Raw genomic sequence first — 55485 nt, 5'->3', positions numbered from 1 at the left:
CCGTGACCTCGGCCTCGCTCGTGCTCATCCTCGCCGCCTCCTGACGGTGCTGCTGCCCGTGGCTGTCCGCTTGCCGTCTTGTCTCTTTGCAGCCGTTCGTCCCTTGCAGTCTCCGTCACGCGGGCCGATTTCCCGGGAACGGACACGCGTACGTGGCCGTGTGTCTCAGGCCTCGTGCCAGCCGATCCGCTCGTGCGAGCCGTCGCAGAACGGCTTGTTGGCGCTCGCGCCGCACCGGCACAGCGCTGCGCGTACCTCGCGGGAGGGTTCGGCCGCTCCGGCAGGCGCCTCGATCCGGAGATCGCCGCGGACCAGCAGCGGGCCGTCCGGCTCCGGCGTGATCACGGTGGGACGCTCGGGCTCCTCGGCGGGGCCCTCCGGCAGCAGGTAGTGCAGTGCGCCCGTCGGGCACGCGCGCACGGCGGCGGCGACCCGCTCCGCGTCGGCGTTGGCGGGCTGGATCCACGGCCGCCGCTCCGGGTCGAACACCTCCCCGGCGCGGCGCACGCACTCGGCGTAGTGCCGACAGCGCCCGGCGTCGTAGCGGACCCGGATGCCCGGCGCCTCGTAGACCTTCACGCGATCGCCCGGCGGCAGCCCTTCGAAGCCCGCTTCTGCGTCCTGCATACTCCCATGGTCCGTCGCGGGCGCATTCACAGCAGGCCGGTGGTCACCACACGTCGCCGTCGCGCCAGTCGCAGGTCAGCTCGGCGGTCAGGTCGAGCTCCGGCGCCGGGCCGGAGGCCACGGGCAGCACGAAGAGGCAGTCCTCGGCGTCCGGCGTCCGGACCACCCCGGCGGGTGTCAGCGCCGATGCCCGGCCCTGCCACCGCTGCCAGCCGCGGGCGGCGTAGAACCCCATGGCCTCGTCGGTCGCCGCCAGCGCCCCGACGTCGTACGCGCGCCTGATCACCCGCTCCAGGGCCGCCATCACCGCCCCGCCGTACCCCTGCCCGCGCAGGCGCGCCTCGACGCCGACGCCCTCCACGTACCCGGCCCGCAACGCCTGCCCCCGGTACATCAGTCGCCGCTGCACCACCGCCGCGTGCGCGACCACCTGGCCGCCGGGCCCGCGCTCCCGGACCAGCGCGTGCACGCCCCCGAGCGAGTGCTCCCAGTCCTCCTCGGCCATGTCCGCGAAGACCCGGTACAGCAACGCCCGTGCAGCGGCGAGCTCCGCTTCGTCCAACTCGGCGGTGTGCGCGACGCGTACCTCGATCACGCATCCACTCTGCCAGGGGGAGGGCTTCCGAGCCGCACTCGGCGAGTTGCGCGCGTCAGTCCCCGCGGCCCGCACCGGCCTGGATGACGAGTTCCAACAGCTCCTGCGACGCCTGGAGTTCGTCGATGGCCTCGGTGACGCGCGCGTGCTCGCGTCGCAGTGCGGCCACCGTGTCGTCGCACACAGGCACCAGTCGTCGGCCGTCCATGCGGACGCAGGGCAGGATCAGCGCGATGGTGGCGGTGGAGAGCCTGGCGGCCAGGAGGCACCGGATCCGCCGGACCGTCTCCACGTCCTCCTCGCGGTAGGTGCGGTAGCCGCCTGAGCCGCGATCAGGGGCGAGTAGGCCCTGCTCCTCGTAGTAGCGGAGCAGCCTCGGGTGGACCCCGGTCCTGCGGGACATCTCACCGATGCGCACCTGATCCCCCCGGCCTTGACTCTCACACCGATGTCAGAGTTTACCGTCCGAGTACTGACTACTGACGGCTCTTCCGGCCGTCGGCTGGTGCTCGTCCGGAGGGAAGTAGCTTTCGTGTTCGCTGTCCAGATCGACCGACATGGTGGTCCCGAAGTCCTGCGGGTGCGTGAGGCCGCCGCCCCCGTCGCCGCGGCCGGCGAACTGCTTGTCCGCACTGTGGCCAGCACGATCAACCCGGTGGACTGGAAGACGCGGGCCTGGGACGTCGGACCCGCGTTCCCGATGACGCTCGGCTGGGACCTCGCCGGCATGGTGGTCGCCACGGAGTCGGCCGAGTTCTCGGTCGGGGACCGGGTGGTCGCGATGTCGGCCCAGCTGGCGACCGGGCTCGGGACCTGGGCCGAGCTGGTGGCGTTGCCCGCCGCTCTGGTGGCCCACGCGCCCGCGTCCGTCCCACTGGTCGAGGCCTCGGCCCTTCCGCTCGCCGGAGTCACCGCCCTGCAGGCGCTGGCTCGACTGGATCTCGTCGAGGGGCAGCGGTTGTTGGTCACGGGCGCGCTCGGCGCGGTGGGGAGGACCGCGGTGGCCCTCGCGCGGCACCGGGGCGCGGTGGTGGACGGGCTCGTCTCTCGTGCCGAACACCTGAAGCCCGCAGGAGAGTTGGGTCTGACCTCCGTCGCGTCGGCGGCCTCGGACCTGACGTCGGAGAGCTACGACGCGGTCCTCGACACCGCCGGGGTGGACGTGTCCGCCGCCCTCGTGCCGGACGGTCGCTACGTCTCCGTCGCGGACGCGCCGCTGCCCGATCTTCCGGGCGCGGAGAAGAGCTACGTCCAGGAGAACAGCGCCGATCTGGCCGAGCTGGTCCGCCTGGTGGACGCGGGGGTGGTCCGCCCGCACGTCGCCCACCACTTCTCCGTCCGCCAGGTGCGCAGGGCAACGGAGTTGGTCGAGCGCGGCGGCCTGACCGGAAAGGTGGCACTCCACTTCTGATCCCCGCGTGGCCGCTCGAAGCCCCGACGCTGATCCACAGACCCGGTACACTGAGCGCGTGGCGGGGCCGTTGACCCTGCCACGAGGGCAACGCCTCATTAGCTCAGGGGATAGAGCACGGCTCTCCTAAAGCCGGTGTCGCAGGTTCGAATCCTGCATGGGGCACAGCGCTGACCAGCGGAAAGCCCCCGGACCATGATCGGTCCGGGGGCTTTCGTGCCATTCACGCGCCGGATCGCTCGGTCCGGCCGCAGAGGAGGGCGGCGCGGAGGTCGAGGCGGTCCTCCAGGCCGGAGAGGCTGCGGCCGGTCAACTCCTCGATGCGGCCGACGCGGTAGTGGACCGTGTTGACGTGGATGTGCAGGGCGCGCGCGGTGCGGCTCCAGGACGCATCCAGGCTGAGGAAGACGTCGAGAGTGTCGAGCAGCGAGACGCTGTTGACCCGGTCGTGCTCGACCAGCGGAGCGAGAAGCCGCTCCCGGTAGGCGGTTTGGACCTCCGCCGGGATGCCGCGCAGCAGCGTCGCGAGGGAGCCGAGCCCGGCGCTGCTGCCCAGACCGTCCGACGGGTCGGCGGAGGCCAGCGCGTACTCGGCCTGGACCAGCGCGGAGCGCAGCGCGCCCGCGTTCGCGGCGGTGGACGGGCCGACTCCGGCGTGCACCACGGCAGGGGCTGCCTGGCGGGCGGACAGCGCCGAGCGCAGCCGCGGCAGGGCGGTGCGCAGCGCGGCGGTGACCGCCGCTGTCGGGGCGGTGGTGACACCGACGGCGGTTCCGGCGGCGGAAGCATCCGCCGCGACGACGAAGGGCGCGTCCGTCCGGTGCAGCGCCTCGGCCAGCGCGGCGGGGGACCAGGCGGCCGGGCTGCCGGGGATCCGGACGACGACCGGGGTGAGTGCGGCAGGGGCGGACAGGGACGGAGCGCCGGTCGGCAGACCGCAGGCGGTCAGCGCCTCTGCGAGCTCGCCGTCCGGGCCCGCGCCGGTCGCGCCCGCGCGGATCAGGTCGAGCACCCGGGCGGCACCCTGCCGCTGCGCGGTGGCCGTGGACCTGGCCCGGACGGCCAACGGGCCCAGGAGTTCGGCGAGTCCGTGCAGGACGGCGACCGCGCCGGTCGCGGGCTCGGCATGGGGCTGGAGCAGCCAGCCGTCGAACGGCGAGGCGCCCTGCGGACCGACGGGAAGCGCACGCGGCGTCGGCACGCCCATCGACCTGGCGGAGGCGGAGGAACCGAGCGTCCGTCCGGCGGTCGTCAGCAGTGAGCAGTCCGGCAGCCCCAGGTCCGCCACCGCGCGCGCCAGTACGGCGGACGGCTCCGCGCCCGTGTGCAGCAGGCCCAGCAACTCGCGCCGGACGGTGGCCGGAACGGCCGCCGTGCCCTCGGACCGGAGCTGGAGGTCGCCCCAGAGCCGCAGGTAGACCCGGTCGGTGACGGCGCGGAAGCTGGTCCCGGCCGGGACCGAGAGCAGCGGGATGCCGTGCGTCCGGCACGCCTCCGCCAGCTCCGCCGGGACCGCGCCGTGGGTGCCCTCGCCGGCGAGCAGCCCGGCGACCTCGGCGCTGCGCAGCGCGGTGGCGAACCGCCCCGCGGCGCGGGCCGCGGCAGCCGGATCGGCGACCAGGTCGTCGGGACGCCACCAGACCAGACCGGTCAGCACCAGCTCGCCGGGACGCAGGTAGCGGGCCGGATCCTGGAGGTCGGTGGACGTGACGCCGGTGACCTCGCGGGCGAGGAGCTCGGGCGTGGCCCATCCGACCTCGATCCTCAGGTCGGTGAGGCCCAGCAGATCCCCGACGATCACGTCCCTTGCTCCTTGCGGTCCGCGCCGGTTCCTACCCTCGCGGTAGCGAGGAGGAAGTGCGCACAGGCATCGTAAATGCAAGCCTCAGAGGCTGGTAGGCCTGTCCGATGCGTGGGCCTGCGGGTGAGCCTGCGTATGTGCCTGCGTGTGCGCTGGTCCAGCGGGAGACCGGCGGTACGTGCACCGCTTCTTCGCGGTGCTGTGCCGCGATTGAAGCAACGCGCGGAGACCGCTCACCAGTGGTCACGGGCACGGTCCTGAGCTGCCGGAACTGGAGGATCATCCAGGGTGTGGCCGGGGCGGTGCTACGGGGCCGCTACGGGGCGGCGGCGGGGAGGCGGAGGACGAAGGTGGGCCCGCTCGGGGCGAGCGCGAGCGAGCCGCCGTGGCGGACGGCGGTCTCGCGGGCCAGGGCCAGCCCCAGGCCGGAGCCGCCCGCGTCACGGCTGCGGGACTCGGCCAGCCGGGTGAACCGCTCGAAGATCCGCTCGCGGTCCTCGGCCGGGATGTCCGAGCCGTCGTTGTGCACGGTCAGGACCACCCACTCCGCGGTCTTTTCCGCCGTGTCCGCGTCTACCGTGTCCCCGTCTGCGTTGTTTCCGTCCGCCCTGTCCACGTCGACGGTCAGGTCGACGCGGGTGGCGGCGTGGCGGGTGGCGTTGTCGAGCAGGTTGCGCAGCAGTCGGCCCAGGTCGCTGCGGTTGCCCAGGATCCGGGCGGAGTCGCGGACGTCGAGCGCGTAGGCCGGGCGGTGCGGATGCGTGGTGCGGAAGTCCGCGACCAGGTCGCGGGCGAGGGCGCCCGCGTCGACCAGCTCGCTGTGGCGTTCGGCGTCGTCGGGGCGGGCCAGCACCAGCAGGTCCTCGGCCAGCTCCTGGAGGCGGCGGACGGAGGTCAGCGCCTGCGCGGTCGTCACCGGCCAGTCGGTCTGCTCGGGGTGGGCGAGGGAGACCTCAAGGTTGGTGCGGAGCGCGGCGATCGGGCTGCGCAACTCGTGTGCGGCGTCGGCGACGAAGCGGCGCTGCTCCTCGGCGGCGCGTCGGAGCCAGGCGACGGTGGCGCGGTTGCGCAGCCAGGCAGAGGTCAGCAACGAGGCCAGCAGCGAGGCCAGCCCGGCGGCGGTCGCCTTCCGGACTGTCCTGGTCAGCGGTGCCAGAGGCGTCATCAGCTCGGACATCAGCTCAGAATTGCACGAAACCGGACAGAATGATCACTCGGAATGACTTGGAACGGAGCAGTCGGTCAGCTGCGGTGCGTCCAGTCCGGCTCGACCCGTGCCCATTCCTCCTCCCAGGCCCGCCAGGTCCGCCGGTCGAGCGAGTGCCGGGCCAGGGCGTAGCCGCCGGCCAGCAGGGTCGTACCGGCGGCGAAAGCGGCCAGGGCGTAGGTGGCGGCGCTGCCCGCGCTCTGCACGGCCGGTATCGGCTGCGGCTGCGGGACGTCCTTGGCGTTGACCCAGAGGGAGACGTCGTCACCGGGGACCGTCGCCACCGGTACGGGGGCCTGGACCGTGTGCGGGCCGGACGCGTCCGTCCAGGTCAGCGTGGCAACCCAGGTGCCGACGCCCGCCGTGGACGGGTCGGTGGTCGCGACGGTCGACACCTCGTGCAGCCCCACCTGGGCTCGTTGTGCGGAGGCGCGGCTGTTCGAGTAGAGCTGGAGGCCGAGCAGGACCGTCAGGGCGACCGCGATGCCGATGCTCACCACGAAAAGGACGCGCAGCCACGAGCGGAGCGAATCGGCGCGTCGGTGCAGCGGATTCCTCCGCCGCGGCATGGCCGACGGTTGCGGCGCGACTGACGGCGTGGCCATGGCCACCGCCTCCTTTGCCCTCCCACCCCGAGGCCTCTGGACCCTCCTCAGACCATCGTGCTGCCCGGTGCCGGGCTATTTCAACCCTCGGGCGGGGATGGTTCAACTCCCGAGTAGGGCCAGCCACTCCAGCTTGGTGGCGAAGCCGCGGGAGTTGTCGATCAGCCTCAGCCAGGTGGGGTGGATCGCCCACAACGCCGTGGATTCCAAGGCGGATCGGAGCCTCGGGTCGGCGGCGACGAAGGGGAAGCGTTCCGTGTACGCACCCCACCCCGCGTCCCGCTCCGGCCCGTCCGCAAGGCGGCGGCAGACACCGCGTCCCTGGACGCCCGTGAGCGTCGCCCATTCCTGCCCGTCCGCCTGTGCGGTGAACGCGACCGGTACGTCGGCGGCGGCGGAGAGTGCCCGACCGTGACGGGTGGTGGCTGCGGTGACGAAGACCAATGAGGCGTCCGCGCCGCCGGCGTGGAGCGCGGCGTAGAGCACGGCGCAGGCCTGCGGGCCGTCCGCGTCGGCGTAGGCGAGGGTGAGCGTGGTGTGGGCGCGCAGTGCGTCGAGCAAGGCGGCATGGGGCTGCGCCGCGTCGGACGGGGGAGTACCGGGCCGGGACATACGAGGGATTCTGGCAGGCCCCGGCCCGCGTACCGGAGGGTCGCGTCGCTGACTGCGCTGCGCTACGGCTTGCGCCAGACGTAGGCCGCGGACACCGGCTGGCCCCGGAACCGCTCCCACTTGGGCTTCCTGGCCACCCACGCGTCGTCCACCACCCGCTCGCGCATCTCGGCCAGTTGCCAGCCCGCCGCCAGCCCGGCGGTGAGATGGTCGCTCACCAGGTGCACGTGGGTGGTGATGGCCAGCTCGGAGCCGTCGGCCGCGGTGAAGTGGGTGGGCATCCCGGCCGCCATGATGAACTGCGGGTGCAGTCCGACCAGGACGAACAGCGCGCCCGGAGCGGCCAGCCGCAACGCCTCGCGGTAGAGCGGGTGCAGCGACGGAAGGTGTTCGTCGACCAGCGAGGTGATCACCAGCGGGTAGGCGTCGGCGTCCAGGCCGGTCGCGGCGAGGTCGCCCTCGACGAGGCGGGCATGGTTGCCCCGGGAACGGGCGACGGCCAGCATCTCCGGGGTCAGGTCCACGCCGTCGACGGCGTGGACGCCCTGCGCGCGCAGCCAGGCGCCGGTGCGGCCGGTGCCGCAGGCCAGATCGGCGGCGCGGTCGACGTCGGCCCAGGCGGGGGTGGTGAGCGAGGCGAGGACGTCGAGGTCCATCAGGTCCTCGACGGTGTTCTCGTAGCTGCCGACCCAGGCGGCGTACCCGGTGCGGACGTCGACGGTGGGGTAGCCACGGGTGTCGAACTGTGCGAAATCGACCATGGCCGCAGTCTCTGTGATCCACCCCGCCGAGCGCGAACCATTTGTCACGCGGGCTCTTCTCCGGCTGCCGCCCCTCAGTCCTCCTCGTCCTCCGCCGCCTCCTCCGCCCACGGGTCGGGGCCCGGATCGCCGCCGGAGGCGCGGATCGTCAGGCGGTCGAGGTAGTGCTCCCACCCTGTCCGGTGCGGTTCGCGGGCTGCGGCGGGCAGGTCGGTGTGGGTGAGCGTGAGCAGGGTGCCGAGCGCGTCCGGGGTCAGCTCGATCCGGACGGTGCTGCTGCCGGGCGGGACCGGGTCGCCCTCGTTCTCCCACCCCCAGGTGAGGACGATCCGCACGGGCGGGGTGAGCTCGGTGTACCGGCCGGAGGCGATCGCGTCGGCCACCACCCGGATCCGGTAGGCGCCGCCGGTACGCGGGTCCAGCTCCGCCTCGACGCCCTGCCAGGAGAGCAGGCGGTCGTGGTCGGTCAGGTAGGAGAAGACCGCCTCCGGCTCGGCCCTGATGCGGCGTCGGATCACCACCGCGCTCCCCGGGATGATCGCCACGGCGTTGCCACCTCTCCGGTGTCCCGATCTGTCTCCGAAGGTCCCATCCCAGCACGGTGGATGCGACAGCACAGCTTGGTGACGTCCTTTCGGACGACGGTTGACGATGCTTAGGGTGCGATCATGACGACTCCCGATCGGCACATCGGCTTCGAGGCCCTGCACAACTTCCGTGATCTGGGCGGCTACCGCACCGGGGACGGTCGGTCGGTGCGCTGGCAGCGGCTCTACCGGGCGGACGCGTTGTCCAAGCTGGCGAGCGAGGCGGACTGGAAGGTCTTCGAGGGGCTGGGCATCGCCACCGTCATCGACCTGCGACACGGCTTCGAGATCGAGGCGCGCGGCCGGATCGCCGAGCGGGCCGACGTCGCCTACCACCACTGCAGCATCGAGCACCGCCCCTACGACCAGCCCGGCCAGGGGCCGGAGGTCGAGCCGGGCCCGTTCCTGGCCGAGCGTTACCGGGAGGTCGCCGAGGACGGCGTGGTGGAGCTCCGTCGCGCGCTGGAGGTGATCGCGGACCCTAGGTGCGGGCCGCTGGTCTTCCACTGCGCCTCCGGCAAGGACCGCACCGGCCAACTCGCCGCCACCGTCCTGGCGTTGCTGGACGTCGCGGAGTCCGACATCGTCGCCGACTTCGCGCTCACCGACCTGGCCGCCGAGCGCCTGCGCGCGCACTGGGCCGCCGAGTACGGCAACGGTCGTCCCCCTCGCTGGCCCGGCTACGGGTACGCCCCGGCCGAGGTGATGGAGCTCTTCCTGGCCGGGCTGGCGAAGGACTACGGCTCGGTCCGCGGCTACGCCGAACAGCGGCTCGGCGTCGACGACGCCCTGGTCGAGCGGCTGCGTGAGACGCTGCTTGAGGAGCGCGACGGGAGTGAGGAGCGGGGCGGGAGTGGCGAGGGAGGCTGTTGACCTTGCCCTTGGGGCAAGGCCCAGCATCGGTCGTGCCGGGCCCCGGACGGGTCCGGTACGAGGAAGCGCGGATCAGTAGTACAGCAGATCCGCAGGACAGAGCTGGAGGAGGTGCGGGCCGATGCCGGACGAGCTGCTGACGATCGGGGCGTTCGCGCGCCGGGCGCGGCTGTCGCCCAAGGCACTGCGCCTCTACGACGAGCTGGGCTTGCTGCCGCCGGTGCGGGTCGATCCGCAGAACGGCTACCGCTACTACGCGCCCGCGCAGTTGGAGCAGGCGCAGCTCGTCGCCTGGCTGCGGCTGCTCGGTATGCCGCTGGCCCGGATCCGGACCGTCTGCGGGCTGCCTGCTGCGGAGGCCGCGACCGAGGTCGCCGCCTACTGGGCGCGGGTCGAGGACGACACCGCGTCCCGGCGGCGGCTCGCCGCCTTCCTCGTGGACCACCTGAACGGAACGACCGGGAAGGACCACGAACCCATGACTGTGCCGCCGACAACCCCCCTCACCCTGTGCTGCGCCGCCGCCAGCGACACCGGCCTGGTCCGGGAGAGCAACCAGGACACCGCCTATGCCGGGCCCGGACTGCTCGCCGTCGCCGACGGATTCGGCGCGGCCGGAGCCCTGGCCGGCTCACTGGCCGTCGAGGCGCTCAAGCCGGTCGCCGAACGCGCCGCCGGAACCCGCGCTCCGGGCCAGGGCGACGTGCTCAACGCGCTGGCCGACGCCGTCACCGAGGCCAACCGCAGCGTGGAGGGGCTCGCCGACGCGGGCTCCGGCACGACGCTGACGGCGCTGCTGTGGACCGGCTCGACGGCCGTCGACAGCATGGCCCTGGTCCATGTCGGCGACTCGCGCGCCTATCTGCTGCGCGGCGGCGAGCTGTTCCGGATCACGCAGGACCACTCGCACGTCCAGTCCCTGGTCGACGAGGGACGGCTGACCGAGGACGAGGCCGCCGCGCACCCGCAACGGGCGCTGCTGACCCGGGCGTTGGACGGCCGCGCCGACAGCCGTGCCGACGTGACGCTCCAGCAGGTCCGGCCCGGGGACCGGTACCTGCTCTGCTCGGACGGCCTGTCGGTGGTGATCGCGGAGGAGACGCTGCGGCAGACCCTGCTCACGGCAGAGCACCCCGACGTGGCCGTCCGCGAGCTGGTCGTCCTGGCCCGCCGGGCGGGCGGGCCGGACAACGTGGCCTGTGCGGTCGCGGACGTGGCCGAGTCGGGGTGCTGAGAACGCCGGGGCGCTGAGAACTACGTCCTGGGGGCTTACAGGCCCAGCGACTTGGCGATGACCATCTTCATGACCTCGCTGGTGCCGCCGTAGATCCGGAAGACCCGGTTGTCCGCGTAGAGGCGGGCGATCGGGTACTCCAGGATGTAGCCGTAGCCGCCGTGCAGCTGGAGGCAGCGGTCCACGACGCGGGAGCAGACCTCGGTGGTGAACAGCTTGGCCTTGGCCACGTCCGAGGCGGTCAGGTCGCCGGTCTCGAAGTGCTCCAGCGCACGGTCCACGACGGCCTGGGCGGCGTCGACCTCGGCCTCGCAGGCGGCCAGCTCGAACTTGGTGTTCTGGAAGGACGCCACCGACTGGCCGAAGACCTTGCGGTCCTTGGTGTAGGCGACGGCCAGGTCCACGGCGGCACGGGCGGCGGCGTAGGCGCCGACGGCGATGGCCAGGCGCTCCTGGACCAGGTTGTGGGCCAGGTACGAGAAGGCCTTGCCCTCCTCGCCCAGCAGGTCGCAGGCCGGGACCTTGACGTCGACGAAGGCCAGCTCGCCGGTGTCGGAGGTGCGCAGGCCGATCTTGTCGAGCTTGCGGCCGACCGAGTAGCCCGGCAGCGTCGTGTCGACGCAGAGGATGGACAGACCGCCGCGGCGGTCCTCCGGCGTGGCCGGGGAGGTGCGGGCGATGACCAGCACCATGTCGGCCTGGACGCCGCCGGTGATGAAGGTCTTGGCGCCGTTGAGGACGTAGTGCTTGCCGTCCTCGGTCAGCTTGGCGGTGGTGGTCATGCCGGCCAGGTCGGAGCCGGTGCCCGGCTCGGTCATGGCGATGGCGGTCATCATCTCGCCGGAGACGAACTTGGGCAGCCAGCGCTTCTTCTGCTCCTCGTTCGCGTACTCCATGATGTACGGCAGGCAGAGGCCGGTGTGCACGCCGGCGGAGCCGAAGCTGACGCCCGCGCGGGCGCACTCCTCGGTGACGATCGCCTGGTACTTGAAGCCGGTCATGCCCGCGCCGCCGAACTCCTCCGGCACCTCGATGCCGAAGACGCCCAGCTCGCCGAGCTTCAGGTAGAAGTCCTTGGGCGCGCGGCCCGCCTCCTCCCACTCCTGGTAGACGGGCACGACCTCCTTGGCGATGAAGTCGCGGATGGTCTCCCGGAACGCCTCGTGGTCCTCGGTGAAAACGGTGCGGCGCACGACGGCGCTCCTCTCGGACGGCACTGGTCGAACGAACGTTAAGTTAATCGCCGGTAGCCCGGCTGTCCAGGTGCACGGGCGTGAGAGTTCTCGCAGTACGGGGCAGTTGCAGGGCCATTGGACTGAACGAGCGATCTGCTCCTGCCCCACGCGCTTGCCCGTGGATCTGCCCGTCGCTGCGGTCGCGGGCCGGGGTTACGGCGCTTACGCTCCCAGGAACGGCGGCCACGGCCGAAGGGCGGGTCCGACAATGCGGCAGTCGGTGCAACAGTCCATGCAGCAGTCCATGCAGCAGTCGATGCAGCGGTCCATGCAGCAGTCGGTGCGACAGCGCGTCGATGTGGTGGGGATGGCGGTCTCGTCCGGCATCGCGGTCGGCCTCGGGCTGACCTTGCTGGTCGACGCCCTGGCGGACGCCTCCGGCTACCACCCGGCCGAGCACAGCGCCCTGCTCCGCCTCGCCGACTGGGCGTCGCACTCGTCCGCCTGGCAGTCGACCCCGACGCTGCTCGGCCTGGCGACGGCGTTCCTGCTGATCCGCACGGAGCGCACCCCACGCCTCGGCCCGGCGGGCCCGCTGGTCGCAGTGGCGGTCGCCTCGGTGGCGGGTTGGTTCGACGGCGTGCCGGGCACGCGCCTTCCCGTCCCGCTGCTCGTGGCACTGGCGGTACTGGCCCTGCTCGGGCCGTACCGCACGCGGTGGGCGCTCGGCGCGCTGGTCGTCACCGGGGTGGCGGGCGTCGTACCGCTCCCGGTCGCGGCAGCGGTGGCCGCGTGCGCGGCGGCCCGCGCGGTGGCGCGGTTCGCGCCTGATCCACGGCGCGAGCCCTTTGCCGCGGTGGCGGGGGCGGCGTTGGTGGCTGCGGCAGTGGTCCTTTAGGTGGATCAGCAGCGCCGCTGGGCGGATCTGCCGAGCTGAGGTGGTGCAACTACCTCGCAGGCGCGATCTGTTGCACGTCGGAGGCCATGACGAACGCCAGCCGGTGGTCGAACTGGATCGGGTAGTACTGCGTCGTCCCGATGACGACCCGGCATCCCACCGCACCGGCGCAGCCGTACGTCGCGGCGTAGTAGTCGCCGCTCACCTCCGAGCCCGCGAGGTACGCCTGGCCGGGGGAGATGGTGTCCGCGAGCGGGACGAGCTGCTGGCTCGCCGACGCGGCCAGAGCGCCCAGCTGGGACGGGTACGCGGAAGCCTCGGGGAAGGCGCGGCCGTAGACGGGGATGGGGCGGTCGCCGGTGGGGGCGACCAGCATCAGGTCGGCACTGGTGGTCGGGTCGGGGACGAGGGTGTCGGACCAGTTCGGGTCCTGGAGCCACGCCTCCTGGCCGTCGTACCAGAGGGCGACCCAGTCGCCGGAGACGTCGGCGACGACGAAGGTCTGTCCGTAGGCGGCCTTGTCCGTGCCGTCCGCCGCGTCCGTCGTCCCCTGGCCGACCAACGGGGCGTCGGCGGAGGGAGCCTGGCGGAGGTAGACGAAGTTCGCCGGGTGGGAGGGGCAGGCCTGGCCGTCGCCGCCGCAGCCGGTGATCGCGGGCTGGGTGGCCAGGGTGTACGGCGGTGCGACGGTGACCAGGCCGCCGACGACCGGACGGGCGTGCTGGCCGCCCAGCGGTGCGCCGACCAGGGTGAGCAGGCGGCTCCAGTCCCAGTACGGGCCGGGGTCGCCGGGCAGCGCGGACGCGTCCGCCGACGAGCCCGCAGCCGCCGATGCAGCCGCCGAGCCCGCAGCCGCCGATGCAGCCGCCGAGCCCGCAGCCGCCGATGCAGCCGCCGAGCCCGCAGCCGCCGAGGAGCCCGCAGCCGCCGATGCGGCGGCCGTCGCCGGGGCCGCGCCGGGGACGTCGTCCGCGCCGAGGATGTGCTCGCGGTCCAGCGGGATCTCGAACTTCGCCGCCAGGTACTTCACCAGCGCCGCCGTGGACTCGTACTCCGCCTCGGGGTACCAGCTGCCCTGCGGCAGCGCGTAGCCCTCCGCGTCGATGCCGACCGAGTGCGCGTTGACGGTCTGGTTGCCCGAGTGCCAGGCGATGTCGGCGGTCGGGACGAGTTGCGTCACCGAGCCGTCGCGGCCGACGACGTAATGGGCGCTGGAGTAGGCGGTCGGGTCCTGGTACGAGGCGATCGTGCCCCCGGCGGAGCCCTCGGTGTCGTGCAGCACCAGGTAGTCGACCTGATCGCCGTCGGTGGGGCGGTTCGCCTTCGCGTAGTTGCCATTCTGCTGGTACGCGGCCGGGGACACGGCACAGGCCAGGCCGCCCGGGCACTCCGCCACCGAGGTGCCGTCGCCGCCGTCGGTGCTCGCCACCGAGGCCTGCGTGGCGGCCAGTTCGGGCGGGCGGACGTTCGGCGCGGCCGGGAGGGAGACGGCCTGGTTGTCGTCGGTGACCCGGGACGCGCCCTGCTGGATCAGCGTGTAGACGCGGGCCGCGAACTGCTGACCGGCGACCGGCGTCTCCGCCTGCGCGTAGGCGACCACGGCGGGCCACCACGCGGCCGGGTCGGTCGGCACCCCGCCCGGCGCGGACGCCTGCGGACTCAGCCGGGACTCGTAGGAGGCCAGCAGGGCCGCTCCGCCGCGCACGCTCTGCGTCATGTCGGTCTTCAGCAGATTGGCGGCCACCCCCGCGAGCGCCGCCGCGGTCTGCAGCGTGTGCAGGGCGGGGGACGCGGTGTCGACGGAGGCGCGCTCGGCGAGGGCACGGGCGGAGGGCTGCTGTGCGTGGGCGGCGCCGCTGCCGGTCAGGTCGCGGGTGGACGGGGTGCTCACGTCGGCGTCGGAGACCTCGGTCAGGCCCATCACGTTGTAGTTGCCCGTGACGCTGGGACGGCCGCCGTGGGACTCCCACAGCGTCTCCTCGTACGAGACGGCCAGCAGGACGTCCGCCGGCACGTGGAACTCGGCGCTCGCGGAGGTGAAGGCCTGCTGCAGCGCGGTCGTGGTCCGGTCCGGGGTGCTCGGCCAGGCCAGTGCGCCTGCGACGGGTGCGGTCGTGGGGGTGGCCGTGCGCGCAGAGGCGGGGCTGGGCGCGGCCTCGGCGGCTGCGCCGATCACCACCGCGCCGGCGGCGATCGCCACCGCAGCGCCGATCCAGCGACGTGACCGTCTGCGGACGTGTCGAGCCGTCAAGGCGTGCCTCTGTCGTGGTCCGGCCGTGAGGCCGTGGGTGGACGGGCCCGCAGGCCGTCCGCGTCTCGTCAGCTCAGCCGGTCTCGCGCGCGCTCGCGGCGGAATCGGGGCCACCCGGGTAACCCAACGTTCGGCCGGCGCGCACCAGACGGCCCGGCCGTCCGGACGCGGGCTGCCAGGCGGGCCCAGATGGGCCGTGAGGGTGGTGCGTTGAGGGTTCTGCTGGTGGTGCTGATGGTCTGTGAGGAGTGAGCGTGAGACTAGCACTCCCGTACGGTTCCGCGGTCCCCGGGTGATCCCGGACACATGCAACCCCCGCACACCCTGCGCCCAACCGTCACTTCCGGTGGCCGGGTGACAGGATGGCGTCATGGCTGACGACGCTACGGCAGACGACGCAACGGCTGACGCGACCGGCATCCCGACCGGTATTCCGACCGGCGTTCCTGCCGGCAGCGCGACCGGGTCCTCGCCCCACGCACCGATCTCGCCGAACGGCCCGCAACAGGTCGTCCAGGCCGGTGGCTACCGTGCGGTGATCAACGGCGTTGGCGCGGGACTGCGCGAGCTCAGCCACCAGGGTCGTCCGCTGGTGGTCGGCTACCCGGCGGAGACCCAGCCTCCGGGCGGCGCCGGGCAGTTGCTGATCCCGTGGCCGAACCGCGTGCGCGACGGGCGCTACCGGTTCGACGGTGAGGACCGGCAGTTGGACCTGACCGAGCCGTCGACCGGCAACGCCAGCCACGGCTTCACCCGGTGGCTGCCGTGGCGGGTCGTCGCCGAGGGCGCCGGTGAGGGCTCGGCGTATGTCCGTTACGCCCTGCGGCTCTATCCGATGCACGGCTATCCGCACATCCTGGACCTGACCGCCCACTACGAGCTCGGCGAGGCCGGGCTCGTAGTCGAGCTGGCGGCGCACAACGTCGGCGACCGGCCCGCGCCCTACGGCTTCGGTGCGCACCCGTACCTGACGCTGGGCCGCGGTCCGGGGCAGATCGGCGAGGCGGTGCTGGCGGTGCCCGCGGACACCTGGCTGCCGGTCGACGCGCGCAAGATCCCCGACGGGCGCGAGTCCGTCGCGGGCACCGACTACGACTTCCGCACGCCCCGTGCCATCGGCGACACCGTGCTGGACACCGCCTACACCGGCCTGACCAGGGACGCGGACGGGCTGGCCCGGGTGCGGCTGACCGCTCCGGGGGGCGGTTCCGGCGTCGAGCTCCGGCTGGGCGAGGGCGTCGACTGGCTCCAGCTCTACACCGGCGACACCCTGTCCGCCGGATACCGCCGCGCGGGCATCGCCGTCGAGCCGATGAGCTGCCCGCCCAACGCCTTCGCCACCGGCGAGGACCTGCTGCGGATCGAGCCGGGCGAGCGCGTCGCGCACCGGTTCGGTATCGGTGCGCTGTAGAGGTAGGTGCGCTGTCGGTGCCCGGTTCTAGAGTTCCTCCTGAGTGCTCCTGAACGAGAGCGGGGGTGGGCACCGTGGACACGAGGCAGCTGTGGGCTCCGAAGGAGCTGGACACACCGGAGCGGATGCTGGCGGAGGCGCGCAAGGCGTTCTTCGTGATGTTCGGCGTCATGGTGGTGATCTGGGCGGTCCAGGTCGTCAACTGGATGGACCAGCAGCAGCTGTCGCAGGAGTACGGCGTGGTCCCGCACGACGTCGCCCGACTGCCGGAGATCTTCACCGCGCCGTTCCTGCACTTCAGTTGGGCACACATCGAGTCCAACTCGGGGCCGCTCTTCGTCTTCGGCTTCCTGGCCGCGTACCGGGGCGTGGCCCGGTTCCTCTGGCTGACGCTGCTGGTGACGGTGACCAGCGGCCTGGCGGTCTGGATCTTCCAGAGCGGTGACACCGTCGGGGCGGGCGCGAGCGGCGTCATCTTCGGCTACTTCGGCTATGTGGTGCTGCGGGGCATCTTCGACCGGCACCTGATCGACACGTTGGTCGGGCTGGTCATGGGCGCCTCGTTCGCCTACCTGCTGACCGTCGCCGTCCCCGGCACGCCCGGCGTCAGCTGGCTGGCGCACCTCGGCGGGCTCGTCGGCGGAGTGATCGGCGCCTGGTTGCTGCGGGACCGGCGTCCGGCGACGACGTCCGGCACGCCGACGGGGTCCGGGCGCAAGTCGTCCGGCCTCATACCGCCCGCGCCCACAGCGTCCGGGTCCACAGCGTCGGGGCCGGGCAAGGACGTTGCCGCCGGTCCCCGGTCCGACCTGCACAAGGAGCTGGGCGACCTGGGGCTGCTCTGAGCGATACCTGGGAGTTCCTGGCAGCCTCCTGGGGAATTGCCAGGGAATACACAGGTAACCGGAAGCGCGACCTCATGGAATTCTCATGCAACGGCGGCACCGTATCGGAGCATGACCACGACCTCCTCCGACGCGGCCGCTACCGAGCTCCGTCGCCCCGACGGCACCCCCGTGCGGGTGCTCGTCGTGGACGACGAGGCCCCCCTAGCCGACCTCCTGTCCATGGCCCTGCGCTACGAGGGCTGGCAGACCACGACTGCCGGCGACGGCGCGTCCGCGCTGCGCGCCGCCCGCGAGTTCCGCCCCGACGCGGTGATCCTCGACGTGATGCTGCCCGACCTCAACGGCCTTGAGGTGATGCGTCGCCTCCGCTCCGCACAGCACGACGTGCCCGTGCTCTTCCTGACCGCCAAGGACGCCGTCGAGGACCGCATCGCGGGCCTGACCGCGGGCGGCGACGACTACGTGACCAAGCCGTTCAGCCTGGAGGAGGTCGTCGCCCGGCTGCGCGGGCTGCTGCGCCGCTCCGGCGCGGCCTCGGCGCGCAGCGAGTCGACGCTCGTCGTCGGCGACCTGACCCTGGACGAGGACAGCCGCGAGGTCCACCGCGCGGGCACCTCGATCCGCCTCACCGCCACCGAGTTCGAGCTGCTGCGCTTCCTGATGCGCAACCCGCGCCGGGTACTGAGCAAGCCGCAGATCCTGGACCGGGTCTGGAACTACGACTTCGGCGGCCAGGGCAACGTGGTCGAGCTCTACATCTCCTACCTGCGCCGCAAGATCGATGCGGGCCGTGCTCCGATGATCCACACCATGCGTGGTGCGGGTTACGTGCTCAAGCCCGCGGAGGCGGCGGCAGCGTCGTGATCCGCCGCTGGTCGACCTGGCCGCTGCGCACCCGCCTGGTCGTGACGATGACGGTGCTGCTGGCCGTCGTCTTCACCGTGGTGGCCTGGTTGACCACCTTTCAGCTGCGCGAGTACATGCAGAGCAACCTGGACGACAAGCTGCACGGTGCTGCCATGGCGGCCTTCGGCGGTCCTGGCGGAGGTCCCGCCGGAGACGGCGGCGGCCACCCGCACGGGGGCTCCTGGGTGGTCACCGTGGTGCTCAACGCCGACGGGTCGCTCCGCTTCTCGGGGATCGACAGTTTCGACAACCAGTCGCTGACCGATGCCGAGATCACCGCGCTTGAGGCGGCCCCGGTCAGCTCCGACGCGACCACGGTCGACCTGCCCGTCCTCGGGGAATACCGGGTCCTGGCGATGCCCGCCGGGCCGCACGGTCCCGACAGCGGCCGGGCGATCGTGGGACTGCCGGAGTCGGCGGTCACCGGGCCGATCGACAATCTGATCGCCACCGAGGCCGTGCTGGGCGTGGCCGCGGTGATCCTGGTCGGCTTCGCCGGGTTCGCGCTGGTGCGCGTCTCGTTGCGCCCGCTGGACCGGGTCGCGGCGACCGCCGCGCGGATCGCCAAGGAACCGCTGGACCGGGGCGAGGTGGGCCGGTTGGCCCGGGTGCCCGCCGTCGACACCGACCCGAGGACCGAGTCCGGGCTGGTCGGCGCGGCGCTGAACCGGATGATCGACCATGTCTCCGCAGCCCTGGAGGCCCGGCACGCCAGCGAGACGCGCGTGCGTCAGTTCGTGGCCGACGCCAGCCACGAGCTGCGCACCCCGCTGGCCTCGATCAAGGGCTACGCTGAACTGACCCGGCGCAGCAAGGAGACCGTGCCACCGGACACGGCCTACGCGCTCGGCCGGGTCGAGTCCGAGGCGACCCGGATGACCGCACTGGTCGAGGACCTGCTGCTCCTCGCCCGCCTGGACGCGGGCCGGGAGCTCACCCACGAGCCGGTGGACCTCGCGCCGCTGGTCGTGGACGCGGTCCGCGACGCGCACGCGGCCGTGCCGGACCACAAGTGGGAGGTCCGGCTGCCGGACGATCCCGAGGCCGGGACCCAGGTGACCGGCGACGAGCACCGGCTGCACCAGGTGCTGGTCAACCTGCTGGCCAACGCGGGCAAGCACACGCCACCGGGCACGGTCGTCACGGCCGCACTGGCGGTGGGCGGTCCCACCGCCGACCGGCACGCGCTGCTGACCGTCACCGACGACGGTCCTGGCATCCCGCCGGACCTGCTGCCCACCGTCTTCGAACGCTTTGCGCGCGGCGACTCCTCGCGGGCGCGGGCGGTCGGCTCGACCGGACAGGGCTCGACCGGACTGGGGCTGGCCATCGTGGCCGCCGTCGTCGCCTCGCACGGCGGCGAGGTCCGGGTGACGAGCGTGCCCGGGGAGACCGTGTTCGCGGTGCGGCTGCCGCTGGCCTGAGCGGCCGTCAGAGCGTCCTCGCGCGCGTTCACAGGCGGCGCACATCCGTCCGACACGGCGTGAACAGGGCGCTCGGTGACGGTGGACGGCATGACCACCACCGCCGCACCCTCACCCGCAACGGCCTCCGCGCCCGACGCGGCCGCACCCGGCCGCGATCCACGCTGGGCCCGGCCCGCCTTCCTCGCGCTGCTGGCCCTGACCGCGCTGCTCTACGTCTGGGACCTGGGCGCGTCCGGCTGGGCCAACCAGTTCTACTCGGCCGCCGTCCAGGCCGGGGCGCACAGCTGGAAGGCGATGTTCTTCGGCTCCTCCGACGCCGCCAACTTCATCACCGTCGACAAGCCACCGGCCTCGCTGTGGGTGATGGAGCTGTCGGCGCGGCTGTTCGGCGTCAACGCGTGGTCGATCCTGGTGCCGCAGGCGCTCGAAGGCGTTGCGGCCGTCGCCGTCGTGCATGCGGCGGTCAAGCGGCGGTTCTCCGCCGGCCCCGCGCTGCTGGCCGGGGCGACGCTCGCGCTGACCCCGGTCGCGGCGCTGATGTTCCGCTTCAACAACCCGGACGCGCTGCTGGCGCTGCTGCTCGCGCTCGCCCTCTACGCGGTCCAGCGTGCGCAGGAGCAGGCGCGGACCCGGTGGCTGCTGACAGCCGCCGCCTGTATCGGCTTCGCCTTCCTGACCAAGACGCTGCAGGCGTTCCTGGTGCTGCCCGCGATGGGCTCGGTATATCTGCTCCTGGCGCCGACCGGCTTCTGGCGGCGGGTGCGACAGCTGCTGCTGGCGATGGTGGTGCTGGTGGTCAGCTCGGGGTGGTGGGTCGCGATCGTCGAGCTGACGCCGGTTCAGTACCGGCCGTATGTCGGGGGTAGCCAGAACGACTCCTTTCTCCAGCTGACCTTCGGATACAACGGCTTCGGCCGGATCACCGGCGCCGAGACCGGCAGCGTGGGCGGCGGGGGAGGTGGTGCCGCCGGCGGCAACTGGGGGAGCACCGGACTGACCCGGCTCTTCGGAGCGGAGATGGGCGGTCAGATCTCCTGGCTGCTCCCCGCGGCGCTGCTGTTGCTGGTGGCGGGCCTCTGGTGGACGCGCCGCGCGCCGCGCACCGACCCGCGTCGAGCGGCGCTGGTGCTCTGGGGGACGGCGCTGGTCACCACCTTCGTGGTGTTCAGCTATATGCAGGGGATCTTCCACCCGTACTACAACGTCGCGCTCGCGCCGTATCTCGCGGTGCTGGTGGGCATGGGCGCCGGGCTGCTGTGGGAGCGTCGGGCCGGTTGGGCGGCCGGTGGTACTGCGGCGCTGGTCGTCGGGGTGACGGCGGTCTGGTCGTTCGTCCTGCTGGGGCGCAGTGCGGACTGGCTGCCGTGGCTGCGCTACGCGGTGCTGCTGGTGGGCCTGGCGAGCGCGCTGGCGCTGGCCTTCGGGCCGCTGCTGGGGCGGCGGTTGGCCGTGGTCGCGGCGCTGGCCGCGGTCCTCGCGGGCCTCGGCGGCCCGGCCGCGTACAGCGTCGAGACGGCCGGCACCGCGCACAGTGGTTCGCTCCCCTCGGCCGGACCGACGGTCCAGGGCGCCGGGTTCGGCGGGATGCCCGGAGGCGGAGGAAGGACCGGCGGTGGAACACCCGGCGGTGGAATGTCCGGCGGTGGAATGTCCGGAGGTGGAACGCCCGGGCGCGGGTTCGGGGGTGGCGGTCGGCCGGGCGGATCCGGCGGCGCCGCTGGGCAGCTCGGCGGCAAGCTGCCCAGCGGCAAGCTCCCCGGCGGCTTCGGACAGCGCGGCGGCATGCCCGGTGGCGCCGGAGGCGGTGCCGGTGGGATCGGTTCGCTGCTCAACGGGAGTGATCCCGGCAAGGCGCTGACCGCGCTGCTCAAGCAGGACGCCTCCCGCTACACCTGGGTCGCCGCGGCCGTCGGTTCCCAGAACGCGGCGGGCTACCAGTTGGCCGGCGGCTACCCGGTGATGGCCGTCGGCGGCTTCAACGGGACCGATCCGGCGCCGACCCTGGCCCAGTTCGAGAGCGATGTGCGCTCCGGGAAGATCCACTACTTCCTCGGCAGCGCGCTGACCATGGGCGGCCCGACCGGCGGTACGAGCACGAGCACCAGCGCCGGCACGAGCACGAGCACGAGCACCGGCACCGGCGGCTCGGGCGACTCCTCGCAGATCGCCACCTGGGTGGCCCAGAACTACAAGGCCACCACGGTCGACGGCGTGACGGTCTATGACCTGACGAACCCGAAGACGACCGGCTGAGCCGGGTGGTCGAGCCGAGCGAAGCTGCGGCCGTGCTCGCGCGCCTTCCATGAGTTTTTACTGACAAAAGCGACAATGTGCCCAAATTGTCATCGACAGTGAAGGTCGCAGGTCGCACCCATGGAGACGCCTCCGAGCACGGTCCGTTGTATCCGCCGCGCACGTCGTCAGCGTCGCGCTGTCTCTGCCGTCACCGCCGTCCTGACCGCCACGGCGCTGCTGCTGACCGCCACCGCCTGCACCAGCAGCGGCAGTGGCAGCGGGAACGGGAACGGGGGCAAGTCCGCCGACGCGGGCAGCGCCGCGCCCGCGCCCAGCGTCAGCAACGACCTGCAGGCGAACTACGAGAACACCGTCAAGGCCGTTCTCCCGTCAGTGGTCCAGATCAACGCGGCGGACAGCCTCGGCAGCGGAATCGTCTACGACACCAAGGGTGACATCGTCACCAACGCGCACGTGGTGGGCAGTTCGACCAGCTTCCAGGTGACGCTGTCCGACCAGTCCAAGCCGCTGGCCGCCACGCTGGTCTACTCCTACCCGACCAACGATCTCGCCGTGATCAAGCTGAGCAGCCCGCCCTCCGGGCTCAAGCCCGCCGTCTTCGCGGACAGCTCCAAAGTCGACGTCGGGCAGATCGTGCTGGCCATGGGCAACCCGCTCGGGCTCTCCTCCAGCGTCACCGAGGGGATCGTCTCGGCGGTCGGGCGGACCGTCAGCGAGGGCAAGAGCCAGGAGAACCCGCAGGGTGCGACCATCCCGAACATGGTCCAGACGAGCGCCGCGATCAACCCGGGCAACAGCGGTGGCGCGCTGGTGAACCTGTCCGACCAGATCGTCGGCGTCAACACCCTGGCCGCGGTGGACAACAACGAGGGCAACTCGCAGGCCCCCGGCATCGGCTTCGCCATCCCGGCGTCGACCGTGACCAACCTGGCGGACCAGATGATCCAGAGCGGCAAGGTGACCAACTCCGGCCGCGCCGCGCTCGGCATCAGCGCGCGCACGGTGATCACCGGGACCGCCAGCGACGGCACCCCGACCACCGGCGCGGGCATCGTCTCGGTCACCGCGGGCGGGCCGGCCGCCAAGGCCGGGCTCCAGGCGGGCGACGTGATCACGCAGCTGGGCGGCACCGCCGTGGACAGCGTCGCCACCCTGTCGACGGTGCTGGCCTCGGACAAGCCGGGGCAGCAGGTCCAGGTGACCTACCTCCGCGACGGCAGCACCAAGACCGCGACGGTCACGCTCGGAACGCTCTGATCCCCGGCATCCCGCACTGCGGGTCGGGCCGCGCGCACACTCCTGACGGATCGTCAGATTGCGCGTAGCCTGACCCGCATGGAGAGCTTCCCCTGGATCATTTCGGTGGACGACCACACCGTCGAGCCGCCGCACGTGTGGCAGGACCGGCTGCCCGCCAAGTACCGCGAGCTCGGTCCGCGTATCGTCCGGGCCCCGCTCGCTGAGATGACCTTCGTCGGCGGGCGGTTCACGCCGGTGATGGGCGCCCCCGGCAGCGACGGGCCGATCGCCGACTGGTGGGTCTACGAGGACCTGCGCCGCCCGCTCACCCGCCTCGACACCGCCGTCGGCTACCCGCGTGACGAGGTGCGGCTGGAGGCCATCACCTACGAGCAGATGCGGCCGGGGTCGTTCTCGGTACCCGAGCGGTTGGCCGACATGGACGTCAACCACGTCCAGTCCGCGCTCTGCTTCCCGACCTTCCCGCGCTTCTGCGGCCAGACCTTCACCGAGGCCAAGGACCACGAGCTCGGGCTGCTCTGCATCCAGGCCTACAACGACTGGATGGTCGACGAGTGGTGCGGCCCGACCGCGCGGGGCCGGATGATCCCGCTCGCCATCGTCCCGCTCTGGGACGCCGAGTCGGCCGCTGTCGAGGTTCGCCGCAACGCCGCCCGCGGGGTCCGCGCGGTCTGCTTCAGCGAGATACCTCCGCACCTGGGCCTGCCCAGCATCCACACCGACGCCTGGGACCCTTTCCTGCGCGCCTGCGAGGAGACGGGGACCGTCATCGCGATGCACATCGGCAGCTCCTCGCGGATGCCGTCCACCTCCGCAGACGCGCCGCCCGCCGTCGGGTCCACCATCACCTTCGCCAACTGCTGTTTCTCCATGGTCGACTGGCTGATGAGCGGCAAGTTCGACCGGTTCCCGGAGCTGAAGATCATGTACGCCGAGGGGCAGATCGGCTGGATCCCCTACATCCTGGCCCGCGCCGACGTGGTCTGGGAGGAGAACCGCGCCTGGGGCGGCGTCGCCGACAAGGTCTTCACCCGGCCCAGCGAGCTCTTCGCGCAGCACGTCTACGGCTGCTTCTTCGACGACCCCAACGGTCTGCGCAACCTGGACGCGATCGGCGCGGCCAACGTCCTCTACGAGACCGACTACCCGCACTCCGACTCGACCTGGCCCAAGAGCCGTGAGGTCGCCGAGGAGCAGATGGGCCATCTCGAAGCACCCGTCGTCGAGCAGATCGTCCGCGGCAACGCCATCGAGCTGCTGGGCCTGACGCCGGAGGGGCTCTGGGGCGGACCCGGGGCGGGGGTGTGAGATGGCTGAGTTCGGGATCCAACTGCCGGTCCAGGCGCAGAGCACCATCTTCGTCGAGCCCTGGGAGGCGGCAGCCGGGCCTGCCGAGCTGGCCGCCGTCGCCCGGGCCGCCGACCGGCTCGGCTACGCCTACGTCGCCTGCTGCGACCATGTCGCCATCCCGCGTCGGCTGGTCGGGCCGATGGGCGCGACCTGGTACGACCCGGTCTCGACCCTCGGCTACCTGGCCGGGCTGACCTCGCGGATCCGGCTGCTCTCCCACATCGCGGTGGCGCCGCTGCGGCACCCGCTGCTCTCCGCCAAGCAGTACGCCACGCTGGACCTGCTCAGCAGCGGACGGTTGGTGCTCGGCGTCGGCGCGGGCCATGTGCAGGAGGAGTTCGAGACGCTCGGCGTCGACTTCCACCGGCGCGGCGAGATCCTCGACGAGACGATCGCCGCGCTCGACGCGGCGCTGACCGACGAGTACCCGGAGCACGACGGGCCCCGGTTCCCGTTCCGGGACCTGGCCGTCTCGCCGCGCCCGGTGCAGACGCCGCGTCCGCCGATCTGGGTCGGCGGCTCGGCCCCGGCGGCGGTCAGGCGGGCGGCGCGGCTGTCGGAGGGCTGGCTCTCGCAGGGCGACACTCTGGACGCGCTGCCCGCGCAGCTGGAGCTGATCCGCGCCACCCGCGAACAGGCGGGCCGCAGCGGGCCGTTCGTCGTCAACGCCATCGCGCCGCCGCTCTACGTCGGCGAACCGGGCTGGGACATCGGCCGCCGCTCCGTCTCCGGCAAGCCGGACGCGCTGGCGGAGCTGCTGCGCCGGTACGTCGCGGTCGGGGTCACGCATCTGCAGCTGCGCCCGCGCAGCCGAGACCTGGCCGAGTACCTGGCCCAACTGGAGCTGATCGCCACGGACGTGCTGCCGCTGGTGTGAGGGCAGTTCCGGGTCTTCCCTTGTGCGGGCTCCCGAAGGACACTCGGACGACGAGAACTGACGATGCGTCAGATTATCTTCGCTCGGACGAGCCTGAAGGAGTCCGCACCATGACCGAAGCCACCGCCCCCGACCGCGTTCCCGGCCGCGTTCCCGGCCGTCTCGCGGGCCGTTCCGTGCTGATCACCGGTGCCGCGCGGGGGCAGGGCGCCGCCGAGGCGCGCCTCTTCGCCGCCGAGGGCGCGCAGGTGCTGATCGGTGACGTCCTCGACGACCAGGGCGAGGCGCTGGCCAAGGAGTTGCAGCTGGAGCTCGGCGAGGGGAGGGTCCGCTACCAGCACCTCGACGTCAGCAGCGAGGACGACTGGACCGCGGCCGTGCACGCCGCCGTCTCCGCCTTCGGCAAGCTGGACGGACTGGTCAACAACGCCGGGATCCTGCGCTTCAACGAGCTGGTCAGCACGCCCCTGGAGGAGTACCTGGCGGTGGTCCGGGTCAACCAGGTCGGCTGCTTCCTGGGCATGCGCGCCGCTGCCCCGGCCATCGAGGCGGCGGGCGGCGGGACCATCGTCAACACCGCCTCCTACACCGCGCTCACCGGTATGGCCCTGGTGACCTCGTACGCCGCCACCAAGGGCGCGATCGTCGCGATGACCCGCGTCGCCGCGCTGGAGCTGGCACCCAAGGGCATCCGGGTCAACGCGGTCTGCCCCGGCGCGGTCGACACCCCGATGTCGGACCCGGCCAACGCCTTCGTGGGGGAGTCCGGCGCGCCGGTGATGAGCGCGGAGGACGCGGCGGCGCTGGCCGCGGCCACGAAGGAGCTCTATGCCAAGGTCGTCCCGCTGGGCCGGATCGGCCGCCCGGACGAGATGGCGCGCCTCGCGCTCTTCCTGACCTCGGACGACTCGTCCTACGTCACCGGCCAGCCGATGGTCGCGGACGGCGGCTGGATGTGCGGGGTCACCATCGGCTGATATGCCGACCAGGAATATTGACGGACCGTCAGTCAGCTATTGACCGGCGCTCCGGGCGAATGCCAGAGTCGCAGGCAGTCAAATCTGACGGATCGTCAGATAATTCGGGACTTGGACGGTGAACCCATGGAGTTCGGCATCTTCATCCAGGGCTACGTGCCCAGAAGTCGCTCCCAGGCCGACCCGCAGGCCGAGCACCACGCCCTGATGGAGGAGATGGACTACGTCGTCCAGGCCGACAAGGCCGGGTTCAAGTACGCGTGGGTCACCGAGCACCACTTCCTGGAGGAGTACTCGCACATCTCCGCCAACGACGTGGTGATCGGCTACCTCACCCACGCCACCGAGCGGATCCACGTCGGCTCCGGCATCTTCAACCCGCTGCCCAAGGTCAACCACCCGGTCAAGGTCGCCGAGCGCGTCGCCATGCTGGACCACCTCTCCGGCGGGCGCTTCGAGTTCGGCACCGGCCGCGGCGCCGGCAGTCACGAGATCCTCGGCTTCCTCCCCGATGCGGCGTCCATGGACGTCACCAAGGAGATGTGGGAGGAGACCATCGGCGAGTTCCCGAGGATGTGGCTGAACGACGAGTACCCGGGCTTCTCCGGCAAGCACTGGACGCTGCCGCCGCGCAAGGTGCTGCCCAAGCCGTACGGCAAAGCCCACCCGGCCATGTGGTACGCGGCGGGCAGTCCGGCCTCGTACGAGATGGCCGCACGCAAGGGCCTTGGGGTGCTGGGCTTCAGCGTGCAGAAGGTCTCCGACATGGAGTGGGTGGTGGCCAGTTACAAGAACGCCATCCGCGAGGCCGAGCCGGTCGGAGCCTTCGTCAACGACAACGTGATGGTCACCTCGACCGCGATCTGCGCCGAGACCTCGGCGGAGGCGCGCCGGATCGCGGCCAGCGGCGGGCTCAACTACCTGCAGTCGCTGCTCTTCCGCTACCACGACACGTTCCCGCGCCCGGAGGGCATCCCGGTCTGGCCGGAGCTGCTGCCGGAGTACAGCGAGGAGCTGATCGACCTGCTGATCGCCGAGGAGCTGATGATCTGCGGCGACCCGGACGAGGTGCTGAAGCAGTGCAAGCGCTGGGAGTCCGCGGGCGCGGACCAGCTGGTCTTCGGCCTGCCGGTCGGCATCCCGCCGGAGCAGACGGCGCAGACGATCAGGCTGATCGGCGAGCACGTGATCCCGAAGATCGACACCGATCCCGTGCACCGCACCACGCGGTTCCGTCAGTCCGTGGGCTAGTACGAGATCCCGGTTGGTGAGGAGTGGGAGGAGAAGGTTCATGCTCGACCATCTGATCCAGGGCGCGACGCTGGTCGACGGCACCGGCGCGGCCGCGCGCGGCGCCGATGTGGGGATCAAGGACGGCAAGGTCGCCGTCATCGCCGATCCAGGCCGGTGCCAGGAGCCGGCGGCCACGACCGAGGACGCCACCGGGCTGGTCCTCACCCCCGGCTTCGTCGATCCCCACACCCACTACGACGCGCAGCTGTTCTGGGACCCGTTCGCCACCCCGTCGCTCGGCCACGGCGTCACCACCGTCGCCGGGGGCAACTGCGGGTTCACCCTCGCGCCGCTCAACCCGGCCCGGCCGGACGACGCGGACTACACGCGGCGGATGATGTGCCGGGTCGAGGGCATGTCGCTGGCCGCGCTGGAGGAGGGCGTGCCGTGGGGCTGGTCGTCCTTTGGCGAGTACCTCGGCGCGCTGGACGGGAGGATCGCGGTCAACGCGGGCTTCATGGTGGGCCACTGCGCGCTGCGTCGCCACGTCATGGGCCCCGACGCGGTCGGCGGACAGCCGACGGCCGAGCAGCTCGGGCAGATGACCGCGCTGCTCAAGCAGGCCATGGCGGAGGGCGCTTGGGGCCTGTCCACCACCCAGTCCGCCACCCACGCGGACGGCGACGGACAGCCGGTCGCCTCCCGGCATGCGCGGCGTGAGGAGCTGGTCGCCCTCTCCCGGGCCGTCGGCGAGGCACCGGGGACGCAGATCGAGGCGATCGTCGCCGGGTGCCTGGACACCTTCGCTGACGAGGAGATCGAGCTGCTGGTCGAGATGAGCGCGGTGGCCGGTCGCCCGCTCAACTGGAACGTGCTGACCATCGACGCCGCCGTCCCGGGCCGCGTCCCGCGCCAACTGCTCGCGTCCGAGCGGGCCCGCGCGGCGGGCGGGCGGATCGTGGCGCTGACCATGCCGATCCTGACGCCGATGAACATGTCGCTGGGCACCTTCTGCGCGCTCAACCTGATCCCGGGGTGGGGCGATGTCCTCGGCCTGCCGGTGCCGGAGCGGATCGCGCGACTGCAACAGCCGGACGTACGGGCGGAGATGCTGCGCCGCGCGGACAGTCCGGAGGCGGGCGTCTTCCGGCGGCTGGCCGACTTCGGCCGCTACGTCATCGGAGACACCTACACCGGCACCAACGCGGGCCTGACCGGACGCGTCGTGCGGGACATCGCCGCCGAGCGCGGCCAGGACCCGTTCGCGACGCTGGTCGAGATCTGCGTCAACGACAACCTGCGCACCGTCCTCTGGCCGATGCCGACCGACAACGACCCGGCCAGCTGGGAGCTGCGGCGCGACACTTGGCAGCACGAGGACGTCATGCTCGGCGGCAGCGACGCGGGCGCGCACCTGGACCGGATGTGCGGCGCGCCCTACACCACCCGCTTCCTCGGCGACTGCCTGCGGCGACGCAAGCTGGTCCCGCTGGAGCAGGCGGTGCGGATGCTGACCGCCGACCCGGCGGAGTTGTTCGGCCTGCGTGGACGCGGCACGGTCGCCGTCGGCAACCACGCGGACCTGGTCCTCTTCGACCCCGAGCGAATCGACGCGGGCCCGGCGACGCTGGTCCACGACCTGCCCGGCGACAGCCCGCGGCTGGACTCGCGGGCGGAGGGCGTGGTCGCGGTCCGCGTCAACGGGGTCGAGACGCTCCGTGACGACAAGCTGACGGGCGCGATCCCGGGCACGGTGCTCCGCTCGGGGCGCGACACCCGCACGGTGTCGACGCGGGGGTGAGGGGGCGCGCAGCGGCGGGGGCGGGGGCTGCTCGTTACCGCAGCAGCCCCCGCACCATCGCCCGGCGGACGGCGGCGACGCCGCGCAGCACCTGCGGCGTCAGCAGCACCAGCACGATCCCGACCGCACACGTCGCGGCGATCTCCGGGACGGTGTGGATGTAGTAGCTGTGGTTGTCGTAGTCCCACAGCTTGTAGCCCGGCCAGCCCACGTAAGTGGGAAAGACCCAGTGGTACAGCGGGTAGAGCGCGGCCGAGATCCCGACGCTCCACAGCATCACGGCGAGCGTGAAGCCGAGGATGCCCATCGGCAGCATCAGCACGCCGTAGAGCGCCGCCCGCCAGTTGGCGCCGTTCTTCAGCAGCGCGCCGATCCAGGCCATCAGTCCGGGCCTGGCGGGCGTGACCGGCACGGGACCGGCCACCTCCTGGCCGAGCAGTGCGCCGCTGCGGGCCCGCTCCATCGCGCCGAACCCGCGCGCCATGCCCATCAGCGCGGCCAGCACGGGAAGCCCGACGAAGGTCATCACCGTGCCGACGCCGAAGCAGAACAGCGTGACGATCAGGCTGAACATGAAGACCCCGATCGGCAGATCGAGCACCAGGTGCAGCGTCTCCCGCCAGGTCTGCCCGGAGAAGGGCGCCAGCAGGAACGCCGGCCGGTTCGGGGCCGTCGGCCGGTAGGCCGTCGTCGTGCGGCGCTGCTCCGCCATGCTGCTCATCAGGGCTGCTCCCTCGTCGGTTCGTTGCCGCGGGTCCCGTTTCCGGTTCCGCCGTTGTGAACCAGCCTGCCTGGCACGGGCGCTGGGGGCATTGGGGCGCTTCGGCCTCTTGAGGTGGGGTTAACCCCACCCGGCAAACATGCGACAGGGCCGCTCGCGCCGGATCGGCGGGCGGCCCTGTCGATAGCTGTGCGGGTGCGGCTGCGTCAGCCGTTGTTGCCGAGGCAGAGCACCATGTCGTTGGAGCCGGACTCGGTGTAAGCGGCCACGACGCCCTGCACGTTCTGGCACTGGGAGTCGTCGCTGCTGTTGTTGAAGACCTGCAGCACCTTGAACTTGGCGTTCGAGTCCGAGCAGCTGATGACGTGGACGTCCGGGCTGCTGTCGGAGCCCGTGTTCTGGACGCAGTCACCGACCTTGGCGGTGTCGGCCGCACCGGTCGCGTGATCCCAGATGAAGCCGCCGACGCCGATGACGATCAGGCCCACGACGCTGACGATCAGACGGATGCCGAGGATCTTGCCGGCCCGCTTGGTGCGCCCGCCGGGCGCCGGCGGCTGAACCTGGAAGCCCTGGTTCGGCTGCGGCTGCTGGAAGCCGGGGTTGGGCTGCTGCGGCGGGTAGCCCGGGTTCGGCTGCTGGCCCGGGTACGAGGGCGGCGGAGTGGACATAACTGGGTCCCCCTGGATGTGGCTCTGCGAACAATCGGTCGAATGCCGAAGATTAGCGATTCCAGGGAGAAGCCTGTGAGCACGAGACGCAACTGTGGCTGCTCGGCGGCCGAACTGTGATCAGCTGTCAGTTTTTCGGCCCCGGCGGGCGGGTAATCAAGATCAGTTGCGAGTGCCGGACTGCGCCCGTGTGTGCCACGGCAGTTCGACCGTCACCACGGTCGGGCCGCCGAGCGGGCTGCTGATGACGAAGACGCCGTCGACCGCGCGGATCCGGTCCGCGAGACCGGCCAGCCCGCCACCGGGCAGTTCGGCCGCGCCGCCGACGCCGTCGTCCCGGACCTGGAGCATCAGCCGGTCGTCCGCGCGCCAGATCTCCACCTGCGCGCTGCGCGCCTGCGCGTGCTTCGCGGCGTTGGTCAGCAGCTCGCTGACGGTGAAGTAGGCGATGCCCTCGATCGCCGACGCAGGCCGCTCCGGCAGCTCGACGCCGAGGCGGACGCCGCCCGGCAGCGGACAGCGGGAGGCGATCGAGGAGAGCGCGGCGTCGAGACCGCGGTCGGTCAGCACCGCCGGGTGGATGCCGCGGGCCAGGTCGCGCAGCTCTTGGAGGGCGAGCTTCACCTCGCTGTGGGCGTCCGAGACCATCCGCGCCGCCGTCTGTGGATCCTCCGTCAGCTTCTCCTTCGCCAGGCCCAGGTCCATGGCCAGCGCGACCAGCCGCGCCTGCGCGCCGTCGTGCAGGTCCCGCTCGATCCGGCGCAGGTCGGCGGCGGCCGAGTCGACGACGGTGCCGCGGTCGTCCTCCAGCTCGCGCACCCGCTCCGTCAGCCCGCCCGGCGCCAGCAGCGTGCCGACGAGCAGCCGGTCGACCTGGCTGAGCCCGCGCGCGATCCACGGCAGCACGGGGAAGAGCACGACCATCGCGAGCAGGCCGACGGCGAAGGAGATGACGCCCCAGGGCAGCATCACGACGAAGTAGAGCGCGCTGCGCCACGCGAGCCCGTCGCCCAGCACCGCCAGCGCCCGGTGCAGCGGGCCCGGCCGGGCGGACTGCACCGGCAGCGGCTCGGGCGGCGCGTCGCCGAGCAGCGCCCGCGCGCGTGCGCGTTCGACGGTCCCGCCGCCGCGTACCGTGAAGAGCGCCCCGGCCAGCACCCAGATGCCGACGAAGGTGAGCACGGTGCCGATCCCCAGCGCGACCAGGGCGACGGTGAGGGTGAAGCCGATGATGCCGAGCGGAAGGTTGGTGAGCAGATAGACCAGCTCGCGGCCGAGCCGGGCATTGAAGCGGGGGCGTCGGTCGGCGTCGGTCGTCATCAGGTCCATGCTGCCAGGCTCGCTGGGAACGGACCCCCGACACCATGGGGAAGGTCGCCGCTTCCGGGGTAGGGACAGCCCTACCCCCGGCCTTGCTCCGGGTACGGATGCGACCTGCAGGAGTCCGGTATCCGTCCGGCAGCCGTCCATCCGGTGGGCGAGTTCACAGCTGGGACGCCTGGGGACCTAGACTCCTACGCCGTAAAGGCAAAGATTCCGTTAAACCGACCCGACCGCGTCGACGTAGGCTGACTCCGGAGGCGACCGAGCATGCAGGCCGTGCAGGCACTGGCGGCATCCCGAACGGGGTACTTCCACGCGTACTCCGTGGTCGGGCTGATGGCGCTGATCGGCGTCCTCTTCGTCGGGGCGTCGTTCGCAGCCAACCGGCTGCTGCGGCCCTACGCACCGACGCAGGAGAAGCTGCTGGCGTACGAGTGCGGCGTCGACCCGGTGGGCGAGGGCTGGGCGCAGACCCAGATCCGCTACTACGTCTACGCCTTCCTCTACGTGATCTTCGCGGTCGACGCGATCTACCTCTTCCCCTGGGCCACGGTCTTCGCCGCGCCCGGATTCGGGGCCGGGACGCTGATCGAGATGTTCGTGTTCATCGGTTTCCTCGCGGTGGGCCTCCTCTACGCGTGGAAGAAGGGCGTCCTGGAATGGTCGTGAACCTCGGAACCCCGGACCCCTCGCAGCCAGGTGGCCCGGCAGCGCTGGAACCACGGCGGCTGGGCCCGCTGGCCCGGATGGCGCCCGACCCGATCAAGGTGGTGCTGAACTGGGGCCGCCGGTACAGCCTGTGGTGCTTCAACTTCGGGCTGGCCTGCTGCGCCATCGAGTTCATCGCCGCGTCCATGGCGAAGCACGACTTCATCCGTCTCGGTGTCATTCCGTTCGCGCCCGGACCGCGTCAGGCGGACCTGATGATCGTCTCGGGCACGGTGACGGACAAGATGGCCCCCGCGATCAAGCGTCTCTACGAGCAGATGCCGGAGCCCAAGTACGTCATCTCCTTCGGCGCCTGCTCCAACTCCGGCGGCCCGTACTGGGACTCGTACTCGGTGACCAAGGGCGTCGACCAGATCATCCCGGTCGACGTCTACGTCCCCGGCTGCCCGCCGCGGCCGGAGGCGCTGCTCCAGGGCATCCTCAAGCTGCAGGAGAAGATCGCCCGCGAGTCGCTGCCGGACCAGTACCCGACTGCCGCTGGGACGGCGGCCGTGTCCCCGGCCGCGCCGCCGTCCCCGGCTGCGCTGGCCCGCCCGCTCGTCGCCGGGCCAAACCCGGACGGTGGTTCGTCATGATGACGTTCGACCGCTCTGCAGAGGAGCTCGCTGCCGCCGTCGGGCCGTGGGCCACGGCGGCGGAGTCGTACGAGCTGGTGACGGTGGACGTCCCCGCCGAGCACTGGACCGAGGCGCTGACCACCTGCCGCGACGCGCTCGGGCTCGCCTACCTCGACTGGCTCTCCGCCGTGGACGAGCTGGCCGAGGGCTTCTCGGTCTGCGCGCACCTGGCCCGCGTCGGGGACGGCACCGCCGCGCAGCACCTGCTGCTGCGCACCCGCGTCCCGCGCGACGCCGCGTCGCTGCCCACCGCCGTCCCCGTCTACGCGGGCGCGGCCTGGCACGAGCGCGAGACGCACGAGATGTTCGGCATCGACTTCCCCGGGCATCCGCACCTGATCGCCCTGCTGCTGCCGGACGGCTTCGAGGGCCACCCGTTGCGCAAGGAGTTCGTCCTGGCCGCCCGGGTCGCCAAGGCGTGGCCGGGCGCGAAGGAGCCGGGGGAGAGCGACCACGCCCCGGCGGAGGGCGGCCGTCGCCGCATGCTGCCGCCCGGTGTCCCCGACCCGAACGAGTGGGGCCCGCTCGCCGGGACCCTGCCGCCCGTCCCCGAGCGCCCGGCCCGCGGTGCGCGCGCCGGTGCGGCGCGTGCTGCGGGCACTGCTGCCGCAGGCGCGGCGGCGGACCGCCCGCGGCGCACCCGCTCCGCCACGGCGGGCAGCGCGAGCCAGGCAGCAGAGACGACCCCGGCTCCGGAGGCTCCGGCCCCTGAGACGCCGGCTGCGTCTGCGCCGACGTCGCCGGACGCCCCCTGGCAGTCTCCTGACGCAGCGTCAGCTCCTGCGGCGGCGCCGCCGGTCGCCCGGCCGCGCCGCTCGCGTTCGGTTTCGTCGGGCAGCGTCAGCCAGCAGGCGGACGAGCCCGAACGGCCCGAGGAGGCCGAGCAGGCCGAACAGCCCGAGCCTGCTGAGCAGCCCGATCCGACGGAGCCGACCGCGCAGCCCGATCCGGAGACCCCGACCACCCCCGAGGAGGACGCGTGACCACGCTCGACGCGCTGCTCCGCTGCGTCGCGGTGCTCGTTGTCTTCCTGGTGTTCCCGCTGGTCATCGGGCAGACCGAGCACAAGACCATGGCGCACATGCAGGGCCGGCTCGGCCCGATGTACGCGGGCGGGTTCCACGGGTGGGCGCAGCTCGTCGCCGACGGCGTCAAGTTCGCGCAGAAGGAGGACATCGTCCCCGCCGGGGCCGACCGCAGGATCTTCCAGATCGCGCCGGCCGTCGCGCTGCTGCCGTACCTCCTCGCGCTGCTGGCGATCCCGCTCGGCCCGGGGGACCTGGTCGGCCAGTCGATCGACGCGGGCCTCTTCTTCGTGCTCGCGGTGATGGGCGTCGGCGTGCTCGGCTCGCTGATGGCCGGGTGGGCGTCGGCCAACAAGTTCTCCCTGCTGGGCGGCATCCGCACCGCCGCCCAGCTGTTGGCCTACGAGCTGCCGATGTTGCTCGCCGCCGCCTCCGTGGCCATGGCCGCCGGGACCGTCTCGCTGACCGGGATCCTCGGCGCCTTCCACTGGTGGTGGGTGCCCTGGCAGATCGTCGGCGGCTTCGTCTTCTTCGTCTCCGGGCTGGCCGAGCTGCAGCGTCCGCCGTTCGACATGCCGGTCGCCGACTCGGAGATCATCTTCGGTGCCTACACCGAGTACACCGGCCTGCGGTTCGCGCTCTTCCTGCTCTCCGAGTACGCGGGCATCCTCGTCGTCTCCGCGTTGACGGCCGTGCTCTTCCTCGGTGGCTGGCACGGGCCGATGGCTGCCACCCTCGGCTGGCTCTGGATGCTGCTGAAGACCTTCGCCCTGGCCTTCGTCGTCATCTGGCTGCGCGTCACCTACCCCCGCCTCCGCGAGGACCAGCTGATGCGCTTCGCCTGGACCGTGCTCATCCCGCTCGCGCTCGCGCAGCTCGCCCTCACCGGCGTCGTCAAGGTGGTGATCTCCTGATGTCCCCCCTGCCCGGTCGGGGTCTGGCCAAGGGCCTCGCGGTCACCCTGCGCACGATGACCAAGCGGACCGTCACCGCCCAGTACCCGGACGTCCAGCCCGAGCTGCCGCCGCGTTCGCGCGGTGTCATCGCGCTGCTGGAGGAGAACTGCACGGTCTGCATGCTGTGCGCCCGCGAGTGCCCGGACTGGTGCATCTACATCGACTCCCACAAGGAGACGCTGCCCGCCGCCGACCCGAACGCGCGCGCCCGCACCCGCAACATGCTGGACCGCTTCGCGATCGACTTCTCGCTCTGCATGTACTGCGGCATCTGCATCGAGGTCTGCCCCTTCGACGCGCTCTTCTGGTCGCCCGAGTTCGAGTACGCGGAGGAGGACATCCTGGACCTCACCCACGAGCGCGACCGCCTGCGCGAGTGGATGTGGACCGTCCCGGCCCCGCCCGCACTCGACCCGGCGGCGGAGGAGCCCAAGGAGATCGCCGCCGCCCGCAAGGCCGCCGACAAGGCCGCCGCGGCTGCGGCTGCTGCCGCAGAGGGCTCGGCCGGGCAGGGGGGAGAGGCGTGAACGTCGTGCCTTCCGTGGTCGGTTCCGGCCACAGCTTCCTCTCGCCGACCGGCGTCGAGATCGTCTTCGTCCTGGTCGGCCTGGCCGTGCTGGGCGCGGCCCTGCTGACCGTCACCACCAAGCAGCTGGTCCACGCCGCGCTCTGGCTGGTTGTCGCGCTGGGCGGGCTGGCTGTCGAGTACCTGCTGCTGACGGCGGAGTTCATCGCCTGGGCGCAGGTGCTGATCTACGTCGGCGCGGTCGTCGTCCTCGTCCTCTTCGGGCTGATGCTGACCCGTGCGCCCATCGGGGAGTCGCCCGACGCGGACTCCGGCAACCGGTGGCTCGCCCTCGCCGTCGCGCTGGCCGCGGCGGCGACGCTGGTCACCCTGGTCGTGGACGCCTTCCGGACCACCTGGATCGACCTCGGCACCGTGGCCGGCAGCACTGCCGCCAACGGCGTGACGCTGTTCCGCTACTGGGTGCTCCCCTTCGAAGCGCTGTCGGTGCTGCTGCTCGCCGCGCTCGTCGGGGCGATCGTCCTGTCCCGCCGCCGTGACGACGACAGTCGTAGTGACCACCGAGGGGAGCGTTGAGCGGGGTGCATCTCGTCTACCCGGCCGTCCTCGCGGCCCTGCTCTTCTGCGTCGGCCTCTACGGCGTGCTCGCGCGCCGCAACGCCGTGCTGATGCTGATGTCCGTCGAGCTGATGCTCAACGCCGTCAACCTCAACCTCGTCGCCTTCGACGTCTGGCTGCGGGACTCCCTGCACGCGGGCCAGGCGCTCACCCTGTTCACCATCACCATCGCAGCCGCCGAGATCGGCATCGGTCTGGCCGTCGTGCTGTTGGTCTTCCGTAACCGCGGGACCGCGGACATCGACCGGGTCGGCCGTCTCCACGACGGCGACGAGCCGGACGGGGATCAACTCGTCGACCCGACCGAGGGGAAGGCCACCGTCGGATGACCCTCACTCTCGCGATCCTCGTCCCGCTGCTGCCGTTCCTCGGCGCTCTCGCGGGCCTGGCCTGCGGACGGCGCGCTCCGGGCATGGCCCGGCCGCTCGCGGTTCTGCCGACGCTGACCGCGGCGGTGCTCGCCGTGGTCGTCGCGGCCCGCCTCGGCCCCGGCCACATCCTCGACGCCGCCACCGAGCTCACCCCGACCGGCGGCGTGCAGATCTATCTCTCGCTGAACCTGGACGGCATCGCCGTCCTGCTCGCGGTGCTCGTCGGCGTGGTCGCGACCTGCGTGCAGGTCTACTCGACGGCCTACCTGCGTGAGGACCCGCGCTACCCCTCCTATGCGGCGCTGGTCTCGCTCTTCACCTCGGCGATGCTGCTGGTGCTCTACTCCGGCGACCTGATCGTGCTGCTGGTCGGCTGGGAGGTCATGGGCATCTGCTCGTACTTCCTGGTGGGTCACCACTGGGAGCGCGAGGACGCCCGGTCCGCCTCGATCAAGGCCTTCCTGGTCACCAAGCTCGGTGACGTGCCCTTCCTCTTCGGCATCTTCGTGCTGGCCGGCGACGCCGGGACGTTCCAGATCAACGGCGTCATCGGCGCGGCGACCACCGGGCACCTGCACCACGCCACGCTGGCCGCGCTGCTGCTGCTCTGCGGCGTCGCGGGCAAGTCGGCGCAGTTCCCGCTGCACACCTGGCTCCCGGACGCGATGGCCGGCCCGACGCCGGTCTCCGCGCTGATCCACGCGGCCACCATGGTCGCCGCCGGTGTCTATCTGGTGGCCCGACTGATGCCGGTCTTCCTGCTCTCGACCGCCGCCCTGGTGGTCCTGGGCGTGATGGCCGTGATCACCATGATCGGCTCGGCGCTGTGCGCGCTGGCGCAGGACGACCTCAAGCGGGTGCTGGCCTACTCGACGGTCGGTCAGCTCGGCTACATGACCGGTGCGCTCGCCGTGGGCGACCGCGACGCCGCCCTGTTCCACCTGCTGACCCACGGCGCGTTCAAGGCGCTGCTCTTCCTTGCGGCCGGTGTGGTCATACACGCCGCCCACACCAACTCGCTCACCGCCATGGCCCGTCCGGGCGGCTTGAGCCCCGACGGCTCGGGCATCTCGGGTACTGGCGGCTCGGGCGCGGGCCTGCTCCGCCGCCGGGTGCCGGACGCCTACACCACCATGGGCATCGGCCTGTTGGCGCTCGCGGGCGTGCCGCCGTTCTCCGGGTTCTTCAGCAAGGAGTCGGTGCTGACGGCCGCAGAGCAGGCCGCCAACGGTCACGCGCTGACCGACGGCCTCGGCCCGGCCGGAAACGTGCCCTGCTTCCTTGGCTGGACCGTCCTGGTCGGTGGCCTGCTGACGGCGCTGCTGACCGCGATGTACGTGGCCCGGCTCTGGCTGCTCGCCTTCCACCCGCGCGGCGCGCAGAGCGTCGGTGGCGAGAACGCAGGCGCCAAGGTCACCACCGCCGAGCCTGCGGCGATGCGCTGGCCGCTGTGGCTGTTGGCCGTGCCGAGCCTCGCGCTCGGCCTGGTCGGCCTGCGTACCAACTGGCTCCCCGCCTGGCTGGACGGTGTCTCGCTGACGCCGTCGCTGCCCACCAGCCTGATCGGCACCGGCGTCGCCCTGCTCGGCTTCGGTCTCGCCTACGCCGCCTGGCGCCGCGCCGCGGCGACCCTCCCCGCCGACGCGGTGGCCGCGGGCGCGGTGGCCGATCCGGGACGGGTGCTGCTCGGCCCGCTCTTCGGGCCCGCCCGGGACGGCTTCGGCGTCGACCGTCTCTACGACCGTCTCTTCGTCCGCCCGGTGCTCGGCGCGGCCGAGCTGGTCGCCTTCCTCGACCGTGAGGTCGTCGAGACCTACGTCAAGGGCGCGGCGATCAGTCCGGGCCTGGTCGGACGGGTCGTCAGGCGGGCCCAGAACGGCAACACCCAGGGCTACCTGAGCGCGCTCGCGGCCGGTGTCGTGGTCCTCGCCATCGTCGTGGCGGTGGCCCAGTGATCGCCGAATTCGCCCGCCGTGCCCGTTCCGCCCGCTCGGAGGCGACCGCCAGATGACCGTTCTGCTTCTCGTCCTCCTCGCGCTGCCGCTGGTCGGCTCCGCCGCGACGCTGGTGCCCGCGCTGGGCGGACGTCGCGCGCTGTGGCTCGGCGTCGCCGTGACCGGTGCCGACCTGGCTGTGGCCATCGCTCTGGCCGCCGGGTTCGACCTGCACCACCCGGCCCGGATGCAGGGCGTCACCGACGTGGCCTGGATCCCGGCGCTCAACGTCCGGTTCCACCTGGGCGTCGACGGCATCTCGCTGCCGCTGCTGGTGCTGACGGCGCTGCTGACCTTCCTCTGCGCCGTCTACTCGCTCAAGCGCCTGCCCGCAGGCGGCAGCGAACGGGGCTGGACGGGCCTGCTGCTGCTCCTGGCGACCGGCATGCTGGCCACCTTCGCGGTGCTCGACCTGCTGCTCTTCTTCGTGGCGTTCGAGATCGTGCTGGTGCCCATGTACTTCCTGATCGCCCGTTGGGGCGGGGAGAACAGGGGACCGGCGGCGTTTCGCTTCATCCTCTACACGTTGCTCGGCTCGGCGGTCATGCTGCTCGGCCTGCTGCTGCTCGGCCTCAAGGCCGGAACCTTCGACATGACCGCGCTGGCCGCCAACCACGGGCACGGCCTGTCCCGCGGCACCCAGATCCTCGTCGTGCTGGCCATCGGCATCGGACTGGCCGTCAAGGCGCCGATGTGGCCGTTCCACAGCTGGCTGCCGGACGCCCACACGGCCGCACCCACGGCCGGCTCGGTGCTGCTGGCGGGCGTGCTGCTCAAGATGGGCACCTACGGTTTCGTCCGGGTGCTGATCCCGAGCGTCCCGCTGGGGATGCACGAACTCGCCCCGTACATCGGGGCCTTCGCCGTCGTCGGCATCATCTACGGCTCGCTGGCCTGTCTCTCACTGGCCCGGCCCGGGAGCCGTGGTGACCTCAAGCGGCTGATCGCCTTCTCCTCCGTCGGCCACATGGGCTTCGTCCTGCTGGGCGTCGCGACCCTCAATCCGATCGGTATCAACGGCGCGCTCTTCGCCAACATCGGGCACGGACTGATCACCGGCCTGCTCTTCTTCCTCGTCGGCGCGGTCAAGGACCGCTACGGCACCGCCGACCTGGACACCCTCGCCGGGGCCCGGGCCGAGAGCGGGGCCGCGCTCTACGGACGCGCGCCACGGCTCGGCGCGCTGCTCGCCTTCGGGGCGGTGGCCAGTCTGGGCCTGCCGGGCCTGGCCGGTTTCTGGGGCGAACTGCTGGCCATGCTGGGCGCCTTCCACCCCGCCGCCGGGCTGTCCCGGCCGACCTTCCTCACGCTCATGGTCCTGGCCGGGCTCGGCACCCTGCTCACCGCGGCCTACCTGCTCTCCGTCGTCCGCCGGATCTGCATGGGCGACCTGGCCACCGCGCCCGCCGTTCCGGGGGCGTCCCTCACCGACGTCCAGACCTACGAGGCCGTCACCTGGACCCCGCTGGTCGTGCTCACCGTCGTCGCCGGTCTCTGGCCGGCGTTGCTGCTCGGGCTGTCCACGCCCGCCGTCCAGGCGCTGCTCGGAGGCAGCTGAGCCATGCTGACTACCGCTCTCTCCACCGGCGCTCTGCCCACCGGCGCTCTGCCCGTCGGCACACTGGCCGCCGGTGCCGTTCCCGCCGGATCGCTGATCCAGTCCGTGGACTGGCTCGCCGTCCTACCGCCGCTCGTCCCCGCCGTGATGGCGCTGGTCGTCCTGGTCGCGGACCTGTTCCTGCCGACGGCGCGAAAGGCGCTGCTGGGCTGGCTCTCCGTGGCCGGGCTGGCCGCCTCGCTCGTCCTGCTGCTGCCGCTGCGCGACGGCCACCGGACCACGTTCTGCACCACCTCAGCAGGAGCGACCTCCTGCTCCTACGTCGCCGACCATTTCGCGCTGGCCTTCCAGCTGCTGGTGCTGGCCGGGGCGCTGCTGGTGGCGCTGCTCTCGCTCTTCTCCGTCGACGCGGACCGGCTGCCCGCGGGGGAGTTCTGGTTCCTGCTGCTCGCCTCGGCCTGCGGGGCGGCCCTGTTGCCCGCCTGCCGTGACCTGGCCTCGCTCGTCGTCGCGTTGGAGGTCACCACACTGCCGGCCTTCGCGCTCGTCGCCCTGCGCCGCGACGGACGGGGCGGCGAGGCGGCGCTCAAGTTCTTCCTGTCGTCGGTCACGGCCACGGCCGTCACCCTGCTCGGCGTCAGCTTCGTCTACGCCGCCACCGGCAGCCTCTACCTCGACCGGATCGGTGCCGCGCTGCCCCACGTCCAGTCGCAGCTGCACGTGCTCGTCGCCGTCGGCACCGTGCTCACCCTGGTCGGCTTCGCCTTCAAGACGGCCGCCGCACCGTTCCACTTCTGGGTGCCGGACACATACGCCGGCGCTCCCGTCCCCGTCGCCGCGTATCTCTCTGTGGTCGGAAAGGCTGCCGGACTCGCAGGCCTCGCCGCAATCGCTGTCCTCGGTTTTCACTCGTACGGGCGAGACTGGGGCTACGCACTGGCAGTCCTCGCCGCGCTGACCATGACCGTCGGCAACGTCGGTGCGCTCCGTCAGCGCTTCGACGCGCCGTACAGCGCGGTGCGGCTGCTCGCCTGGTCGTCCGTCGCCCAGGCCGGCTACCTGCTGGTCCCGATCGCGGCCGCGGGCTTCGGCAGGGCCGGTGGCGCGCCGATCGGCTCCACGGTGGCCTTCGCGCTGATCTACGGCCTGGTCAACCTGGGCGCGTTCGCGGTCGTCACCCTGGGCGGCGGCGGTCGGCTCGACGCGTACCAGGGTCTCTTCGCACGGCGTCCCGCAGTGGCGCTGGCCATGGCGTTCTTCCTGCTGAACCTGGCCGGTCTGCCGCCGGGTGTGATCGGTCTCTTCGGCAAGGTCGTCGTCTTCCGCGCCGCGGTCGACGCCGGTCTCGGCTGGCTGGCCGTGATCATGGCGGTGAATGTCGTAGTGGCCCTGTACTACTACCTGGCATGGACCGCCAAGCTCTTCCAGCCCAGCCCGCTCGCCGGGCCTGCCACCGGCGAGGCCCCGGCTCCGGCCCCGATCTCGGCCTCGGCCACGGCCTCGGCCACGGCTCCGGCCCCGATCTCGGCCTCGGCCACGGCCTCGGTGTCGGCCGCGGCGCGTCCCGGGCTGCCGGTCGCCCTGGGGGCTGCGGTCGCACTGGCGACGGTGCTCGGCGTCGTGCTGTCGGTGGCGCCGCAGCTGGTGCTGCAGTTGGCGTCCGGTTCGCTCTTCGGCTGAGCGAGCAGGCTGAAGCGTGTTCGGGCGCGTCTCCGGGCACGCGCCCAGGCACGCGTCCGCACACGCACTCTCGAGTTGCACGGGCGGTGCCCGCGGGTGAGAAGGGAACTAGAAAGTCCGTCTCACCCGTTGAAAAGGCGAAACGGGCTGTGAAAGACACCCCCCAACGCACGTCTCGGAGGGCTTCCGTGCACCGCCAGCACAACGGTCTCAAGACGGCTGTACTCCTCGGCGTGATGTCCGCGCTGATCCTGGTGATCGGCAGCTTCTGGGGGCGTACGGGTCTGGTCGTCGGCCTGCTGGTGGCCTTGGCGACGAACGGCTTCGCGTACTGGAACAGCGACAGGCTGGCGCTGCGTTCGATGAGGGCGCGCCCGGTCAGCGAGATCGAGGCCCCGGTGTTGTACCGGATCGTCCGCGAGCTCTCCACCTCGGCCCGGCAGCCCATGCCGCGCCTCTACATCTCCCCGACGGACGCCCCCAACGCCTTCGCCACCGGTCGCAATCCGCGCAACGCGGCGGTCTGCTGCACCCAGGGCATCCTCAACCTGCTCGACGAGCGGGAGCTGCGTGGCGTGCTGGGCCACGAGCTCTCCCACGTCTACAACCGGGACATCCTGATCTCCTCGGTGGCCGGCGCACTGGCGTCCGTGGTGATGTTCCTCGTCAACTTCGCCTGGCTGATCCCGATCGGGCGCAGCGAGGACGACGACGGCCCCGGCCTGGCCGGGATGCTGCTCATCATCATCCTGGGCCCGCTGGCGGCGAGCATCATCCAGTTGGCCGTCAGCCGCTCCCGTGAGTACCAGGCCGACGCGTCCGGCGCGCAGTTGACCGGTGATCCGCTGGCGCTGGCCAGCGCGCTGCGTAAGCTCGAACGCGGTACCCAGCAGCTTCCGCTTCCGGCCCGGCCCGAGTTGGAGACGACCAGTCACATGATGATCGTCAACCCCTTTCGCGCCGGTTCGGGCGGCGGTCTGGCCACCAAGCTGTTCTCCACCCACCCACCGATGCCGGACCGGATCTCCCGACTCGAGCAGATGGCCGGCTACCAAACCCGCCGCTGAGCGGGCGCAGGCGTTAAGGCGCAGGCGTTAGGGCGCAGGCGTTAGAACGAAAGGAAAGCCCGTGAAGGTCGTCAACTTCGTACTCAACGTCCTCTGGCTGGTGCTGTGCGGGTTGTGGATGGCCCTCGCGTACGTCGTGGCCGGGATCATCTGCGCGATCCTGATCATCACCATCCCGTGGGCGATCGCCTCCTTCCGGATCGCGCTCTACGTCCTCTGGCCGTTCGGGCGGACGACGCGTGAGCGCCCCGACGCCGGTGCGGCGTCGTGCGCCGGCAACGTGGTCTGGCTGATCTTCGCGGGGTGGTGGCTGGCCCTGGGCCACCTGGCGACGAGCATCGCGCTGGCAGTGACCATCATCGGGCTGCCCTTCGCCTGGGCCAACCTCAAGATGATCCCGATATCGCTCATGCCCCTCGGACGCGAGATCGTCCCGACGGACCAGCGCTTCGCGGGCTGGGGTGCCTGACCTGGGCTCAGCGGTCCTCGGGCCACGGTCTCAGCGGCCGTCGACGGCCTCTCTGAGCTTGCGGAACTCCGCTGCGATCCCGTCCAGCGTGTAGTGCGCGTTGAGCCCGCTCGGATTGGGCAGCACCCACACCTCGGTGCCGCCCAGCGGCTCGTCCTGGCGTCCGACGACCGCCTTGGGACGCCCGAAGGCGGTCCGGTAGGCGCCTATGCCGAGCACGGCGAGCGCTCGGGGCTGCCAGCGCGCCACCCGCTCCGCCAGCGCCTGGCCGCCGCTGCGGTACTCCTCGGCTGTCAGCTCGTCCGCCTTGGCGGTGGTCCGGGCCACCACGTTGGTGATCCCCAGCCCGAGCCCCAGCAGCTCCTGCTGCTCCTCCGGCCGCAGCTGACGCGGCGTGAAGCCGCTGCGGTACAGGCCCGGCCAGAACCGGTTGCCGGGACGCGCGAAGTGATGCCCCGTCGCGCCCGACCACAGCCCCGGGTTGATCCCGCAGAACAGCACCCGCAGGTCGGGACCGATCACGTCCTCGATCGTGGCGTCGGTGGCGGCGGTCAGTTGCTCAGGAGTCGGCTTCACAGCAGGCCATTCTCCCCGGCAGCGCCCGGCTCCCGTCGCGCCGGTACGACGAGGGCGGTCGCGGAGACCCTCCGCGACCGCCCTCGTGGCAGCCGGTGATCCACCGGCTGAGTCTCAGCGGTAGTTCACGTACTGCACGGCGAAGTCGAGGTCCTTGCCCTTCAGCAGCGCCTGCACGGCCTGGAGGTCGTCCCGGCTCTTCGAGGTGACCCGCAGTTCCTCGCCCTGGACCTGGGCCTTGACGCCCTTGGGACCCTCGTCCCGGATGATCTTCGCGATCTTCTTGGCGTTCTCCTGGGAGATGCCCTCCTCGATCGTCGCGAAGATCTTGTACTCCTTGCCCGACAGCTGCGGCTCTCCGGCGTCCAGCGACTTGAGCGAGATGCCGCGCTTGACCAGCTTGGTCTCGAACACGTCGAGGATCGCCTTGACCCGCTCCTCGCCGTTGGCCCGCATCTCGATCTTGTCGCCGGACCACTCGATGGACGCGCCGACGTTCTTGAAGTCGAAGCGCGTGGCAATCTCGCGACCGGTCTGGTTGAGCGCGTTGTCGACCTCCTGCCGCTCGACCTTCGAAACGATGTCGAAACTGGAGTCGGCCATGATCGTTGTGTCTCCTTGACGGTATGGACTGTCTTGTCGGTTTTCCTGCGGCTCCGACCGCGCAAAACGCCCGCCGAACCGCCCGCACGCGCCCCCACCTTCCGGCCACGCGGCAGCCGAACCAGCCTAGCCACCCACTCGGCCCCTTGCCCGCCCCCACACTGATCAACCGAGTGGCGAAGCACCCCCCACCATCAGGTATGGTTTACGTCGTCGGAGCGGGAGACCGCGAGACACCATCCCTGGCGGGTTGCCCGAGCGGCCAAAGGGAGCAGACTGTAAATCTGTCGCGCAAGCTACGCAGGTTCGAACCCTGCACCCGCCACGTGGAAGCCGAAGGGCCCCGGATCAGCGCAAGCGTCCGGGGCCCTTCGCATGCCCCGTTCGAACGGCTTCAGCCCTCCGTGTCGGTGCGTTGGGTGTCGGCGAAGGCGAGGAGTTCCTCGGGGGTCCAGGAGAGACGGCTGGACTTGAGGTCGGCGATGACGGAGTCCAGCCAGTTCAGCTGAGCCGCCGTCACCACGCGCTGGTACTCCGTCTCCAGCATCGTCACGCGCGGCAGCGAGTGTTCCGCCGCCGTGACGGCCTCGATCTCCTGCAGGGAGGTGCGGACGAGCGCGGCGCGCTGTTCGAAGACGGAGAGTGCCTCGGCCGGGGTGAGCATCATCAGGAGCGACAGGGCGGCCGGGTACTCCGGGTACTCCTGCTTCGGTGTGGCGAGCATCTCCAGCAGCCACTCGCGGGCGACGCGGCGGCCTGCGTCGGTGACCTCGTAGACCGTGCGCTCGGGGTACTGCTGGTCCCGCTCGGTCTCGCGGACCGCGATGAGGTCGGCGGTGAGCAGGCGCTCGATGGTCCGGTAGAGGCTGGCGCGCTGGCTGACGTTGACCACCTGGTCCTTGCCCCACTGCTTGATCAGCCGCTGGATCCCGTACGGGTGCAGCGGCTGGTAGTGCAGCAGCGACAGGACGGTCAGCGAGAGCGGGGAACTGCGCAGCGGGGTGCTCATGACTGACATCGTATGCCGAGGGTATTCACATAGGAACTAGTCGGGTCTCGACTAGTTGCTGTGCAACTCGGCAGTGGCCCGCCCCCTGAGATGGATGGGCAAGGCTGCTGACGTGCGCGTCCGCGAGTGGTAGAAAGCTTGGCCACGGGTGCCCCTGCGCCCGGTGAGGGGGCCGGTATGGGTGGTGGCACAGTCGCGGTGGGGCCTGCCACCGCGGAGGAGGTGGACGCGGCGCTCGCCGTTTGGCAGCACTCGCACCAGATCCGCCGCAACGGTCGCCCGCTGCCGCGGGACCATGTGCGGCTCGCCCACGGACGGATGGCCGCGCCCGGAGCCATGCTCTTTCTCGCTCGCGAGGAGGGCAGACCCGCCGGAACCGCCATCGTCGGCACGGTCCTCGGAGTCCAGGGCCTGACCGAGGACGGCGCCGGACCGCCGAAGGAAGGGCTGATCCACCTCAGCCTGCTCAGCGTCGCGCCCGACCGCTGGGGGCAGCGGGTTGGTCGCCGCCTGATGGAGCACGTGCTCGCCGAGGCGCGCGCCCGGTCCTACACGGAAGCCCAACTCTGGACCCACGCCGACAATCTGCGCGCCAACCGGCTCTACCGCGCGCTCGGCTTCCGCCGCACCGGCCGGGTCAAGATCGACGACTGGGGCGAGCTTCTGGTGCACTACTGGCAGTCGCTGCCAGGGCACTGACGGCACATTACGTCACCCAGCGTCACGCACACGCCAGGTGACGTTCCGTCAGCCCCCCTCCCGTCAGCCCCCCTCCCATCAGGCCTCCTCGCGTCAGCACACATCGGATCACGTCACATCACGCGGGACCGGGGCGGCCCTGGCGGGGGACTGCCGCAGCGGTGGTGTCCGCGTACTCGCGGACCGCGCTGGTGCGGGAGACCACGCGGCCACGGTGGATCACGACCCGGCTGTGCCCGCCGGACAGCGCGGCGGTCAGGCTTTCGCCGCGCACGGCGACCAACTCGGCCGGATCCCCGGCGCGGATCTGTCCGGGTGTGAGCCCGAGCATCGCGCGGGCGGTCGAGCTGACGGCCGCGTACGCCTCCGCCGCAGACAGACCGGTTGCGGCCGACAGCAGGAAGGCCGTCTCCAGCGGATCGGCACGGCCGACCGGGCAGACGGTGTCGCGCAGCGTCCCGCTCCCGGCGGCGACCGGGACCCCCGCCTCCAGCAGGGGAAGGACCGACGCCGGGTCGAAGCCGCTGGTCGTCCGCGGTGCGCCGCCCGCACAGCGCCCGGCCGCTGGCAGGACCACGACGCCCGCGCCCGAGCGCGCCAGGGCGGAGGCGGGTGGCATCGATCCGTCCAAGCAGAGGATCGAGCCCGGCGGAAGCTCGGCAGCACGGGCGCCGACGGCTGACGCCGGCGCTGAGGTCAGCCCTGCCGCGCCGTGCAGATCCAGGGGGCGGTCGAGTTCCCGGGCGAGAGCGACGAGGGCGGCCAGGTGGGCAGCCAGACGGGCGGGTCGATCGGCAGGCGGACCCGGCGCCTCGGTGAGGCGTCCGCCGAGTGCGTGCGCCCCGGCGCGCAGCCCGTCCCGCAGCAGGGCGAGGCTCCGGCGCTCGCTCTCCGCAGTGGGGACGGCATCGGTGAACCGCCCTGGCAGTACGGTGATCTGACAGTCCACCAGCCCCCGCAGGTCACGTGCCGCCTGGAGAGCCGCGTCGAGGCGGGCAAGGCCGGTCTCCTCGCTGACCAGGATCTGCGTCCGCAGCGCGGTCGCGCCGTAGCCGAGGTAGGTCAGCGCCGCCTCGGTGATCTGCCGCCGCACCTCGTCGCCACCCGCGCGACCCTCGCCACGAGCTCCGACGCGGTCGTCCCCGGTGAAGGCCTCGTCGAGGTGGGCGTGCGGCTCCGCCGGGGCGGGCAGGAGCAAGTAGCCACGGAGATCCAGGCGCTCCGGGGCGCTGAGGCTGCCGACCGCGCCGACCGCCTCGATCCGCTCGCCCCAGAGCCGCACGTCGACGGCCCGGCCGTCGGCCAGTCGCGCGCCCGTCAGCAGCAGTGCCGGCAGGAGCGCCGACGACCCTGCTGTTCCGGCGTCAGTGCCGGTCCCTGCTCCGCCCCCCGCCTCGGCTCCCATGGCCCGGCGCTCCTTCCTGCCGCCTGCCGCTTCCTGCCGCCTGCCGCGAAACTGCGTGAAGTTCAAGATCGCAGACAGCGAGCCTAGGGCGCGGGTCACGGTCGACAGGGGAGGCGCGTGGGGCGTGTGGCGGCCGTGGCAAAAGTCGTACCGGAGCAGCGCCAAACGGATTTCACGGTTGGGCTGCGGACCGTGTAATGTCTTCCCCGTTCGCCCCTATAGCTCAGTCGGTAGAGCGTCTCCATGGTAAGGAGAAGGTCTGCGGTTCGATTCCGCATGGGGGCTCGGATGAGAGGGTTCCCCGCCGTCAGCGGGGAACGCGATCGTCGTGGCGGTGTAGCTCAGTTGGTAGAGCAAGCGGCTCATAATCGCTGTGTCACCGGTTCAAGTCCGGTCACCGCTACCACACCCGTAGCCGATTTCCTGGTTCAGGCCTGGTCGGCTACTCTTGTCTGTCTGTAACGTTGTCTGTCCCAGGAAGGCACTCCCGTGGCCGCCACTGATGTCCGTCCGAAGATCACGCTGGCGTGCGTGGAGTGCAAGGAGCGGAACTACATCACCAAGAAGAACCGGCGTAACGACCCGGACCGTCTTGAGATGAAGAAGCACTGCCCCCGCTGCAACGCTCACACCGCGCACCGCGAGACCCGCTGACCCTGCGCCTACGCGCATCGTCGCATCTCGTCAGCATCTTCGGGTTCTTAGAGAACCTTGAGTCGAAGGCCGTCTCCGTTTCGGAGACGGCCTTCGGCGTGTCCAGAACGTCGTGTCCGGACCTGTGTCCGGAACGGTGTCTGGAAGTCTGTTCGACAACGCTCAGTCGACAACTCTCAGGAGTCGTGCATGCCGCTGGATCCCTCCCTCATCGGGCGGACGTATCCGCCCACCGCGCCCTACGAGGTCGGGCGCGAGAAGATCCGCGAGTTCGCCGAGGCGGTCCGTGACGCCAACCCGGCGTACACCGACCCTGACGCGGCCAAGGCGCTCGGTCACCCGGACGTGATCGCGCCGCCGACCTTCCCGTTTCTGATCACTTACCGTGCCGCCGCGCAGGTGGTCCAGGACCCGGAGTTGGGCCTGGACTTCAGCCGGGTCGTCCACGGCGACCAGAAGTTCGTCTACAGCCGCCCGGTCCGCGCCGGTGACCGACTGCGGGTCACCTGCGTGATCGAGTCGATCAAGTCGCTGGCCGGCAACGACGTGCTGACGGTCCGTGGCGAGGTGCACGAGGAGAGCGGCGAGCACGTGGTGACCGCCCTCATGATGCTGGTCGCCCGCGCGGCCGAGGCGGGGGAGTGAGGCGGGGATGACCGCGATCATCAACTACGACGACGTCGAGGCGGGCACGGAACTCCCGGCCCAGACCTTCCCGGTGACCCGGGCCACGCTGGTCCAGTACGCGGGCGCCTCGGGCGACTTCAACCCGATCCACTGGAACGAGGCCTTCGCCAAGGGGGTCGGACTTCCGGACGTGATCGCCCACGGCATGTTCACCATGGCTGAGGCGGTCCGGGTGGTCACGGATTGGACCGTCGACCCGGCCGCGGTGGTCGAGTACAGCGTCCGCTTCACCAAGCCGGTGGTGGTGCCCAACGACGAGACCGGGGCGACGATCGAGGTCAGCGCCAAGGTCGCGGCCAAGCTGGACGAGCGCCGGGTCCGTGTCGACCTGACCGCGACCAGTGCCGGCCAGAAGGTGCTGGGCATGGCCCGCGCCGTCGTCCAGCTGGGCTGATCTGGGCCCGACCGCGGGGAGTCGGCCGGAACCTCTTGCATGGTTAGTAATCAGCCACTAACTTTGAAGCATGGCGAAGACGAGCATGCGGATGAGTGCGGAGGAGCGGCGCGAGAGCGTCATCCGCGCCGCGATGGTCGCGTTCGCCGACGGTGGCTACAACGGCACCTCGACCGCCGAGATCGCTCGGCAGGTCGGGGTGTCGCAGCCGTACCTCTTCCGGCTTTTCGAGAACAAGCGGGCACTCTTCGAGGCCGCCGTTCGGCGCTGCATGGAGGAGGTCAAGGAGAGCTTCCTCGTGGCGGCCGAAGGGCTGCGGGGCGAAGAGGCGCTGACCGCCATGGGCGATGCGTACTTCGAGCTGATCGGGGACCGCAGCCGACTGCTCATGCAGCTGCAGATGTACGTGTCCACCGCTGCCGCCGAGGCGGCAGGGGATCACGAGGTGGGCAGGGCCGTCCGCGCGCTCTGGGAGGACCTCTGGGACTCGGTAGTTGCGGCCTCCGGCTCGACGCAGGAGGAGGTCGGCCAGTTCTTCGCCTGCGGCATGCTCATCAACTCCCTGGTCGCTATGGGCTTTCCGGCGGATCACCGGGTCTGGCAGGCGCTCGGCGAGAAGCCGGACGAGCAGGCAGGCGATACGACGGACAAGAAGGCAGACGAGAAGAAGACGGATTCGAGCGGCGGCTGAGGTCCCTTCGCGGGGACGGCCGCCATTTTTCGGTCGCTGAAAGTTATTGATTAATCACTAGATGCGCCAGGGGGACACCATGCGCACCAACCCCACCGCCCGGAACGACGCACCGGCCCGCAAGGGCAAGGTCAGCCCGGCTGTCTGGGCCTTCGTCATCACCAGCACCGCAGGCTTCATGGCGGCGCTCGACAACCTCGTGGTCACCACCGCGCTTCCCTCCATCCGAGCCCATCTGGGCGGTGGCATCACCGACCTGGAATGGACGGTCAACGCCTACACGCTGACCTTCGCCGTGCTGCTGATGCTCGGCGCGGCGCTGGGGGACCGGTTCGGACGGCGTCGGCTCTTCACCATCGGGCTCGGGCTCTTCACGGTCTCGTCGCTCGCCGCCTCACTCGCGCCGAGCATCGGCGCGCTGGTCGCCGCACGCGCGGCGCAGGGCGTCGGCGCGGCGCTGCTGATGCCGGTCAGCCTGACCCTGCTCACCAACGCCGTCCCTGCCGCCAAGCGCGGCGTGGCTTTCGGGGCCTGGGGAGCGGTCAACGGCATGGCCGTGGCGATGGGTCCGCTGATCGGCGGGACCGTCGTCGAGCACCTGTCCTGGCAGTGGATCTTCGCCCTCAACGTCCCGATCGGCATCCTGCTGCTGCCGCTGGCCCGGCTGCGGCTGACCGAGTCGTTCGGGCCCAACAGCCGGCTCGACGTCACCGGCACGGCCCTGGCGAGTGCGGGCCTTTTCGGGATCGTCTACGGCCTGATCCGCGGCAATGCGGACGGCTGGACCAGCGCGCCGGTGCTGTCCGGGCTGGTCGGAGGCGCGGTGCTGCTGGTCGGCTTCCTGGTCTGGGAGTCCCGGACGGCCCACCCGCTGCTGCCGCTGCGCCTCTTCCGCAACCGCACCTTCGCTGCTGTCAACGCGGCGTCGATGCTGATGTCGCTCGGCATGTTCGGCGCGATCTTCCTGCTCAGCCAGTACCTGCAGAACGTCCAGGGCTACAGCCCGATGGGTGCGGGCGTGCGGATGCTGCCGTGGACCGGGATGCCGATGATCGTCGCGCCGTTGGCCGGGCTGCTGGTCGACCGTATCGGCGGCCGGATCGTCATCGCCGTCGGCCTGGCGCTCCAGGCGATCGGATTGGGTTGGTTCGCGGCGATCGCCGCCGCCCACATCAGCTACACGAGCCAGATCCCCGGGCTGGTGATCTCGGGCACAGGCATGGCGCTCTTCTTCGCCCCGGTGGCGGCCGTGTTGATGGGCTCGGTCCGACCTGAGGAGCAGGGTGTGGCCTCCGGCACCAACAACGCCCTGCGTGAGGTGGGCGGCGCCCTCGGCGTCGCGGTCCTGACGTCGGTCTTCACCGCCCGAGGCAGCTACGCCAGCGGGCAGAGCTTCGTCGACGGGCTGGTCCCGGCGCTGTGGGTCGGCGCGGCCGTGATCGCGATGGCGGTGGTCGCGATCCTGATCGCCCCGCGCCGCAGCAGTGCCGCAAAGGCGCAGGCGCAGGCGCAGCCCGTGGAGTCGGGCACCCAGGCGGGCACTCCGGTGGCCGAGGAGGAGACCCCGACAGCGGAGCCGGTCGCCTGAGCGCGGGGCCGGTCGGACCGGCGCAGGAAGCAGACAGGGTGTCCGGTGTCGCCGGATACCCTGTCCCCGTGCAGGAACTCCATGACGCTCCCCTCGCCCCCCTGACCACGCTCCGCATCGGCGGCCCGGCCGGGCGGCTGGTGACGGCGACGACCGACGACGAGGTCGTCGCCGTCGTCCGCGCGGCCGACCAGGCGGGCGAGCCGCTGCTGGTGCTCGGCGGCGGCAGCAACCTGGTGATCGGGGACGAGGGCGTCCCCGGTACCGTCCTGCGCATCGCCACCAAGGGCTTCGCCCTCGACGGCACCACGCTGGAACTGGCCGCCGGCGAGGTCTGGTCCGACGTCGTCGACACCGCCGTGCTGGAGCACGGCCTGGCCGGCATCGAGTTCCTGGCCGGGATCCCGGGTTCGGCCGGTGCCACACCAGTGCAGAACGTCGGCGCCTACGGCCAGGAGGTCTCCCAGACCATCACCGAGGTCGTCGCCTACGACCGCCGGGCCGGGGAGACGGTCACGGTCTCCGCCGAGGACTGCGCCTTCGCCTACCGGCACAGTCGCTTCAAGGCCGAGCCGGACCGCTGGGTGGTGCTGCGGGTCCGCTTCGCACTGGAGGACGCCGACGGCATGTCGACGCCGGTCCGCTACGCCGAGACGGCGCGCACCATGGGCGTCGAGCAGGGGGACCGGGTGGAACTGCGCGCGGCCCGCGAGGCGGTGCTGAAGCTGCGCAGCGGCAAGGGCATGGTGCTGGACCCGGAAGACCACGACACCTGGTCGGCGGGCTCGTTCTTCACCAACCCGATCCTGACGCAGGCCGAGCACGAGGCCTTCCTGGCCCGGGTCGCCGAGCGGCTGGGGGCGGACGTCCAGGCACCGGCGTACCCGGCGGGGCCGGGGCACGTGAAGACCTCGGCCGCCTGGCTGATCGACAAGGCCGGCTTCACCAAGGGCTACGGCACCGGCCCGGCCCGCCTCTCCAGCAAGCACACCCTCGCCCTGACCAACCGCGGCACCGCCACCGCGGCGGACCTCCTCGCGCTGGCACGCGAGATCCAGGCCGGGGTGGCGAACGCCTTCGGCGTGACGCTCGTCAACGAGCCGGTGATGGTCGGGGTCTCGCTCTGAGACCCCGAGCCATGAGTGGTGTCAGGCGTCGCGGCTGAGGAGCAGCGCGTAGGCGCCGGCCAGGGCGACGGCTGTGGCAGCTCCCAGGTACACGAGCATGTCTGTTGCCGTCGGGCCGGTGTCCTGCACCATCTCGCCGTACTGGTACAGCAGGCCGCTGATGAACGAGTAGTTCATCAGCTTCTCGCCGATGTTGCCTCCGACGAGGATCGCCATCACGAAGGGCACGAAGATCAGGCCCAACATGATCACGATGGCCGGGGCGGAGCGCTTCAGCATGGTGCCGAGGGCGAAGGAGAACATCGTCACCAGCGAGAGGTAGAGCCCCGAGCGGAACGCGGTGTCGATGGTCGTCCCCGTGGAGACCGAGTCGCCGAAGTTGCCGGGGAGGATCGCGTGTGACACCAGCAGGCTGAAGGCGCTCAGCGCAATCCCGGTGACCAGTGACCCGAAGAACAGCATCAGCACTTTCGCGGTCAGCACGCGCCCTCGGCGCGGACAGGCGATGAGTGTGTTACGGATCATGCCCGAGGAGTACTCGGCCGCGATCACCATCACGCCGAGCGGTGCGTACAGCAGCAGCGCGATGATGCCACCGTAGCCCGAGTCGGACATGAACTGGCTTCTCGCGACCTCCTCCAACCCGCTGTAATGCGAGGAGAGCAGGAAGTCGAAGACGGGCATCGACAGCGTGGCGCAGATCAGCAGCCACAGCGTCGACCGGGTGGTCCAGAGCTTGGTCGACTCCGACACGAGGGCGTGCAGCAGGTTCGGGCGCTCAGCGGCCCCGGCCATGCCGGGAGTGCGCGCGGGCTGGACCGGCGGCTGACCCGGGAACTGTCCCGGCATCTGCCCCTGCCCCGGCATCTGGCCCTGCGGTGGCGTTTGGCCCTGCGGTGGGAAACCGGGCTGCGGTGCGTAGCCGGACTGCGGCGGGAAGCCGGGCTGCGGTGCGTAGCCGGGCGCGGGGGCGGGTGCGCCCTGCGGCGGGTACGTCGGGGGGTACGGCTGCGACACGCTCATCCCTCGCTCTTCGTCGCATAGGGGTTGACCTGCTGCGGCTGGTACTGCGGCTGCTGGGCGGGACCGCCCGCGGTGGGCGGGAACCCGTAGCCGGGCGGCGCGGCTTGCGGAGCCTGAGCCGGCTGACCGTACGGGACGGGTTGGCCCGGTGTGGGCCCGTAGCCCATGGGCGGGGGCGCCTGCATGCCCGCCGGCGCCTGCATGGCCCCCGGCTGCGGGTAGCCCGGGCCTGCGCCCTGCGGCACGGCCCCCGGCCCGGACGCGCGGTACTCGACCGCGTGCTGGGTCATCCGCATGTACGCCTCCTCCAAGGAGGCCTGCTGCGGCGAGAGTTCGAGCAGGCGGATGCCCTGTGCGTGGGCCAGCTCGCTGATCCGGTTGGCCTCCAGCCCCGTGACCTTCAGCGAACCGTCCGGGTTCGGCTGGGCGTTGCCGCCCGCCGCCGAGAGCACGCCCACCAGGCGGGCGGAGTCCTCCGGCGGGGTGCGGACGCCGACATAACCCGACGAATACTGCTGGATGAAGCCCTGCAGGCTCATGTCGGCCAGCAGCTTGCCCTGACCGATGATGACCAGGTGGTCGGCGGTCAGCGCCATCTCGCTCATCAGGTGGCTGGAGACGAAGACCGTGCGGCCTTCCGAGGCCCAGCTGCGTATCAGTTGGCGCACCCAGAGCACGCCCTCCGGGTCGAGACCGTTGACCGGCTCGTCCAGCATCAGCACCTGCGGGTCACCCAGCAGTGCGGCGGCGATGCCGAGCCGCTGGCCCATACCGAGCGAGAAGCCCCCCGCGCGCCGCCCGCCCACCTCCTGCAGGCCTACCTGAGCCAGTACCTCGTCCACCCGGCGGCTCGGCAGCCCGCTGAGCCTGGCGAGGCTGAGCAGGTTCGCCCGTGCGCTGCGGCCGGGGTGCATCGACTTGGCGTCGAGCAGCGCGCCCACGGTCCGTGCCGGATTGGCGAGTTGTTTGAACGGCTGGCCGCCGACGGTGACGCCTCCGGAGCTCGGTGAGTCAAGTCCCAGGATCATGCGCATCGTTGTGGACTTCCCGGAGCCGTTGGGCCCGAGGAATCCGGTGACGATACCGGGGCGAACCTGGAAACTGAGGTTGTCGACGGCTGTTTTGGCGCCGTAGCGCTTGGTCAGGCCGCGCGCCTCGATCATGGATACTCCTGCTGCACGGGCGACATTCGGTCATGTCCATCCCATCACGAACAGACGACGGAATGTCACCCCAAGCCGCAGGTACCGCACTTGACGGAGGCGGCCTACCCGGCCGGGGCCTCCAGCCAGCCGTCCACCCCGGCCAGCAACCGGCCCTGGACCGGCTCCGGCGCCAGCGAACCGCGGATGCTCTGGCGGGCCAGCTCGGCCAACTCCTCGTCGGTGAAACCGTGGTGCTCGCGCGCCAGTTCGTACTGCTCGGCCAGACGCGAGCCGAAGAGCAGCGGGTCGTCCGCGCCGAGCGCCATCGGCACGCCCGCGTCGAAGAGCCTGCGCAGCGGCACGTCCTGCGGGTGCTCGTAGACGCCCAGCGCGACGTTGGACGCCGGACACACCTCGCAGGTGATCCGGTCCTCGGCGAGGCGACGCAGCAGCGCCGGGCTCTCCGCGGCGCGGACGCCGTGGCCCACCCGGCCCGCGCCCAGGTCGTCCAGGCACGACCGGATGCTCGAGGGCCCGGCCAACTCCCCGCCGTGCGGGGCTGCCAGCAGCCCGGCG

56 protein-coding genes and 4 tRNA genes (2 of these 60 cut by a window edge) are annotated in these 55485 nt (G+C 71.6%); 38 read left to right on the top strand and 22 right to left on the bottom strand.

Translation table 11 applies throughout. From position 1 onward, the window contains the following. The 4 genes from ABH928_RS21840 to ABH928_RS21825 all read right to left on the bottom strand — a co-directional run. Nucleotides 1-28, bottom strand: partial view of a GNAT family N-acetyltransferase gene (locus tag ABH928_RS21840; RefSeq protein WP_370068983.1) — the 5' end (the start) only. 266 nt of this gene lie to the left of the window's left edge; 28 of the gene's 294 nt are visible here — the first part of the coding sequence; it begins with the start codon at nucleotides 26-28; its stop codon lies off the left edge, out of view. A 137-nt stretch (nucleotides 29-165) separates the two neighbouring features. Beyond that, the gene (locus tag ABH928_RS21835; RefSeq protein WP_370068981.1) at nucleotides 166-627 is read right to left on the bottom strand and encodes a (4Fe-4S)-binding protein; all 462 of its coding nucleotides are present in this window, start codon (nucleotides 625-627) and stop codon (nucleotides 166-168) included. Between the two features lie 43 nt (nucleotides 628-670). Further along, nucleotides 671-1222: a GNAT family N-acetyltransferase gene (locus tag ABH928_RS21830; protein WP_370068979.1), complete on the bottom strand. Its 552-nt coding sequence runs from the start codon at nucleotides 1220-1222 to the stop codon at nucleotides 671-673. Between the two features lie 55 nt (nucleotides 1223-1277). Next, entirely contained in the window at nucleotides 1278-1640 is a 363-nt protein-coding gene (locus ABH928_RS21825) for a MerR family transcriptional regulator (RefSeq protein WP_370068977.1), read from the bottom strand. A 114-nt stretch (nucleotides 1641-1754) separates the two neighbouring features. Between ABH928_RS21825 and ABH928_RS21820 the strand changes: the two genes are divergently transcribed. Continuing rightward, nucleotides 1755-2633, top strand: a complete 879-nt coding sequence (locus tag ABH928_RS21820) for an NADP-dependent oxidoreductase (RefSeq protein WP_370068975.1) — start codon at nucleotides 1755-1757, stop codon at nucleotides 2631-2633. Between the two features lie 92 nt (nucleotides 2634-2725). Beyond that, nucleotides 2726-2798, top strand: a tRNA-Arg gene (locus tag ABH928_RS21815). A 58-nt stretch (nucleotides 2799-2856) separates the two neighbouring features. On the opposite strand, the gene ABH928_RS21810 is transcribed toward ABH928_RS21815, so the two are convergent. The 6 genes from ABH928_RS21810 to ABH928_RS21785 form a co-directional block, all read right to left on the bottom strand. Further along, a complete protein-coding gene (locus ABH928_RS21810; RefSeq protein ID WP_370068973.1) occupies nucleotides 2857-4434 on the bottom strand; it encodes a helix-turn-helix domain-containing protein in 1578 nt (525 codons plus the stop codon). A gap of 316 nt (nucleotides 4435-4750) precedes the next feature. Next, entirely contained in the window at nucleotides 4751-5611 is an 861-nt protein-coding gene (locus tag ABH928_RS21805) for a sensor histidine kinase (RefSeq protein WP_370068971.1), read from the bottom strand. 65 nt (nucleotides 5612-5676) lie between these two features. Continuing rightward, on the bottom strand, nucleotides 5677-6246 hold the full coding sequence (locus ABH928_RS21800) for a hypothetical protein (protein WP_370068969.1): 570 nt from the start codon (nucleotides 6244-6246) through the stop codon (nucleotides 5677-5679). Between the two features lie 102 nt (nucleotides 6247-6348). Continuing rightward, nucleotides 6349-6858 (bottom strand): pyridoxamine 5'-phosphate oxidase family protein, encoded by a 510-nt coding sequence (locus ABH928_RS21795; protein ID WP_370068967.1) that lies wholly within the window; start codon nucleotides 6856-6858, stop codon nucleotides 6349-6351. Between the two features lie 62 nt (nucleotides 6859-6920). Next, on the bottom strand, nucleotides 6921-7619 hold the full coding sequence (locus tag ABH928_RS21790; RefSeq protein ID WP_370068965.1) for a class I SAM-dependent methyltransferase: 699 nt from the start codon (nucleotides 7617-7619) through the stop codon (nucleotides 6921-6923). A gap of 74 nt (nucleotides 7620-7693) precedes the next feature. Beyond that, a complete protein-coding gene (locus ABH928_RS21785) occupies nucleotides 7694-8164 on the bottom strand; it encodes an SRPBCC domain-containing protein (RefSeq protein ID WP_370068963.1) in 471 nt (156 codons plus the stop codon). A 123-nt stretch (nucleotides 8165-8287) separates the two neighbouring features. Between ABH928_RS21785 and ABH928_RS21780 the strand changes: the two genes are divergently transcribed. After that, nucleotides 8288-9079 carry a tyrosine-protein phosphatase gene (locus ABH928_RS21780; protein ID WP_370068961.1) on the top strand — a complete coding sequence of 264 codons (792 nt, stop codon included), beginning with the start codon at nucleotides 8288-8290 and terminating at the stop codon, nucleotides 9077-9079. Between the two features lie 121 nt (nucleotides 9080-9200). After that, on the top strand, nucleotides 9201-10313 hold the full coding sequence (locus ABH928_RS21775; protein WP_370068959.1) for a MerR family transcriptional regulator: 1113 nt from the start codon (nucleotides 9201-9203) through the stop codon (nucleotides 10311-10313). 35 nt (nucleotides 10314-10348) lie between these two features. On the opposite strand, the gene ABH928_RS21770 is transcribed toward ABH928_RS21775, so the two are convergent. Then, nucleotides 10349-11506, bottom strand: coding sequence for an acyl-CoA dehydrogenase family protein (locus ABH928_RS21770; protein WP_370068957.1), 1158 nt, complete (start codon nucleotides 11504-11506; stop codon nucleotides 10349-10351). 274 nt (nucleotides 11507-11780) lie between these two features. Here ABH928_RS21770 and ABH928_RS21765 point away from each other — a divergent pair, with 274 nt between their 5' ends. After that, nucleotides 11781-12386 (top strand): hypothetical protein, encoded by a 606-nt coding sequence (locus ABH928_RS21765; RefSeq protein ID WP_370068955.1) that lies wholly within the window; start codon nucleotides 11781-11783, stop codon nucleotides 12384-12386. A gap of 49 nt (nucleotides 12387-12435) precedes the next feature. On the opposite strand, the gene ABH928_RS21760 is transcribed toward ABH928_RS21765, so the two are convergent. Beyond that, entirely contained in the window at nucleotides 12436-14586 is a 2151-nt protein-coding gene (locus ABH928_RS21760) for an N-acetylmuramoyl-L-alanine amidase (RefSeq protein WP_370068954.1), read from the bottom strand. A 421-nt stretch (nucleotides 14587-15007) separates the two neighbouring features. Here ABH928_RS21760 and ABH928_RS21755 point away from each other — a divergent pair, with 421 nt between their 5' ends. From ABH928_RS21755 to ABH928_RS21705, 11 genes are all read left to right on the top strand, one after another. Beyond that, entirely contained in the window at nucleotides 15008-16048 is a 1041-nt protein-coding gene (locus ABH928_RS21755; protein ID WP_370068953.1) for an aldose 1-epimerase family protein, read from the top strand. A 74-nt stretch (nucleotides 16049-16122) separates the two neighbouring features. Next, complete coding sequence (locus tag ABH928_RS21750; RefSeq protein WP_370068951.1) at nucleotides 16123-16893, top strand: rhomboid family intramembrane serine protease; 771 nt, start codon at nucleotides 16123-16125, stop codon at nucleotides 16891-16893. A gap of 111 nt (nucleotides 16894-17004) precedes the next feature. After that, nucleotides 17005-17760, top strand: a complete 756-nt coding sequence (locus tag ABH928_RS21745) for a response regulator transcription factor (RefSeq protein ID WP_370068949.1) — start codon at nucleotides 17005-17007, stop codon at nucleotides 17758-17760. Next, entirely contained in the window at nucleotides 17757-19226 is a 1470-nt protein-coding gene (locus tag ABH928_RS21740) for a sensor histidine kinase (protein ID WP_370068947.1), read from the top strand. Before ABH928_RS21745 ends, ABH928_RS21740 begins: the two co-directional genes overlap by 4 nt. Nucleotides 19227-19316: 90 nt before the next feature. Continuing rightward, nucleotides 19317-21482, top strand: a complete 2166-nt coding sequence (locus tag ABH928_RS21735) for a glycosyltransferase family 39 protein (protein ID WP_370068945.1) — start codon at nucleotides 19317-19319, stop codon at nucleotides 21480-21482. A gap of 120 nt (nucleotides 21483-21602) precedes the next feature. Next, the gene (locus ABH928_RS21730; protein ID WP_370068943.1) at nucleotides 21603-22742 is read left to right on the top strand and encodes a S1C family serine protease; all 1140 of its coding nucleotides are present in this window, start codon (nucleotides 21603-21605) and stop codon (nucleotides 22740-22742) included. A 78-nt stretch (nucleotides 22743-22820) separates the two neighbouring features. Next, nucleotides 22821-24053: an amidohydrolase family protein gene (locus ABH928_RS21725; protein ID WP_370068941.1), complete on the top strand. Its 1233-nt coding sequence runs from the start codon at nucleotides 22821-22823 to the stop codon at nucleotides 24051-24053. 1 nt (nucleotide 24054) lies between these two features. Then, a complete protein-coding gene (locus ABH928_RS21720) occupies nucleotides 24055-24972 on the top strand; it encodes a TIGR03619 family F420-dependent LLM class oxidoreductase (RefSeq protein WP_370068939.1) in 918 nt (305 codons plus the stop codon). 110 nt (nucleotides 24973-25082) lie between these two features. After that, nucleotides 25083-25949 carry an SDR family NAD(P)-dependent oxidoreductase gene (locus ABH928_RS21715; protein WP_370068937.1) on the top strand — a complete coding sequence of 289 codons (867 nt, stop codon included), beginning with the start codon at nucleotides 25083-25085 and terminating at the stop codon, nucleotides 25947-25949. Nucleotides 25950-26075: 126 nt separating this feature from the next. Beyond that, complete coding sequence (locus ABH928_RS21710; protein WP_370069021.1) at nucleotides 26076-27200, top strand: LLM class flavin-dependent oxidoreductase; 1125 nt, start codon at nucleotides 26076-26078, stop codon at nucleotides 27198-27200. 40 nt (nucleotides 27201-27240) lie between these two features. After that, nucleotides 27241-28983, top strand: a complete 1743-nt coding sequence (locus tag ABH928_RS21705; protein ID WP_370068935.1) for an amidohydrolase family protein — start codon at nucleotides 27241-27243, stop codon at nucleotides 28981-28983. A gap of 34 nt (nucleotides 28984-29017) precedes the next feature. On the opposite strand, the gene ABH928_RS21700 is transcribed toward ABH928_RS21705, so the two are convergent. The 3 genes from ABH928_RS21700 to ABH928_RS21690 all read right to left on the bottom strand — a co-directional run bounded on the left by ABH928_RS21700 (nucleotide 29018) and on the right by ABH928_RS21690 (nucleotide 31704). Further along, the gene (locus tag ABH928_RS21700) at nucleotides 29018-29704 is read right to left on the bottom strand and encodes a sensor domain-containing protein (RefSeq protein WP_370068933.1); all 687 of its coding nucleotides are present in this window, start codon (nucleotides 29702-29704) and stop codon (nucleotides 29018-29020) included. A 206-nt stretch (nucleotides 29705-29910) separates the two neighbouring features. Further along, nucleotides 29911-30375 (bottom strand): hypothetical protein, encoded by a 465-nt coding sequence (locus tag ABH928_RS21695; RefSeq protein ID WP_370068931.1) that lies wholly within the window; start codon nucleotides 30373-30375, stop codon nucleotides 29911-29913. Between the two features lie 162 nt (nucleotides 30376-30537). Then, nucleotides 30538-31704: a sensor histidine kinase gene (locus ABH928_RS21690; RefSeq protein WP_370068929.1), complete on the bottom strand. Its 1167-nt coding sequence runs from the start codon at nucleotides 31702-31704 to the stop codon at nucleotides 30538-30540. A gap of 261 nt (nucleotides 31705-31965) precedes the next feature. Between ABH928_RS21690 and ABH928_RS21685 the strand changes: the two genes are divergently transcribed. The 12 genes from ABH928_RS21685 (at nucleotide 31966) to ABH928_RS21630 (ending at nucleotide 43308) form a co-directional block, all read left to right on the top strand. Beyond that, nucleotides 31966-32367 (top strand): NADH-quinone oxidoreductase subunit A, encoded by a 402-nt coding sequence (locus tag ABH928_RS21685; RefSeq protein WP_370068927.1) that lies wholly within the window; start codon nucleotides 31966-31968, stop codon nucleotides 32365-32367. Then, nucleotides 32358-33002 (top strand): NADH-quinone oxidoreductase subunit B, encoded by a 645-nt coding sequence (locus ABH928_RS21680; protein ID WP_370068925.1) that lies wholly within the window; start codon nucleotides 32358-32360, stop codon nucleotides 33000-33002. Before ABH928_RS21685 ends, ABH928_RS21680 begins: the two co-directional genes overlap by 10 nt. Further along, complete coding sequence (locus ABH928_RS21675) at nucleotides 32999-34027, top strand: NADH-quinone oxidoreductase subunit C (RefSeq protein WP_370068923.1); 1029 nt, start codon at nucleotides 32999-33001, stop codon at nucleotides 34025-34027. The genes ABH928_RS21680 and ABH928_RS21675 overlap by 4 nt, the downstream gene beginning before the upstream one ends. Next, nucleotides 34024-34983: an NADH-quinone oxidoreductase subunit NuoH gene (nuoH, locus tag ABH928_RS21670; RefSeq protein WP_370068921.1), complete on the top strand. Its 960-nt coding sequence runs from the start codon at nucleotides 34024-34026 to the stop codon at nucleotides 34981-34983. The genes ABH928_RS21675 and nuoH overlap by 4 nt, the downstream gene beginning before the upstream one ends. Beyond that, a complete protein-coding gene (locus ABH928_RS21665) occupies nucleotides 34983-35552 on the top strand; it encodes an NADH-quinone oxidoreductase subunit I (RefSeq protein WP_370068919.1) in 570 nt (189 codons plus the stop codon). The genes nuoH and ABH928_RS21665 overlap by 1 nt, the downstream gene beginning before the upstream one ends. After that, nucleotides 35549-36127: an NADH-quinone oxidoreductase subunit J gene (locus ABH928_RS21660; protein WP_370068917.1), complete on the top strand. Its 579-nt coding sequence runs from the start codon at nucleotides 35549-35551 to the stop codon at nucleotides 36125-36127. Before ABH928_RS21665 ends, ABH928_RS21660 begins: the two co-directional genes overlap by 4 nt. Nucleotides 36128-36132: 5 nt before the next feature. Next, nucleotides 36133-36498: an NADH-quinone oxidoreductase subunit NuoK gene (nuoK, locus tag ABH928_RS21655; protein ID WP_370069019.1), complete on the top strand. Its 366-nt coding sequence runs from the start codon at nucleotides 36133-36135 to the stop codon at nucleotides 36496-36498. Further along, nucleotides 36495-38495 carry an NADH-quinone oxidoreductase subunit L gene (locus tag ABH928_RS21650; RefSeq protein ID WP_370068915.1) on the top strand — a complete coding sequence of 667 codons (2001 nt, stop codon included), beginning with the start codon at nucleotides 36495-36497 and terminating at the stop codon, nucleotides 38493-38495. The genes nuoK and ABH928_RS21650 overlap by 4 nt, the downstream gene beginning before the upstream one ends. Nucleotides 38496-38547: 52 nt before the next feature. Next, complete coding sequence (locus ABH928_RS21645) at nucleotides 38548-40092, top strand: NuoM family protein (RefSeq protein WP_370068913.1); 1545 nt, start codon at nucleotides 38548-38550, stop codon at nucleotides 40090-40092. Nucleotides 40093-40095: 3 nt separating this feature from the next. After that, a complete protein-coding gene (locus tag ABH928_RS21640; RefSeq protein ID WP_370068911.1) occupies nucleotides 40096-41772 on the top strand; it encodes an NADH-quinone oxidoreductase subunit N in 1677 nt (558 codons plus the stop codon). Between the two features lie 188 nt (nucleotides 41773-41960). Further along, nucleotides 41961-42839 carry a zinc metalloprotease HtpX gene (htpX, locus tag ABH928_RS21635; protein WP_370068909.1) on the top strand — a complete coding sequence of 293 codons (879 nt, stop codon included), beginning with the start codon at nucleotides 41961-41963 and terminating at the stop codon, nucleotides 42837-42839. Between the two features lie 61 nt (nucleotides 42840-42900). Further along, nucleotides 42901-43308: a YccF domain-containing protein gene (locus tag ABH928_RS21630; protein ID WP_370068907.1), complete on the top strand. Its 408-nt coding sequence runs from the start codon at nucleotides 42901-42903 to the stop codon at nucleotides 43306-43308. A gap of 30 nt (nucleotides 43309-43338) precedes the next feature. Here ABH928_RS21630 and mug read toward each other — a convergent pair whose 3' ends face one another. Beyond that, the gene (mug, locus tag ABH928_RS21625; RefSeq protein WP_370068905.1) at nucleotides 43339-43884 is read right to left on the bottom strand and encodes a G/U mismatch-specific DNA glycosylase; all 546 of its coding nucleotides are present in this window, start codon (nucleotides 43882-43884) and stop codon (nucleotides 43339-43341) included. A gap of 114 nt (nucleotides 43885-43998) precedes the next feature. After that, complete coding sequence (locus tag ABH928_RS21620) at nucleotides 43999-44487, bottom strand: YajQ family cyclic di-GMP-binding protein (RefSeq protein ID WP_370068903.1); 489 nt, start codon at nucleotides 44485-44487, stop codon at nucleotides 43999-44001. A gap of 244 nt (nucleotides 44488-44731) precedes the next feature. On the opposite strand from ABH928_RS21620, the gene ABH928_RS21615 reads away from it, so the two are divergent. Then, nucleotides 44732-44812, top strand: a tRNA-Tyr gene (locus tag ABH928_RS21615). 69 nt (nucleotides 44813-44881) lie between these two features. Here the strand turns inward: ABH928_RS21615 and ABH928_RS21610 are convergent. Further along, complete coding sequence (locus tag ABH928_RS21610; protein WP_370068901.1) at nucleotides 44882-45496, bottom strand: PadR family transcriptional regulator; 615 nt, start codon at nucleotides 45494-45496, stop codon at nucleotides 44882-44884. A gap of 177 nt (nucleotides 45497-45673) precedes the next feature. Here ABH928_RS21610 and ABH928_RS21605 point away from each other — a divergent pair, with 177 nt between their 5' ends. Continuing rightward, nucleotides 45674-46195, top strand: a complete 522-nt coding sequence (locus ABH928_RS21605; protein WP_370068899.1) for an N-acetyltransferase family protein — start codon at nucleotides 45674-45676, stop codon at nucleotides 46193-46195. Nucleotides 46196-46313: 118 nt separating this feature from the next. Here the strand turns inward: ABH928_RS21605 and ABH928_RS21600 are convergent, their stop codons facing one another. Next, nucleotides 46314-47600, bottom strand: coding sequence for a hydrolase (locus ABH928_RS21600; RefSeq protein WP_370068897.1), 1287 nt, complete (start codon nucleotides 47598-47600; stop codon nucleotides 46314-46316). A 212-nt stretch (nucleotides 47601-47812) separates the two neighbouring features. Between ABH928_RS21600 and ABH928_RS21595 the strand changes: the two genes are divergently transcribed. The 8 genes from ABH928_RS21595 to ABH928_RS21560 all read left to right on the top strand — a co-directional run bounded on the left by ABH928_RS21595 (nucleotide 47813) and on the right by ABH928_RS21560 (nucleotide 52741). After that, nucleotides 47813-47885: transfer RNA gene (locus ABH928_RS21595), tRNA-Thr, on the top strand. A 45-nt stretch (nucleotides 47886-47930) separates the two neighbouring features. Then, nucleotides 47931-48006 (top strand) — tRNA-Met (locus ABH928_RS21590). An 83-nt stretch (nucleotides 48007-48089) separates the two neighbouring features. Beyond that, a complete protein-coding gene (gene rpmG / locus ABH928_RS21585) occupies nucleotides 48090-48254 on the top strand; it encodes a 50S ribosomal protein L33 (protein ID WP_004571794.1) in 165 nt (54 codons plus the stop codon). Nucleotides 48255-48443: 189 nt separating this feature from the next. Further along, nucleotides 48444-48899, top strand: a complete 456-nt coding sequence (locus ABH928_RS21580) for a MaoC family dehydratase N-terminal domain-containing protein (RefSeq protein WP_370068895.1) — start codon at nucleotides 48444-48446, stop codon at nucleotides 48897-48899. 7 nt (nucleotides 48900-48906) lie between these two features. Beyond that, nucleotides 48907-49335, top strand: coding sequence for a MaoC family dehydratase (locus tag ABH928_RS21575; protein ID WP_370068893.1), 429 nt, complete (start codon nucleotides 48907-48909; stop codon nucleotides 49333-49335). Between the two features lie 70 nt (nucleotides 49336-49405). Further along, nucleotides 49406-50026, top strand: coding sequence for a TetR/AcrR family transcriptional regulator (locus ABH928_RS21570; protein ID WP_370068891.1), 621 nt, complete (start codon nucleotides 49406-49408; stop codon nucleotides 50024-50026). 79 nt (nucleotides 50027-50105) lie between these two features. Next, a complete protein-coding gene (locus ABH928_RS21565; protein WP_370068889.1) occupies nucleotides 50106-51614 on the top strand; it encodes a DHA2 family efflux MFS transporter permease subunit in 1509 nt (502 codons plus the stop codon). A gap of 68 nt (nucleotides 51615-51682) precedes the next feature. Continuing rightward, on the top strand, nucleotides 51683-52741 hold the full coding sequence (locus tag ABH928_RS21560; RefSeq protein WP_370068887.1) for a UDP-N-acetylmuramate dehydrogenase: 1059 nt from the start codon (nucleotides 51683-51685) through the stop codon (nucleotides 52739-52741). 21 nt (nucleotides 52742-52762) lie between these two features. On the opposite strand, the gene ABH928_RS21555 is transcribed toward ABH928_RS21560, so the two are convergent. From ABH928_RS21555 to ABH928_RS21545, 3 genes are all read right to left on the bottom strand, one after another. Beyond that, a complete protein-coding gene (locus ABH928_RS21555; RefSeq protein WP_370068885.1) occupies nucleotides 52763-53764 on the bottom strand; it encodes an ABC transporter permease in 1002 nt (333 codons plus the stop codon). Beyond that, complete coding sequence (locus tag ABH928_RS21550; RefSeq protein ID WP_370068882.1) at nucleotides 53761-54927, bottom strand: ABC transporter ATP-binding protein; 1167 nt, start codon at nucleotides 54925-54927, stop codon at nucleotides 53761-53763. Before ABH928_RS21550 ends, ABH928_RS21555 begins: the two co-directional genes overlap by 4 nt. 104 nt (nucleotides 54928-55031) lie before the next feature. Continuing rightward, nucleotides 55032-55485 carry the end of an adenosine deaminase gene (locus ABH928_RS21545; protein WP_370068880.1) on the bottom strand. Its footprint extends 611 nt past the window's final position, so the window shows 454 of its 1065 coding nt (coding positions 612-1065); the start codon falls outside the window, past its right edge; the stop codon is at nucleotides 55032-55034.

Source organism: Streptacidiphilus sp. MAP5-3 (assembly GCF_041262505.1).
Taxonomy (GTDB): domain Bacteria; phylum Actinomycetota; class Actinomycetes; order Streptomycetales; family Streptomycetaceae; genus Streptacidiphilus.
The sequence above is the reverse complement of the archived record's forward strand: the minus strand, read 5'-3'. Positions and strand labels throughout refer to the sequence as shown.

Excerpts from the sequence above, each read along its gene's own strand:
- ABH928_RS21685 (WP_370068927.1), top strand. The coding sequence starts at position 31,966 with ATGCAGGCCGTGCAGGCACTGGCGGCATCCCGAACGGGGTACTTCCAC.
- ABH928_RS21620 (WP_370068903.1), bottom strand. The coding sequence starts at position 44,487 with ATGGCCGACTCCAGTTTCGACATCGTTTCGAAGGTCGAGCGGCAGGAG.
- ABH928_RS21575 (WP_370068893.1), top strand. The coding sequence starts at position 48,907 with ATGACCGCGATCATCAACTACGACGACGTCGAGGCGGGCACGGAACTC.
- ABH928_RS21580 (WP_370068895.1), top strand. The coding sequence starts at position 48,444 with ATGCCGCTGGATCCCTCCCTCATCGGGCGGACGTATCCGCCCACCGCG.
- ABH928_RS21720 (WP_370068939.1), top strand. The coding sequence starts at position 24,055 with ATGGCTGAGTTCGGGATCCAACTGCCGGTCCAGGCGCAGAGCACCATC.
- ABH928_RS21715 (WP_370068937.1), top strand. The coding sequence starts at position 25,083 with ATGACCGAAGCCACCGCCCCCGACCGCGTTCCCGGCCGCGTTCCCGGC.
- ABH928_RS21600 (WP_370068897.1), bottom strand. The coding sequence starts at position 47,600 with ATGGGAGCCGAGGCGGGGGGCGGAGCAGGGACCGGCACTGACGCCGGA.
- ABH928_RS21835 (WP_370068981.1), bottom strand. The coding sequence starts at position 627 with ATGCAGGACGCAGAAGCGGGCTTCGAAGGGCTGCCGCCGGGCGATCGC.
- ABH928_RS21735 (WP_370068945.1), top strand. The coding sequence starts at position 19,317 with ATGACCACCACCGCCGCACCCTCACCCGCAACGGCCTCCGCGCCCGAC.
- ABH928_RS21795 (WP_370068967.1), bottom strand. The coding sequence starts at position 6,858 with ATGTCCCGGCCCGGTACTCCCCCGTCCGACGCGGCGCAGCCCCATGCC.
- ABH928_RS21675 (WP_370068923.1), top strand. The coding sequence starts at position 32,999 with ATGATGACGTTCGACCGCTCTGCAGAGGAGCTCGCTGCCGCCGTCGGG.
- ABH928_RS21565 (WP_370068889.1), top strand. The coding sequence starts at position 50,106 with ATGCGCACCAACCCCACCGCCCGGAACGACGCACCGGCCCGCAAGGGC.
- ABH928_RS21695 (WP_370068931.1), bottom strand. The coding sequence starts at position 30,375 with ATGTCCACTCCGCCGCCCTCGTACCCGGGCCAGCAGCCGAACCCGGGC.
- ABH928_RS21605 (WP_370068899.1), top strand. The coding sequence starts at position 45,674 with ATGGGTGGTGGCACAGTCGCGGTGGGGCCTGCCACCGCGGAGGAGGTG.
- ABH928_RS21570 (WP_370068891.1), top strand. The coding sequence starts at position 49,406 with ATGGCGAAGACGAGCATGCGGATGAGTGCGGAGGAGCGGCGCGAGAGC.
- ABH928_RS21755 (WP_370068953.1), top strand. The coding sequence starts at position 15,008 with ATGGCTGACGACGCTACGGCAGACGACGCAACGGCTGACGCGACCGGC.
- ABH928_RS21710 (WP_370069021.1), top strand. The coding sequence starts at position 26,076 with ATGGAGTTCGGCATCTTCATCCAGGGCTACGTGCCCAGAAGTCGCTCC.
- ABH928_RS21725 (WP_370068941.1), top strand. The coding sequence starts at position 22,821 with ATGGAGAGCTTCCCCTGGATCATTTCGGTGGACGACCACACCGTCGAG.
- ABH928_RS21650 (WP_370068915.1), top strand. The coding sequence starts at position 36,495 with ATGACCCTCACTCTCGCGATCCTCGTCCCGCTGCTGCCGTTCCTCGGC.
- ABH928_RS21555 (WP_370068885.1), bottom strand. The coding sequence starts at position 53,764 with ATGAGCGTGTCGCAGCCGTACCCCCCGACGTACCCGCCGCAGGGCGCA.
- ABH928_RS21765 (WP_370068955.1), top strand. The coding sequence starts at position 11,781 with ATGCAGCAGTCCATGCAGCAGTCGATGCAGCGGTCCATGCAGCAGTCG.
- ABH928_RS21680 (WP_370068925.1), top strand. The coding sequence starts at position 32,358 with ATGGTCGTGAACCTCGGAACCCCGGACCCCTCGCAGCCAGGTGGCCCG.
- ABH928_RS21800 (WP_370068969.1), bottom strand. The coding sequence starts at position 6,246 with ATGGCCACGCCGTCAGTCGCGCCGCAACCGTCGGCCATGCCGCGGCGG.
- ABH928_RS21705 (WP_370068935.1), top strand. The coding sequence starts at position 27,241 with ATGCTCGACCATCTGATCCAGGGCGCGACGCTGGTCGACGGCACCGGC.
- ABH928_RS21745 (WP_370068949.1), top strand. The coding sequence starts at position 17,005 with ATGACCACGACCTCCTCCGACGCGGCCGCTACCGAGCTCCGTCGCCCC.
- ABH928_RS21690 (WP_370068929.1), bottom strand. The coding sequence starts at position 31,704 with ATGGACCTGATGACGACCGACGCCGACCGACGCCCCCGCTTCAATGCC.
- ABH928_RS21700 (WP_370068933.1), bottom strand. The coding sequence starts at position 29,704 with ATGAGCAGCATGGCGGAGCAGCGCCGCACGACGACGGCCTACCGGCCG.
- ABH928_RS21790 (WP_370068965.1), bottom strand. The coding sequence starts at position 7,619 with ATGGTCGATTTCGCACAGTTCGACACCCGTGGCTACCCCACCGTCGAC.
- ABH928_RS21610 (WP_370068901.1), bottom strand. The coding sequence starts at position 45,496 with ATGAGCACCCCGCTGCGCAGTTCCCCGCTCTCGCTGACCGTCCTGTCG.
- ABH928_RS21775 (WP_370068959.1), top strand. The coding sequence starts at position 9,201 with ATGCCGGACGAGCTGCTGACGATCGGGGCGTTCGCGCGCCGGGCGCGG.
- ABH928_RS21665 (WP_370068919.1), top strand. The coding sequence starts at position 34,983 with ATGTCCCCCCTGCCCGGTCGGGGTCTGGCCAAGGGCCTCGCGGTCACC.
- ABH928_RS21805 (WP_370068971.1), bottom strand. The coding sequence starts at position 5,611 with ATGTCCGAGCTGATGACGCCTCTGGCACCGCTGACCAGGACAGTCCGG.
- ABH928_RS21550 (WP_370068882.1), bottom strand. The coding sequence starts at position 54,927 with ATGATCGAGGCGCGCGGCCTGACCAAGCGCTACGGCGCCAAAACAGCC.
- ABH928_RS21730 (WP_370068943.1), top strand. The coding sequence starts at position 21,603 with ATGGAGACGCCTCCGAGCACGGTCCGTTGTATCCGCCGCGCACGTCGT.
- ABH928_RS21645 (WP_370068913.1), top strand. The coding sequence starts at position 38,548 with ATGACCGTTCTGCTTCTCGTCCTCCTCGCGCTGCCGCTGGTCGGCTCC.
- ABH928_RS21780 (WP_370068961.1), top strand. The coding sequence starts at position 8,288 with ATGACGACTCCCGATCGGCACATCGGCTTCGAGGCCCTGCACAACTTC.
- ABH928_RS21640 (WP_370068911.1), top strand. The coding sequence starts at position 40,096 with ATGCTGACTACCGCTCTCTCCACCGGCGCTCTGCCCACCGGCGCTCTG.